The sequence below is a fragment of the Saccharopolyspora sp. NPDC049426 genome (assembly GCF_040676935.1).
In the GTDB taxonomy this organism is placed as follows: Bacteria; Actinomycetota; Actinomycetes; order Mycobacteriales; family Pseudonocardiaceae; genus Saccharopolyspora.
Window position 1 is genome coordinate 1 of sequence record NZ_JBFAPZ010000012.1, and the last position, 57,671, is coordinate 57,671.

The 57,671-nt window shown below is 68.8% G+C and carries 53 protein-coding genes and 1 tRNA gene (1 of these 54 running past the window's edge); 23 read left to right on the forward strand and 31 right to left on the reverse strand.

What is annotated here, in order from left to right; translation table 11 throughout:
* The first annotated feature begins 428 nt into the window (after positions 1–428).
* The gene (locus AB0J78_RS24595) at positions 429–770 is read left to right on the forward strand and encodes a LytTR family DNA-binding domain-containing protein (protein ID WP_363792840.1); all 342 of its coding nucleotides are present in this window, start codon (positions 429–431) and stop codon (positions 768–770) included.
* Between the two features lie 153 nt (positions 771–923).
* Here the strand turns inward: AB0J78_RS24595 and AB0J78_RS24600 are convergent, their stop codons facing one another.
* Positions 924–1,520, reverse strand: coding sequence for a TetR/AcrR family transcriptional regulator (locus AB0J78_RS24600; protein WP_363792841.1), 597 nt, complete (start codon positions 1,518–1,520; stop codon positions 924–926).
* 504 nt (positions 1,521–2,024) lie between these two features.
* On the opposite strand from AB0J78_RS24600, the gene AB0J78_RS24605 reads away from it, so the two are divergent.
* The 6 genes from AB0J78_RS24605 to AB0J78_RS24630 all read left to right on the forward strand — a co-directional run bounded on the left by AB0J78_RS24605 (position 2,025) and on the right by AB0J78_RS24630 (position 6,898).
* On the forward strand, positions 2,025–3,002 hold the full coding sequence (locus AB0J78_RS24605; RefSeq protein ID WP_363793211.1) for a class I fructose-bisphosphate aldolase: 978 nt from the start codon (positions 2,025–2,027) through the stop codon (positions 3,000–3,002).
* A 159-nt stretch (positions 3,003–3,161) separates the two neighbouring features.
* Positions 3,162–4,382 (forward strand): dipeptidase, encoded by a 1,221-nt coding sequence (locus tag AB0J78_RS24610; RefSeq protein ID WP_363792843.1) that lies wholly within the window; start codon positions 3,162–3,164, stop codon positions 4,380–4,382.
* 148 nt (positions 4,383–4,530) lie between these two features.
* Positions 4,531–4,761, forward strand: coding sequence for a hypothetical protein (locus AB0J78_RS24615; protein WP_363792845.1), 231 nt, complete (start codon positions 4,531–4,533; stop codon positions 4,759–4,761).
* Positions 4,739–5,575: a hypothetical protein gene (locus AB0J78_RS24620; RefSeq protein WP_363792846.1), complete on the forward strand. Its 837-nt coding sequence runs from the start codon at positions 4,739–4,741 to the stop codon at positions 5,573–5,575. Before AB0J78_RS24615 ends, AB0J78_RS24620 begins: the two co-directional genes overlap by 23 nt.
* Before the next feature lie 206 nt (positions 5,576–5,781).
* Positions 5,782–6,129: a hypothetical protein gene (locus AB0J78_RS24625; protein WP_363792848.1), complete on the forward strand. Its 348-nt coding sequence runs from the start codon at positions 5,782–5,784 to the stop codon at positions 6,127–6,129.
* Between the two features lie 181 nt (positions 6,130–6,310).
* The gene (locus AB0J78_RS24630) at positions 6,311–6,898 is read left to right on the forward strand and encodes a hypothetical protein (RefSeq protein WP_363792849.1); all 588 of its coding nucleotides are present in this window, start codon (positions 6,311–6,313) and stop codon (positions 6,896–6,898) included.
* A 542-nt stretch (positions 6,899–7,440) separates the two neighbouring features.
* On the opposite strand, the gene AB0J78_RS24635 is transcribed toward AB0J78_RS24630, so the two are convergent.
* Positions 7,441–7,516 (reverse strand) — tRNA-Leu (locus AB0J78_RS24635).
* Positions 7,517–7,782: 266 nt separating this feature from the next.
* On the opposite strand from AB0J78_RS24635, the gene AB0J78_RS24640 reads away from it, so the two are divergent.
* Both AB0J78_RS24640 and AB0J78_RS24645 read left to right on the forward strand, forming a co-directional pair.
* On the forward strand, positions 7,783–9,087 hold the full coding sequence (locus tag AB0J78_RS24640) for an amino acid permease (RefSeq protein WP_363793213.1): 1,305 nt from the start codon (positions 7,783–7,785) through the stop codon (positions 9,085–9,087).
* Between the two features lie 121 nt (positions 9,088–9,208).
* Positions 9,209–9,820: a response regulator gene (locus AB0J78_RS24645; RefSeq protein ID WP_093416966.1), complete on the forward strand. Its 612-nt coding sequence runs from the start codon at positions 9,209–9,211 to the stop codon at positions 9,818–9,820.
* Positions 9,821–9,908: 88 nt separating this feature from the next.
* Here AB0J78_RS24645 and AB0J78_RS24650 read toward each other — a convergent pair whose 3' ends face one another.
* Entirely contained in the window at positions 9,909–10,328 is a 420-nt protein-coding gene (locus tag AB0J78_RS24650; RefSeq protein WP_363793216.1) for a hotdog fold thioesterase, read from the reverse strand.
* A gap of 88 nt (positions 10,329–10,416) precedes the next feature.
* Between AB0J78_RS24650 and polA the strand changes: the two genes are divergently transcribed.
* Together polA and AB0J78_RS24660 are read left to right on the forward strand one after the other, a co-directional pair.
* The gene (polA, locus tag AB0J78_RS24655) at positions 10,417–13,110 is read left to right on the forward strand and encodes a DNA polymerase I (RefSeq protein WP_363792851.1); all 2,694 of its coding nucleotides are present in this window, start codon (positions 10,417–10,419) and stop codon (positions 13,108–13,110) included.
* A 242-nt stretch (positions 13,111–13,352) separates the two neighbouring features.
* Entirely contained in the window at positions 13,353–13,739 is a 387-nt protein-coding gene (locus tag AB0J78_RS24660; protein ID WP_363792853.1) for a VOC family protein, read from the forward strand.
* Positions 13,740–14,011: 272 nt separating this feature from the next.
* Here the strand turns inward: AB0J78_RS24660 and AB0J78_RS24665 are convergent, their stop codons facing one another.
* From AB0J78_RS24665 to AB0J78_RS24680, 4 genes are all read right to left on the reverse strand, one after another.
* Positions 14,012–16,033 (reverse strand): YhgE/Pip domain-containing protein, encoded by a 2,022-nt coding sequence (locus tag AB0J78_RS24665; RefSeq protein WP_363792855.1) that lies wholly within the window; start codon positions 16,031–16,033, stop codon positions 14,012–14,014.
* The gene (locus AB0J78_RS24670; protein WP_363792858.1) at positions 16,033–16,686 is read right to left on the reverse strand and encodes an ATP-binding cassette domain-containing protein; all 654 of its coding nucleotides are present in this window, start codon (positions 16,684–16,686) and stop codon (positions 16,033–16,035) included. Before AB0J78_RS24670 ends, AB0J78_RS24665 begins: the two co-directional genes overlap by 1 nt.
* Before the next feature lie 47 nt (positions 16,687–16,733).
* Positions 16,734–17,666 (reverse strand): GNAT family N-acetyltransferase, encoded by a 933-nt coding sequence (locus AB0J78_RS24675; protein WP_363792860.1) that lies wholly within the window; start codon positions 17,664–17,666, stop codon positions 16,734–16,736.
* Positions 17,667–17,798: 132 nt separating this feature from the next.
* Positions 17,799–18,656, reverse strand: coding sequence for a class I SAM-dependent methyltransferase (locus AB0J78_RS24680; protein ID WP_363792862.1), 858 nt, complete (start codon positions 18,654–18,656; stop codon positions 17,799–17,801).
* A 305-nt stretch (positions 18,657–18,961) separates the two neighbouring features.
* Here AB0J78_RS24680 and rpsA point away from each other — a divergent pair, with 305 nt between their 5' ends.
* Complete coding sequence (gene rpsA / locus AB0J78_RS24685; protein ID WP_363792864.1) at positions 18,962–20,476, forward strand: 30S ribosomal protein S1; 1,515 nt, start codon at positions 18,962–18,964, stop codon at positions 20,474–20,476.
* Between the two features lie 175 nt (positions 20,477–20,651).
* Positions 20,652–21,839: a dephospho-CoA kinase gene (gene coaE / locus AB0J78_RS24690; protein WP_363792866.1), complete on the forward strand. Its 1,188-nt coding sequence runs from the start codon at positions 20,652–20,654 to the stop codon at positions 21,837–21,839.
* Between the two features lie 133 nt (positions 21,840–21,972).
* On the opposite strand, the gene AB0J78_RS24695 is transcribed toward coaE, so the two are convergent.
* Positions 21,973–22,680, reverse strand: coding sequence for an ankyrin repeat domain-containing protein (locus AB0J78_RS24695; protein ID WP_363792867.1), 708 nt, complete (start codon positions 22,678–22,680; stop codon positions 21,973–21,975).
* A gap of 38 nt (positions 22,681–22,718) precedes the next feature.
* Positions 22,719–23,261 carry a heme-binding protein gene (locus AB0J78_RS24700; RefSeq protein ID WP_363792869.1) on the reverse strand — a complete coding sequence of 181 codons (543 nt, stop codon included), beginning with the start codon at positions 23,259–23,261 and terminating at the stop codon, positions 22,719–22,721.
* 205 nt (positions 23,262–23,466) lie between these two features.
* Between AB0J78_RS24700 and AB0J78_RS24705 the strand changes: the two genes are divergently transcribed.
* Positions 23,467–24,624: a sensor histidine kinase gene (locus tag AB0J78_RS24705; protein WP_363792871.1), complete on the forward strand. Its 1,158-nt coding sequence runs from the start codon at positions 23,467–23,469 to the stop codon at positions 24,622–24,624.
* A 17-nt stretch (positions 24,625–24,641) separates the two neighbouring features.
* Positions 24,642–25,274 carry a response regulator transcription factor gene (locus AB0J78_RS24710; RefSeq protein WP_363793218.1) on the forward strand — a complete coding sequence of 211 codons (633 nt, stop codon included), beginning with the start codon at positions 24,642–24,644 and terminating at the stop codon, positions 25,272–25,274.
* Between the two features lie 116 nt (positions 25,275–25,390).
* Here the strand turns inward: AB0J78_RS24710 and AB0J78_RS24715 are convergent, their stop codons facing one another.
* Entirely contained in the window at positions 25,391–25,897 is a 507-nt protein-coding gene (locus AB0J78_RS24715; protein WP_363792873.1) for a hypothetical protein, read from the reverse strand.
* Positions 25,898–26,013: 116 nt separating this feature from the next.
* A complete protein-coding gene (locus tag AB0J78_RS24720) occupies positions 26,014–26,610 on the reverse strand; it encodes a DUF402 domain-containing protein (protein ID WP_363792875.1) in 597 nt (198 codons plus the stop codon).
* A gap of 193 nt (positions 26,611–26,803) precedes the next feature.
* On the opposite strand from AB0J78_RS24720, the gene uvrB reads away from it, so the two are divergent.
* Entirely contained in the window at positions 26,804–28,969 is a 2,166-nt protein-coding gene (gene uvrB, locus AB0J78_RS24725; protein WP_363792877.1) for an excinuclease ABC subunit UvrB, read from the forward strand.
* Positions 28,970–29,683: 714 nt separating this feature from the next.
* Entirely contained in the window at positions 29,684–31,243 is a 1,560-nt protein-coding gene (locus tag AB0J78_RS24730; RefSeq protein WP_363792879.1) for an acyl-CoA dehydrogenase family protein, read from the forward strand.
* Between the two features lie 67 nt (positions 31,244–31,310).
* On the opposite strand, the gene AB0J78_RS24735 is transcribed toward AB0J78_RS24730, so the two are convergent.
* The 13 genes from AB0J78_RS24735 to AB0J78_RS24795 form a co-directional block, all read right to left on the reverse strand.
* Positions 31,311–31,871, reverse strand: a complete 561-nt coding sequence (locus tag AB0J78_RS24735; protein ID WP_363792881.1) for a GAF domain-containing protein — start codon at positions 31,869–31,871, stop codon at positions 31,311–31,313.
* A gap of 37 nt (positions 31,872–31,908) precedes the next feature.
* Positions 31,909–32,481 (reverse strand): ATP/GTP-binding protein, encoded by a 573-nt coding sequence (locus AB0J78_RS24740; protein WP_363792883.1) that lies wholly within the window; start codon positions 32,479–32,481, stop codon positions 31,909–31,911.
* Positions 32,462–32,821, reverse strand: a complete 360-nt coding sequence (locus AB0J78_RS24745; protein WP_132676843.1) for a DUF742 domain-containing protein — start codon at positions 32,819–32,821, stop codon at positions 32,462–32,464. The genes AB0J78_RS24740 and AB0J78_RS24745 overlap by 20 nt, the downstream gene beginning before the upstream one ends.
* Positions 32,822–32,823: 2 nt before the next feature.
* Complete coding sequence (locus AB0J78_RS24750; RefSeq protein WP_132684740.1) at positions 32,824–33,264, reverse strand: roadblock/LC7 domain-containing protein; 441 nt, start codon at positions 33,262–33,264, stop codon at positions 32,824–32,826.
* 75 nt (positions 33,265–33,339) lie between these two features.
* A complete protein-coding gene (locus AB0J78_RS24755; RefSeq protein WP_363792885.1) occupies positions 33,340–35,031 on the reverse strand; it encodes an ATP-binding protein in 1,692 nt (563 codons plus the stop codon).
* Between the two features lie 447 nt (positions 35,032–35,478).
* Positions 35,479–36,663 (reverse strand): acyl-CoA dehydrogenase family protein, encoded by a 1,185-nt coding sequence (locus AB0J78_RS24760; protein ID WP_363792887.1) that lies wholly within the window; start codon positions 36,661–36,663, stop codon positions 35,479–35,481.
* 13 nt (positions 36,664–36,676) lie between these two features.
* Positions 36,677–37,633, reverse strand: coding sequence for a 3-hydroxyacyl-CoA dehydrogenase NAD-binding domain-containing protein (locus AB0J78_RS24765; RefSeq protein WP_363792889.1), 957 nt, complete (start codon positions 37,631–37,633; stop codon positions 36,677–36,679).
* Positions 37,630–38,379 carry an acetoacetate decarboxylase gene (locus AB0J78_RS24770; protein WP_363792890.1) on the reverse strand — a complete coding sequence of 250 codons (750 nt, stop codon included), beginning with the start codon at positions 38,377–38,379 and terminating at the stop codon, positions 37,630–37,632. The genes AB0J78_RS24765 and AB0J78_RS24770 overlap by 4 nt, the downstream gene beginning before the upstream one ends.
* A complete protein-coding gene (locus AB0J78_RS24775; protein WP_363792892.1) occupies positions 38,376–39,149 on the reverse strand; it encodes a crotonase/enoyl-CoA hydratase family protein in 774 nt (257 codons plus the stop codon). The genes AB0J78_RS24770 and AB0J78_RS24775 overlap by 4 nt, the downstream gene beginning before the upstream one ends.
* A complete protein-coding gene (locus tag AB0J78_RS24780; protein ID WP_363792894.1) occupies positions 39,146–40,336 on the reverse strand; it encodes a CoA transferase in 1,191 nt (396 codons plus the stop codon). The genes AB0J78_RS24775 and AB0J78_RS24780 overlap by 4 nt, the downstream gene beginning before the upstream one ends.
* A 132-nt stretch (positions 40,337–40,468) precedes the next feature.
* Positions 40,469–41,377, reverse strand: a complete 909-nt coding sequence (locus AB0J78_RS24785; RefSeq protein WP_363792895.1) for a LysR family transcriptional regulator — start codon at positions 41,375–41,377, stop codon at positions 40,469–40,471.
* 222 nt (positions 41,378–41,599) lie between these two features.
* Entirely contained in the window at positions 41,600–42,457 is an 858-nt protein-coding gene (locus AB0J78_RS24790) for an ABC transporter permease subunit (protein WP_363793220.1), read from the reverse strand.
* Positions 42,458–42,522: 65 nt separating this feature from the next.
* Complete coding sequence (locus tag AB0J78_RS24795; RefSeq protein ID WP_363792897.1) at positions 42,523–45,291, reverse strand: alpha/beta fold hydrolase; 2,769 nt, start codon at positions 45,289–45,291, stop codon at positions 42,523–42,525.
* Positions 45,292–45,823: 532 nt separating this feature from the next.
* Here AB0J78_RS24795 and AB0J78_RS24800 point away from each other — a divergent pair.
* Positions 45,824–46,792: a TerC family protein gene (locus tag AB0J78_RS24800; protein ID WP_363793222.1), complete on the forward strand. Its 969-nt coding sequence runs from the start codon at positions 45,824–45,826 to the stop codon at positions 46,790–46,792.
* 67 nt (positions 46,793–46,859) lie between these two features.
* On the opposite strand, the gene AB0J78_RS24805 is transcribed toward AB0J78_RS24800, so the two are convergent.
* Both AB0J78_RS24805 and AB0J78_RS24810 read right to left on the reverse strand, forming a co-directional pair.
* Positions 46,860–47,516: an RES family NAD+ phosphorylase gene (locus AB0J78_RS24805; RefSeq protein WP_363792899.1), complete on the reverse strand. Its 657-nt coding sequence runs from the start codon at positions 47,514–47,516 to the stop codon at positions 46,860–46,862.
* Positions 47,517–47,551: 35 nt separating this feature from the next.
* Positions 47,552–48,136, reverse strand: coding sequence for a DNA-binding protein (locus AB0J78_RS24810; protein ID WP_363792901.1), 585 nt, complete (start codon positions 48,134–48,136; stop codon positions 47,552–47,554).
* Between the two features lie 267 nt (positions 48,137–48,403).
* On the opposite strand from AB0J78_RS24810, the gene AB0J78_RS24815 reads away from it, so the two are divergent.
* From AB0J78_RS24815 to AB0J78_RS24835, 5 genes are all read left to right on the forward strand, one after another.
* Complete coding sequence (locus AB0J78_RS24815; protein WP_363792903.1) at positions 48,404–50,095, forward strand: AMP-binding protein; 1,692 nt, start codon at positions 48,404–48,406, stop codon at positions 50,093–50,095.
* Complete coding sequence (locus AB0J78_RS24820) at positions 50,092–50,844, forward strand: SDR family oxidoreductase (protein ID WP_363792904.1); 753 nt, start codon at positions 50,092–50,094, stop codon at positions 50,842–50,844. The genes AB0J78_RS24815 and AB0J78_RS24820 overlap by 4 nt, the downstream gene beginning before the upstream one ends.
* 1 nt (position 50,845) lies before the next feature.
* Positions 50,846–51,610, forward strand: a complete 765-nt coding sequence (locus AB0J78_RS24825) for an SDR family oxidoreductase (RefSeq protein WP_363792907.1) — start codon at positions 50,846–50,848, stop codon at positions 51,608–51,610.
* Between the two features lie 47 nt (positions 51,611–51,657).
* Positions 51,658–52,269, forward strand: a complete 612-nt coding sequence (locus AB0J78_RS24830; protein ID WP_363792909.1) for a TetR/AcrR family transcriptional regulator — start codon at positions 51,658–51,660, stop codon at positions 52,267–52,269.
* A 98-nt stretch (positions 52,270–52,367) separates the two neighbouring features.
* On the forward strand, positions 52,368–53,918 hold the full coding sequence (locus AB0J78_RS24835) for an AbgT family transporter (protein ID WP_363792911.1): 1,551 nt from the start codon (positions 52,368–52,370) through the stop codon (positions 53,916–53,918).
* A gap of 51 nt (positions 53,919–53,969) precedes the next feature.
* Here AB0J78_RS24835 and AB0J78_RS24840 read toward each other — a convergent pair whose 3' ends face one another.
* The 5 genes from AB0J78_RS24840 to AB0J78_RS24860 form a co-directional block, all read right to left on the reverse strand.
* Positions 53,970–54,422, reverse strand: coding sequence for a MaoC family dehydratase (locus tag AB0J78_RS24840; protein ID WP_363792913.1), 453 nt, complete (start codon positions 54,420–54,422; stop codon positions 53,970–53,972).
* Positions 54,419–55,516: an acyl-CoA dehydrogenase family protein gene (locus AB0J78_RS24845; RefSeq protein ID WP_363792915.1), complete on the reverse strand. Its 1,098-nt coding sequence runs from the start codon at positions 55,514–55,516 to the stop codon at positions 54,419–54,421. Before AB0J78_RS24845 ends, AB0J78_RS24840 begins: the two co-directional genes overlap by 4 nt.
* Positions 55,513–56,700, reverse strand: coding sequence for an acyl-CoA dehydrogenase family protein (locus tag AB0J78_RS24850; RefSeq protein WP_363792917.1), 1,188 nt, complete (start codon positions 56,698–56,700; stop codon positions 55,513–55,515). The genes AB0J78_RS24845 and AB0J78_RS24850 overlap by 4 nt, the downstream gene beginning before the upstream one ends.
* Positions 56,697–57,452: a 3-oxoacyl-ACP reductase FabG gene (gene fabG / locus AB0J78_RS24855; protein ID WP_363792919.1), complete on the reverse strand. Its 756-nt coding sequence runs from the start codon at positions 57,450–57,452 to the stop codon at positions 56,697–56,699. Before fabG ends, AB0J78_RS24850 begins: the two co-directional genes overlap by 4 nt.
* A 124-nt stretch (positions 57,453–57,576) precedes the next feature.
* Positions 57,577–57,671, reverse strand: partial view of an acyl-CoA dehydrogenase family protein gene (locus tag AB0J78_RS24860; RefSeq protein ID WP_363792921.1) — the final stretch only. 1,123 nt of this gene lie beyond the right edge of the window; 95 of the gene's 1,218 nt are visible here — the last part of the coding sequence; its start codon lies off the right edge, out of view; its stop codon occupies positions 57,577–57,579.

Here is a 57,671-nt window from a genome sequence, read left to right on the forward strand (position 1 = left end):
CGGCTGGGGCGGCTGGCTGGAAGGCATCATCCCCGGCATGCTCGGCGCAGGCCACGGCAGCGCACTGATCGTCTTCGCCCTACCAGACTGACCGGGAACTAGCGCCGTTCGCGGCGTGAAGCCGGGAGACCTCCGGTCGGGTGCGAGCGCACGACGCGCCACCACCCGACCGGAGGTCTCCGTCCTAGCCATGACTCCTGCCTCGCGGACCTCGCGTTGATGGCGAAGGCGTTGATCACCCGGTTACTGCGCCTCGTTCATCGGACGGGGTCCGCGGTGGCCGGCCGGGATCGCTGCCACGCGGTTCTGGTCCGACCACCGAAAACCGAGGAACACCAACGGAAACACCGTTGAAGACTCCGGGTATCACCACTCGGACAGGGCCGGACGAGCGAGTGGATTCCGGAACAATGCTACGGGAGGATGCATTGGGGTCGACGCGACGTGTTGTCGGGATCAAAGGGGACCGGCAGGTCCTGTTCGACATCGCCGAGGTGATCGTGGCCGAGGCCGTCGGAAGGGCCGTGTGGCTGAGGACGGACCTCGGGCGGTTCCGGTGCGCGACAGATGGAATAGACAACATCGACGACAAGTACGCGGCCTGCGGATTCGTGCGAGTTCACCGAAGCTACCTCGTGAACTTGAACCGCGTACGGGAGGTGTCGCGGAAGGATGGAGGAGAGCTCGAACTCACCGTCGAGAACTACCGCGAGATAGTTCCGGTGTCTCGTCGACGGGCGAAGTTCGTCACGGAAGCGCTGGGCCTGTGAGCATCATCGATGCGCGCACTTGCGGCCGGACTCGTCCGGCCCGCCACGCGAGTGCGCGCAATCCTTCACGCTCAGAACCGTTTTCGACCCCCGCCGGGCGACATGGCTCGGATCGAGTCGTCCTCTCCGGGAGTCCCTCGGCAAGAAGGATTCTCAATGCGGCGGGGGAGAGGCCGTCGCCTCCTTGGCCTTCTCCAGGACCTGCAGAGCCGTGGCATGTGCGATGTCGGCGACCGCGGGGTCCCGCTCGAGCAGGGCCGTCGTGGTCGCCCCCTCCATCAGCTGCGCGATCTGGCCTGCGACGAAGTCCGCGTTGGACAACTCGCATTCCTCCACGAGTTTCACCACCCACGCCCGCATGGCGTCCTTGTGCTCGCGAACCGCTTTTCGCACCGGCGGTGAGGTGTCCGCGAGCTCGACGGTCGCGTTGACGAAGGCGCAGCCTCGAAAAGAGGGCGATGCGAACCACTCTCGAAGGGAATCGAAGACCGAGAGCAATCGCTCCTTGGGCGATGATGACCAGTCGACTTCTCCGCTCAAGCGCGCTCGATGGCAATCATCGAGATGATGCAGGCAAGCGACGATGAGGTCCGTCTTGGTCGGGAAATGCTTGTACAGCGTCATCTTGGCCACGCCGATCTCGCTGACGAGCGTGTCCACCCCCAGTCCGGTGCCGCGCTCGTACATCATCCGCGAGGCTTCCTTGATGATGAGCTCTCGTTTGTTCTCAGCGTGCTCCGTTGGTGACACAGACGCACTCCTGATCGGAGTAAGGAATTGTTGATCCTGATGATCCAGGTCAGGATAGCCGCGTGGTCAGGATTGTGCAACGGGTTCGCGGCGCGAATGGTGGTGTGTAGGGATTTTCGTTCCCGAATTGAACAGGAGAGGTGCCGCGAACGTCTGCGATCGGTGTTTGCGGTGCGATCCCGGAATGGATCCACCCGGGCGGATGTGGGGACCGTTCGTGCCGCAGGGATGTCGTTTCGTGCCGAATATGTTGACTAGACGTACAGATCCGTGCAGCCTGACTACTCGGTACGCGTCCTAGATGTGGATGAGAACCGCAGGGCTGAGGAAGGGCGGCGCGGAACAATCGGCCTGGCCCCCGAGGCAGCCACCGCTTGGACATCGAGGCGATGGCCGGCTGCACCAGGAGCCGGTCGCAACGACCCTTGCTCGAGCATTGAGCAGTCAGCAATTCTGAACCGGCCGCCCGGTTTGAAATACCGCGCGCTAGGAGGCGTAAAGAAAATGTCGACCTTGACTGAAATCGCCAACACGCTTGTTTCGAATGGGCGGGGCGTGCTCGCGGCCGATGAGAGCATCGGAACGATGTCTTCCCGCTTGGAAGGCGTCGGAGTGAAGGCCACTGACGAGAACCGGCGCGCTTATCGTGAATTGATCGTCACCACTCCTGACCTGGTCGACTCGATCAGCGGAATCATCCTGGCCGATGACACCATGCGCCAGAAGCTGTCGGATGGACGGAGCTTTCCCGATGCGCTGGCGGAGATGGGGATTCTCGCGGGGATCAAGGTCGACACCGGGGCCAAGCCGCTGGCCGGGGCCCCGGGCGAGAAGGTCACCGAAGGCCTTGACGGATTGCGCGAGCGTGTCGCCGAGTACGTGAGTCTCGGGGCGAGTTTCGCCAAGTGGCGCGCGGTGATCACGATCAGCGAGGGGCAACCCACCGAGCGGGCGGTGCGCGCGAACGTGCACGCGCTGGCGCGGTACGCCGGTCTCTGCCAAGAAGGGGGACTGGTGCCCATCGTGGAACCGGAGGTGCTGATGGACGGCGACCACTCGCTGGCGCAGTGCCAACAGGTGACGAGGGCGGTGCTCCGGACCTTGTTCGACGAGCTCGATCTGATGCAGGTGAAGCTCGACGGCATGGTCCTCAAGCCCAACATGGTGGTGGCGGGGAAGGACTGCCTGGAACGGCCAGGAGTCGAGGAGGTCGCGCAGACCACGGTGGACACCCTGCGCGACACGGTGCCACCGTCCGTCCCGGGCATCGCTTTCCTCTCGGGTGGCCAAAGCCCGGAGACGGCGACCCGTCACCTCGGGTCCATGCAGAACTGCGGCGAGTTGCCCTGGGAGCTCACCTATTCCTTCGGGCGAGCGCTGGTCGGGCCGGCCCTGGAGACGTGGCGGGGCGAGGACGGCAAGTGGAAGGACGCCCAGCGGGCGCTGTCCGTGCGCGCCGTCGCCAACGCCGCAGCGCGCTGAGAGCGGAGGCCGCGCGCGGGCGCGGCAACAACCGGCCTGGGGTGCGGGACCCCCGGGGCGAGTCGAAGAACGCTCTCAGCGAATGGAAAAGCCGATCGGACCGGCGCAACTGCCGGTCCGATCGGCGCCTCGGCATGACGCGTGAAAGGGGTGCCGTGGATGAGCCTCCAGCCAGAAGCCGCGGCGATGAGCCGCGCTCGCGCGCTGTTGGCGCGATACCCGGTCGCCGACGGTCACAACGACCTGCCGTGGGCGCTGCGCGAACAGGTCCGCTACGACCTCGACCGCCGCGACATCGCCGCGGACCAGTCGGGGACTCTGCACACCGACCTCCGTCGTCTGCGGGCCGGCGGTGTCGGCGCGCAGTTCTGGTCGGTGTACGTGCGCTCGTCGCTGCGAGGTGACAGCGCGGTCAGCGCGACGCTCGAGCAGATCGACTGCGTGCGCTCCCTCATCGCCCGCTACCCGCAGGCCCTGCGAGCGGCGTTCACGGCGGAGGAGGTGGAGTCCGCTCGGGAGCGCGGTGTGATCGCCTCCTTGATGGGCGCCGAGGGAGGCCATTCCATCGCATGTTCGCTGGCGACGCTGCGTGCCCTGCACGCGCTGGGCGTTCGGTACATGACCCTGACGCACAACGACAACGTCCCGTGGGCGGACTCGGCGACGGACGAGCCCGCCGCGGGCGGGCTGACGCGGTTCGGTGAGGAGGTCGTCCGGGAGATGAACCGGCTGGGGATGCTGGTCGACCTCTCCCACACCTCCGCGGACACGATGCGCGACGCTCTGCGCGCGAGCAGGTCGCCGGTGTTGTTCTCGCACTCGTCGGCACGGGCGGTGTGCGACCACCCGCGCAACGTGCCCGACGACGTGCTCGCCGCGCTGCCCGCCAACGGAGGCGTGGCGATGGTGACCTTCGTCCCGGAGTTCCTGCTGCCCGAGGTGGGGGAGTGGAACCGGGCGCTCAGAGCCCACATGCAGGACCGCGGACTGCACCACGGTGACAGGACGCCCGAGGCGGTGGCAGTGCGAAGCGAGTTCGAGGCGACTCACCCCCGTCCGCGCGCCACAGTCCCCGTCGTCGCCGATCACCTGGACCACATGCGCGCGCTCGCCGGCGTCGACCACATCGGCATCGGCGGCGATTTCGACGGGACCACCTCCACCACTTCGGGGCTCGACGACGTCGCCGGCTATCCGCGCCTGATCGCCGAACTCATGGACCGGGGCTGGTCCGATCCCGATCTCGCGAAGCTGACCTGGTCGAACGCGGTGCGGGTCCTCCGCGACGCGCAGCACACCGCCTCCGAACTCAGCCGCGTGGAACCCCCGTCCAACGCCACGATCACCGAGCTCGACGACGCCGCACGACCCCCGGACTGAGGTGTGCGACGCAGGCGTGCACCTAACCGGCGACCTTGATCTTGGTATTCCACGATTTGGGCTGGGCGCTCGCGCGTTCTCCCGGGCCGCGTAGCCGGGCGTGCGCTGTGTTGACGGCCTTGTCGTTGGCAAGTGGTGTTGGTCTTCGGTGCCTCAGTGGCGGCTGACGCTGATGATCGTGGTGCCGGTTGTTGGCACCGCAGTGGGTGCTGTGGTCGGCGCAAGCGTCGGTATTTTCCCATCCGGTGTGACCGACTCGATCTGGCAGAACGGAATCGGCGAGGTCGGTGGAGCCATCGAAGACGGCGCTGACGCCGTCGGGGATACAGCGGGCGCAATTGGAGGAGCTGGGGAGCATGCCTGGAATGCCGTCTTCTAATCCCCTGGGCACGCCAGCGGAATGGCCGGTCGAGAGCAGGGGAAGGTTCGTCCTGGCATTCGGTGCCCTCGTGGCGCTCGGGGCCCTGAGCGTGGGTGTGGGGCTGGTCGCCGTCGGTACCGGTTTCGCAGGCGCGGCCAAGTACGCATTGTCGATCGCAGCGCTGTTCTGGTTCACGGCTGCGTTCGGATTTGTGACGCGACTCCGGCCGCAGAACCGAATCGCAGATGTCGGTACCACGACGATCGACGACCAGCGTGCGACGGTGATCAGCTATTCGGGCGCGCAGTTCGTCCTGATCAACCTCCTGGTGGCGTGTCTGTTCCTTTGTTCGGTGTTCGCCGCTTGGGACTACGGCAACGTCGGTGATGGTGCGTTCGCTCCGGGCATTCCGATGTTCCTTGCCTTTGCTGCTGCGGTGTTCTTCGCCAGCTACTTCGTGCTCCTAGCGCTCGGTCGGATCCGCCGAGGTCGCATCGTCCTCGCTCCAGATGGAATCCACCAGGAAGGCAGAGCCTTCGGGTCCTTTCTCCCGTGGGATTCGTTCGCTGGAGTCAAGCCGAGTTACAACGGCACTCGAGAGGTGCTCGTCATCGCCTACAGCAATGCCCCTTGGCGGAAGCGACAACTCGCAGGGCCGTGGCGGCTCGACAAGCTTCCGCCGGTGCCCATGATCGAGATCAACACGATCCACCTGGCCGTGGATCCCACGCTCGTCTACCACCTGCTCCGCTTCTACACTAAAAACCAGAGCGCGCGGGAGGAACTCGGGACAGAAGCCGTGCTTCGCCGCATCCGAGAGCACTCCTTCTGAACGCCTAGTGCCCAAGGCTCGTAGCCACACGCTCTCTTCTGTTCAGACTCGATGGCTCGATCTTGATCAGGTCTTGACGGAAGGGCTTTCATGTTGATCGAGCACGAAGATCGTGACGAAACAATGCTCCTGGCCAGCCATACGGCCTACCGTGTTCACCGGATTCGCGGTCGTGAGTGGGGAAACCCGGCGGCCATGCTGCTGTGGTGACCGCGATTGAGCGTCGTCAGGATCCGACCTCGCTGTTGCTCAAGCGCATGTCGGAGCAGGAATGTGCCCGATTCCGGAACCGCAACCTCCGCCAGCCCGGCACTGATCGCCGGGTTCATGAGGTGGAGCTTCGAGACTGGGTTGGCGGGCTGAAGCTCCCAGCGCCGGCGTGCCACCAGCCGCTGGACGGATCTGGCTTAGCCGGAAGACGCGAGCCCGTCACTTTGCCGGTCGACTGCGCCAAGTGCCTCTCGCGCAATCCCGACCCGTTCACGCCGCTGACGGTGGTCGACGGCGGACAACTCACCCTCGACCTGCGCTCGGAGGAATCCGATCATTCGTAGGGCCGAATGCGACGTTCGGGTGGTCCCTCTGCATTAGCCGGACGCTCTGAGAGCCGCGTAAGAAGATCGGGTTGCCAAGCGACTCGATGGAGGAAGTTCTTTGCCCGGCAATCCAAATCAACCCCGTGATGCGCAGGGAAAATGGAGGAAGACGGCAGCGGGCGGCGTAGTTGGAACAACGTTGCTGGCTGGACTGATGGCCTCCGGCGGAGGTGGCGGCACCGCGGGGTCTGCCGGTACGACGCTCGATAGCGCTGCCGGCCAGCGCGTGACCCAGGTGAAGTCGACCAGGAACAGCCGTAATGCCGCGAAGAAGGGGAACGAACGCGAGGCCTGGGATCGAATGGCGCTCCGGAAGATCAGGAACGAGATCCAGCACGGCGACCTTCACTGCGCCGCGCAGTCGTACGGCGAGGTGCAGGAGTTCTTCCTGCGTCATCCGTGCAAGAGGCTCCAGCAGAGGCTCTTCCCGTTAGCCGACGACCAGGGCAACGTCATCGCCGTCTCGATCATGTGGGTGACGATGCCATCGAGAGCTGACGCCACCAAGTTGAAGCGAGTCGAGGACACCTACGGCACGGGTGACGTGACCCCTGTCGGCACCCAACTCCTCGGGCTCGGGGACGTCCGCTTCACCGGCCGGTACTACGCGTCACGCCGCACCGGGTCCCAACTGGTCATCACCGAAACCGAGCCGCTGCACGGTCAACCATCGGATAGCGTTCTCAACGACGTGGCCTCGATCGCCAACCTGCTACCAGCGCCATGAGTTGAGGACGGTTCCCCGAACCCCGGATTCGTTGCCCCTGCCAGCTGGGGCAACAAAACCAAGACGACGAACAAGGGCAACTAGAGTTTGTGGGGGAGCAGCGTCGGCGGATGGTTTAATCTGGAACCACTTCTCCGGAGTTCGACCAGCCATGCGATAGGTTCATGCACGTCTTTGCATGCGTTTGATCGCCTTCTCAGGTATTCCTACTTCCATGAGACCTCTCCAGAGGTCGCAGCTCGGTCATGGGTGGTGAGTTTCCCGCTCGCGAGTTCGTCGTGGGTGAGATCTTCGAATGCGATGGCCGCAGCACTGCCGACGACCTTGATCTCGTGGGGCGCGGGCGTACTCGACCTGGCGATCGGTGACGATCAGTGGCAGACCAAGGGCGCTGATCCCGCAGGATCGCGGCCGGGTGTTGACCCGCTGTCGGCGCATTGTCGGCGGACATCCGAAGCGGGCCGTACACGGCCGTGCTGGCGCAGGGGGCGCTATCGAGCCGAAAGCTCTGGTCACGACCTGGGCGAATGCAGGGTGACGAGTGGTGCCCCCGGTGCGATTCGAACGCACACTGGACGGATTTTGAGTCCGCTGCCTCTGCCGTTGGGCTACGGGGGCTGGTCTTGTCGTCAGCATACGTGACGGCCGATCAGGGTCTTCCGGGAGGGTGTCCGGTGGGTTACTCCTGGTCAGGGTGTTGTTGCGGTGACCGGGTGATCGCTTTCCGCGGGGGCTGGTGGTGGTGATCATGGCGGTTTAGGTTCGCTGGGTCGTGCAGTGTGTGGTGGGTCGAACGCGCGGAGGCCGTGTTGGTCGATGAGGGAACTCGGGTGGAGCCGACGCCCGCTGGGTTGCGGCGGAGTCTGAAGAACCGGCACCTGCAGATGATCGCGCTCGGCGGGATCATCGGGGCCAGCTTGTTCATCGGCAGCGGGGCGGTGATCTCGACCGTCGGGCCGGCGGCCGTGCTGTCCTACGCGATCGGCGGGCTCATCGTCGTGCTCGTCATGCGGATGCTCGGTGAGATGGCCACCGCGGCGCCCACGTTGGGCTCCTTCATGGAGTACGCGCGGACGTCGCTGGGGGAGTGGGCGGGGTTCACGCTCGGCTGGCTGTACTGGTACTACTGGGTCGGCGTGGTCGCGTTCGAGGCCGTCGCCGGGGCTGAGCTGATCAACCCGCTGATCCCGATGGTGCCCCAGTGGGTCATCTCGCTCGTGCTGATGATGGTGCTGACCGGGACGAACCTGGTGTCGGTGCGCTCGTTCGGCGAGACCGAGTTCTGGCTGGCCTCCATCAAGGTCATCACCATCGTGATCTTCCTGGTGTGCGGGACCGTGTTCGTCTTCGGGCTCTGGCCCGGGGCCGAGATGTCGGTCGGCAACATCGGCAAGGACGGGTTCTTCGCCAACGGCGGCTTCTCCGTGCTGCACGGCGTGGTGATCGTGATCTTCTCCTACTTCGGGACCGAGATCGTCACCATCGTCTCCGCCGAGTCCGACGAGCCGGAGCGCTCGGTGGCCAAGGCGACCAAGGCCGTGGTGTGGCGGGTGCTGCTGTTCTACGTGGGCTCGGTGACGCTGCTGGTGATGATCACGCCGTGGGACCAGATCCCCACCGAAGGCAGCCCGTACGCGGCGGCGTTCAGCCGGTTCGGGCTCCCCGCGGCTGAAGTGGTCGTCGACGTCGTGGTGTTCACCGCGGTGGTCTCCGTGCTCAACTCCGGTCTCTACACGGCTTCCCGCATGCTTTTCGCGTTGCAGCAGCGCTCGTTCGCTCCCGGGTGGGTGCGCGATCTCAACGGTCGTGGTGTGCCGTGGAAGGCGATCCTGCTGTCCACACTGGTCGGTTACGTCGCTGTTGCGGCGAGTTACGTCGCTCCGGACACGATCTTCTACTTCATCATCAACAGCGCTGGCGCCGTGGCGCTGTTCATCTACGCCATGATCGCGCTCTCGCAGCTGCGGATGCGGCGTCGCCTGGAGCGCGAGGCGCCCGAGTCGCTGAAGCTGAAGATGTGGTTCTTCCCCTACCTGACCTGGATCACCCTCGCGCTGATCGGCACCGTGATCGCCGCCATGGTCTTCGTGCCGGACATCCGGTCGCAGCTCGTGCTGAGCCTGGTCAGCGTCGCCGCGATCCTGTTGATCTACCTGGTGTTCGTGCGGAGGAAACCTTCGAAAGCGTGAGCGCCCACGATGTCGCAATGGTCACGCCGCCTATTAACCTCGGCGTGAAGTCACTACCGGTAAGCTGCGGTTTCCGATGCAAACCGCATTGGCGGACCCCGAGTTCTACTGGAGGATCCCGGTGACGACGCCGGCTGCCGAGGACACACGCGAGGCCAAGCCCGTCGAACGTCGCGTACTCGTGGCCGAGGACGAGGCGTTGATCAGGCTTGACCTCGTGGAGATGCTCCGCGAGGAGGGCTACCAGGTCGTCGGCGAGGCTGGTGACGGACAGGAAGCCGTTCGGCTCGCCGAGGAACTTCGACCCGATCTGGTGATCCTGGACATCAAGATGCCGAAGATGGACGGCATCGAGGCCGCTTCCAACATCGCTGGGGACCGGATCGCGCCGGTGGTCATCCTGACCGCCTTCAGCCAGCGCGATCTGGTGGAGCGGGCGCGCGACGCCGGGGCCATGGCCTACCTGGTCAAGCCCTTCGCCAAGCGCGACCTGGTGCCGGCCATCGAGCTGGCGGTGTCCCGGTTCACCGAGGTGCAGGCCCTGGAAGCCGAGGTCAACGACCTCACCGAACGCCTCGAGGCGCGCAAGACCATCGAGCGGGCCAAGGGCCTGCTGATGAGCAAGCACAACCTCTCCGAACCCGAGTCCTTCCGCTGGCTGCAGCGAACCGCGATGGATCGCCGCACCACGATGAAGGCGGTCGCGCAGGCGGTTCTCGAGAACCTGTCGTAGGCGAGTTCTCCGCAGCCGTTCTGCGTGGCGGTTGGTCGACGACAAGAGGCGGGGTGCCCCCGGGCGCCCCGCCTCTTTCGCGTCCTGATCACTTCGGCGGCTGGTCGCGCAGGATGCAGGTGAGCCGCGCCGAGCAGGTGCGACGGCCCTTCTCGTCGGTGATCTCGATGTCGTAGGTCGCGGTCGAGCGGCCGCGGTGCAGCGGGCTGGCCACCGCGGTCACCTGGCCCTCCGTGACGGCCCGGTGGTGCGTGCAGGTCAGCTCCAGGCCGACCGCGATGCGGCCCTCGCCGGCTCCCAGCGCCGCGGCGATGGAGCCCGCCTGCTCGGCGAGCACCGCGTTCGCGCCGCCGTGCAGCAGGCCGTAGGGCTGGCGGTTGCCGGCCACGGGCATCGTCGCGACCACCCGATCGGGGCTGTATTCGACGATCTCGATGCCCATCCGGGCGCTGAGCTGTTCGTCGGTGGCGCTCAGCAGCGCCTCCAGGTCGGCGTCGCCGCTGGTCACGGCCTCACCGTTGTCGGTAGCGGGCACTGCTGGTCCTCCCCGTCGCCTGCGGTACTGGCTGTCAGAGCTTCAGCCTAAACTCGCGGCCGTGACGCATTCCGAGGACCGACGCCTGCTGTTGATCGATGGCCACTCGATGGCCTACCGCGCCTTCTACGCCCTGCCGAAGGAGAACTTCCAAACCGGCACCGGGCAGCACACCAACGCGGTGTACGGGTTCACCTCGATGCTGATCAACCTGTTGCGCGACGAGCAGCCCACCCACCTCGCGGTCGCCTTCGACGTCTCCCGCAAGACCTTCCGCAGCGAGACCTTCACCGAGTACAAGGCCAACCGCAGCGCCAGCCCGGACGAGTTCAAGGGCCAGGTCAGCCTCATCCAGGACATCCTCGGCGCGCTGAACATCCCGGTGCTGAGCAAGGACAACTACGAGGCCGACGACGTCATCGCCACGCTGACCACCCAGGCCACCGGCGGTGGCTTCAAGGTCGCGATCTGCACCGGCGACCGCGACGCGCTCCAGCTCGTCACCGACGACGTCACGGTGCTGTACCCGACCAAGGGCGTGTCCGAGCTGACCCGGTTCACCCCGGACGCCGTCGAGGCCAAGTACGGCCTCACCCCGGAGCAGTACCCCGACTTCGCGGCGCTGCGCGGCGACCCGTCGGACAACCTGCCCAAGATCCCGGGGGTGGGGGAGAAGACCGTCACCAAGTGGATACAGCAGTTCGGCTCGCTCGCCGGTCTCGTGGACCGGGTCGACGAGGTCAAGGGCAAGGCGGGCGACAACCTGCGCGAGCACCTGTCGTCGGTGCTGCTCAACCGGCAGCTCACCGAGCTCGTGCGCGACGTCGAGCTCGATGCCGTGCCGGACGAGCTGGAGGTGCGCGCGTGGGATCGCGACGCCGTGCACCGGCTGTTCGACGACCTGGAGTTCCGGGTGCTGCGCGACCGGCTGTTCGCCACGCTGGCAAGCGCCGAACCCGAGGTCGAAGAGGGCTTCGAGATCACCGGCGGTGTCATCGAGCCTGGCGCGCTCGCCGCGTGGCTCGACCAGCACGCGCGCGGCGGCAACCGCGTCGGCCTGTCCTGCACCGGCACCTGGGCGCGCGGCCACGGCGACCTGGCGGGCATCGCGCTGGCCACCTCCGACGGAGCAGGTGCGTTCGTCGACGTCACCTCGCTGACCAGCGAGGACGAGAAGGCGCTCGCGTCCTGGCTGGCCGATGCCGACGCGCCCAAGGCCGCCCACGACGTCAAGGGCCCGCTGCACGCCATCCGCGACCGCGGCTGGACCATCGCCGGTCTCACCAGCGACACCGCCCTGGCCGCCTACCTGGTGCGTCCCGGCCAGCGCTCCTTCGAACTGCCCGACCTGGTCGTGCGCTACCTGCAGCGAGAGCTGCGCGCCGACAGCGGCGCGGACGACGGCCAGCTGTCGCTGCTGGAGGACGAGTCGGAGAGCCAGGAGAAGGCCGCCGCGGGTGAACTGCTGCGGGCCCGCGCGGTCGCCGAACTCGCCGACGCGCTGGACACCGAGCTCGCCGGCATCGACAGCACCAAGCTGCTCACCGACCTCGAACTGCCGTTGCTGCTGGTCCTCTCCGAGCTCGAAGGCGCCGGAATCGCCGTGGACGCCGAGCAGCTGGCCGAACTGGGCGCGCGCTTCGCCGCGCGCGTCAAGCAGGCCGCGCAGGACGCGTACGCGGTCATCGGCAAGGAGATCAACCTCGGCTCGCCGAAGCAGCTGCAGGTGGTCCTCTTCGACGAGCTCAACATGCCGAAGACCAAGCGCACCAAGACCGGCTACACCACCGATGCCGAGGCGCTGCAGACCCTGTTCGAGAAGACCGAGCACCCGTTCCTGCAGCACATGCTGGAACACCGCGACGCCACCCGGCTCAAGACCACAGTGGAGGGTCTGGCCAAGTCCATTTCGGACGACGGGCGCATCCACACCACCTTCAACCAGACGATCGCCGCCACCGGCCGGCTGTCGTCGACCGAGCCGAACCTGCAGAACATCCCGATCCGCACCGAAGAGGGCCGCCGGATCCGCGAGGTGTTCGTCGTCGGTGGCGACTACGCCGAGCTGATGACCGCCGACTACAGCCAGATCGAGATGCGCATCATGGCGCACCTCTCCGGCGACGAAGGGCTCATCGAAGCGTTCAACACCGGCGAGGACCTGCACAACTACGTCGCCTCGCAGGCGTTCGACGTGCCGATCGGCGAGGTCGACCAGGAGCTGCGCCGACGGGTCAAGGCCATGTCCTACGGCCTGGCCTACGGGCTGTCGGCCTACGGCCTGGCGCAGCAGCTGCGCATCTCCGCCGAGGACGCCAAGGCGCAGATGGACGCCTACTTCGCCCGCTTCGGCCGGGTCCGCGACTACCTGCGCGAGGTCGTCGACCAGGCCCGCAAGGACGGCTACACCTCCACCATCATGGGGCGCCGCCGCTACCTGCCCGACCTGCTCAGCGACAACCGGCAGCGCCGCGAGATGGCCGAGCGGATGGCGCTCAACGCCCCGATCCAGGGCAGCGCCGCCGACATCATCAAAGTCGCCATGCTCGGCGTGCACGGGGCCATCAAGGCCGAGGGCCTGCGCTCGCGGACCCTGCTGCAGGTGCACGACGAACTGATCATCGAGGTCGCCGACGGCGAGCGGGACGTGGTGGAGAAGCTGGTGCGGGAGCAGATGGGCTCGGCGTTCCCGCTGGACGTGCCGCTGGAGGTCTCGGTCGGATCGGGTCGCTCCTGGGACTCCGCCGCGCACTGAGCCGCGAGGGGATCTCGACTCGATCACGGAACCACCATTTCGGGGATGTGCTCGGGCGTGATGTTGTGCAATGGCGAACATCACCGCTGGTGGGGCCCTAATGCGGGTACCGAACACCGGTGCGGATAGCCTGCGGTACACGCTCCGGCCGGGCTCGGCCGCTGCGGCGTTGTGGCCGGCGGGGCGTCACCAGGGCGCGGGCAGGGCCCCAAGAGCTGACCGCGCCGACCCCGAGGAGGAGCATGATCAGCATCGACCGAGTCGACCACCTGGTCCTCACCGTCGCCGATGTGGATCGGGCGGTCGAGTTCTACCAGGGAGTGCTCGGCATGGAGCCGGTGGAGTTCCCCGGTGAGCGGCGTGCGGTTCGCTTCGGCGACCAGACCATCAAGCTGCACGCGGCTGCCGAGCTGGTCGAACCGACCGCGACCCACCCGGTCCCCGGCTCCGCGAACCTGTGCTTCGTCACCAGCCAAGCGCTGGCCGACATCCAGGATCACCTGCGCAACAACGAGGTCCGCATCGAGGAGGGCCCGGTCGGCCGCATCGGCTCCCGAGGCCCCATCACCTCGCTCTACCTGCGAGACCCCGACGGAAACCTGATCGAGATCGCCCGCTACGACGACTAAGATTTTTTCGGTGGTCGCTTTGCGTGGCGGTGCGGAAAGCGGAACCTGACACGCCTTCTGGACTCCGTGCGCCACTCCTGATGTATGCCAATACACGGCGTCGCGGCGTACTCGCCAGAAGACGTGTCAGAGTTTCCCAGAGGGGAAGGCACAGCGGTGCCAGCTGAGTCCCACACCTGAGACAGCTCCGTTGCGTTGAATACACCGCTTCCAACCCTGTTTAACGCGAATGCGGGCCTCCGGACAGATCCGGAGGCCCGCATTCGCGTTGGTCAGAGCGAGAGCTCGGGTTTGAGGCGGCTGGGTGTCCAGACGCGTTGGCGCCAGGCCGCGATCGTGGTCAGCAGCAGGGACGCCACCAGGTAGCAGAGCAGGACCGCCACGGCTTGGCCGACCGAGCCCTCCGTGCCGCCGTAGATGAGGTGGCGCAGGCCCGTCACCACGTAGCCCAGCGGCAGGACCTGGTGCAGCGGGTGCAGGGGTTCCGGGATCGTCTGCCACGGGAACGTGCCGCCCGCCGTGACCAGCTGCAGCACCAGGACCACCAGGGCGATGAACTTGCCCTTCGGGCCGAACGCCGCGTTCAGCGAGTGCACCACCGCGGTGAACGCGAACGAGGTCAGGATCAGGAAGCCGAGCGTCCGCCACTGGTGCGCGGGGTGCACTCCGATGGCGAACACGACCACGGAGAACAGCAGCACCGCCTGCACGAATCCGATCAGCGCGGCCGGCAGCCAGCCGCCCAGCGCGACGCGCCACGGCGCGACTCCGGCCGCCAGCGCCCGGTTGGAGATCGGCCGCATCAGCAGGAAGAGCACGAACCCGCCGACCCACAGCGCCAGGCCCATGAAGTACGGAGCCAGCCCGGCGCCGTAGGTGTCGGCCTTGACCTGCGCCTGGGTGTCCACGGCGACCGGGTCGCCGATGGTGTCGGCGGTGGCCTGCCGGGTCTTGTCGTCGGGGTTGGGGATATCGCCCGCCCCCTTGCCGAGCTCGGTGGCCAGCGTGTTGGAACCGTCGACGAGCTGGCCGGAGCCGTCGTGGAGCTGCCGGGTGCCGCCGGCGAGCTGGTCGGCGCCGTCGGCGAGCCTGCTGGTGCCCGACAGGGCCTGCTGCTCGCCGTCGCGCAGCTGCACGGCTCCGTCGTCGACCTGCCCGGCGCCGCTGGTGAGCTGCTGGATGCCGCTGGTCAGCTGCGGGGTGGCGTTGGCCAGCGCCCGGTTGCCGTCGGCGACCTGGCGGGCTCCGTCGGCGAGCGTGTTGAGCTGCCCGACCTGCGTTTGCAGCTTGGTGTTGGCGTCGGTGGCGGGACTGCCCAGATCGTCGAGACCGGCGACGATCTTCTGCACGGTGGCCTCGTCGACGCCGGCCTGGCGCAGCTGCGCGGCCGTCTCGGCCTTGGTCTGGTCCAGGTTGTCGACGATGCCCTGGGAGAGGTTGCCGACGACGTTGGCCTTCTGCGCGAGCTGCTCGTTGCCCTGGGCGACCTTCTCGGCGCCGTCGGCCAGCTTCGCGGTCTGGTCCGGCAGCTGCGCGGTCGAGGCCTGGAGCTGCTGCAGTCCGGTGTGCAGCTGGCCGGTTCCGTCGGCCAGCCGGTTGGCGCCCGAGGCGAGCTGCCGCTGCCCGCTGAGCAGCTGGTGCGCGCCGTCGGAGAGCTGCGTGCCGCCCTGCTCGGCCTGGCCGAGCCCGTCGCGCAGCTGCCCGGCGCCGTCGGCGAGCTCGCCCGCGCCGTTGGCGGCCTCGACGGTCTTGTCGTGCACCGTGGAGAAGCCCAGCAGGAACTGCTCGGCGGCGGTCGATCCCGCGTTGGACGCGACGCCCCTGCGGACCTCACCGGCGAGCTTGTCGGCGATGGTGCCCACCAGGTAGTTGTTCGCGTCGTTGGTGATCAGCTGCAGCTTGGCCTGCCGCGGCTCGAAGTCGGCGGGGGAGACCAGGGCGTTGGAGAAGTCCCGGGGGACCACCAGCGCGAAGGTGTAGTCGCCGTTGGCCACGCCGGCTTGGGCGTGCTGGAGATCGGTGCGGGTCCAGGAGAACGTGCCGGAGTCGAGGAGCTCGTCGTAGACGTCCTGGCCGGCGTTGAGCGGCTGGCCGTCCTCCTTCTCGGCGCCGGTGTCGTCGATGACGACCGCGGCGGGCACCGAGTCGAGCTTCCCGTAGGGATCCCAGTTGGCGTAGATGTACATGGCGCCGTAGAGCAGCGGCACCAAGGTGACCGCCAGCAGCGCGAGCTTGGGCAGCTTGCCCGAGGTGAGTCGTCGCAATTCCGTTGCGGCGAGCCGGAAAGTAGTCATCACGGACCTTCAGGTGTCAACCGGCCGAAGTGGACTTCTTCGGTGTCGTCCGCGCCGATGCGGACGGCGGGCGCTCCGAGCTTGTCGGCGGAGTGCGTGGAGCAGAGCACGACCACCGCCATGCCGCCTTCGGCGCGGGCGGTGGCCAGGGAGTACCAGAGCCGCGGGTCGTCGCCGTGGCGGTCGGGGCAGTCCAGCACCAGCGCGCGCGTGGTGCGGGACTCGCAGGCCAGGTCGATCAGCAGCCGCGTGCGCTGGTGCGCGGTGAGGTTCTCGAACCGGACGTCGCCGGGCAGTTCGCGTTCGGCCAGCCAGCCGCGCACCTTGCGGCGGGTCGAACCGCGCCGGGCCAGTGCCAGACCTTCGGCGGCCACGTCGCGGACCTGCAGGGAGTCGTCCGGTTCGGTGATCTGCGGGGCGTCGACGACGGCGACGGCGCGGCGCAGCCGGTCCGCGTCGGCCGAGCCGTCCAGCCGGATGCTCCCGCTGCTGGGCTTGAGCCGTCCGGACAGGGCCAGCGCGAGCGCTGTCTTGCCGGCCCCGGCTTCGCCGGTGACCAGCAGGGTCTGACCGTCGGCGACCCGGAGCGAAGTGGGGGCCAGCAGTGGCCCGTGCGCGCCGATGACCTCGACGCCGGTGGCGACGATCTCCAAGCCTTCTCCTCGATCCTGTAGGCCTGCGCGCAGGCCCCGGATCGGGGTCAGCGCAGTGCGGTGGCCGGGCGCACCTCCCACATCGTCCACAGTGGCCGGTATCCCTGGCGGGGCCAGAACACCGAGGACAGCGGGTTGGGCGGGTTGTAGTACAGGAAGCTGCCGATGGCGCCCCGGCGCACGAACTCGTTGTGCACCACCGACATCAGCTGCCTGCCGATGCCGGTCCCGCGCGCCTTCTCGTGCACCGACACGCAGTTGATGTACCCCCACGAGCCGGGGCGCAGCCGGTAAGCCCGCGGGGACTTGCCGGTGTCGATCCAGCCGCATTCCGCGACCGCGACGGGCGTGCCGTCCTGCTCCGCGAGCCAGACGGGATCGTCGGAGTGCAGGCGCACTCGGGCGGCGGTCCGCTTCAGCTGCGCGGCATCGGAGCGGTACGTGGCGGTTCCGACGAGGGCGGCGTACTCGAGCTCGGTGAGGGTGAGCTCGACGACGGCGTCCAGGTCGGCCGGTCCGGCGCGACGCACCTTTACGGTACCAGACAGTTCCGTATCTGCGACCGGGGTGGGTGATCGAATCGCGAGCACCGACAACGGCAGGAAACCGTGATCCAGCAGCGCTCGCGTGGCCTGCACGTCACGGCTCGGCCAGACCACCATCGCCGAGGAGTTCGGCCCCGGATCGTCCTGCTCGCCGAGCCATTCCCGGCACGCGCCCAGCAGCGAATCCATCCCCGCGCGCGGGTGCTCGCCGATGATCGGGAACAGCTCGAACGCCTCACCGGCCTGCCACAGCCCGCGCGCCGAGCCCTCCGGGTTCGAGGTGTGCGTGATCAACCCGGCCACCGCGTGCCCGTCGGAGGTCCGCGCCGCCACCGGCTCGGCGTCGGTCGGGACGAACTGGTCCTGCGGTAACTGCGGGTCCAGGGCGGCGAACCGCGCGAACTGGGCCTGCATCAAATCCTGCGCGGTCGCCACCGGGGCTCCTCACACCTAGGGCCCGCGCCTCCCGGGCGCGGGCGTGGACGTCGGCCGAGCGGTGAAGCCGCTCTTCTCCACCACCTGAGGTTCCGCTATCCGCACCGCCGAGCAAGCCGACCGCGGGACACCTCAGTCGAGCGTGCACACGAAGATCGCGGTCCCGGGGAACAGCCTCCCGCGAAGCGGGCTCCACTGCCCCCAGATCTGAGTGTGCCCCTCGGGCCACTCCGGTTCGATCAGATCGGTCAAGCGCATCCCGGCCCCCGACAGCGCCCGCACGAAGTCGCCCAGCGTGCGGTGGTGCTCGACGTAGGTGGCGCGGCCGTCGCCGTCGATCTCCAGGTAGGGGGTGCGGTCGAAGTAGGAGTTCGTCGCGGTCAGGCCCGTCGGCCCCGGGTCGTCCGGGAAGACCCACCGCATCGGGTGAGTGACGGCGAACACCCACTTGCCTCCCGGTCGCAGCACCCGGGCCACCTCGCGGAACACCGCGCCCACGTCGGCGACGAACGGCACCCCGCCGAACGCCGAGCAGGCGAGGTCGAAGCTGCCGGTGGCGAAGGGCAGCAGATCGGCGCTGGCCTGGACCAGCGGCACGTGCGTCCCGCTGCGCCGCGCGGCCTCGACCCCGTGCCGCAGCATCCCGGCGGAGATGTCCAGGCCCACGGCCTCGGCGCCCTGCCCGGCCAGCCAGCGCGCGCACGACGCCGCACCGCAGCCGACCTCCAGGACCCGCTTGCCGCGCACGTCCCCGAGCAGGCCCGCGTGCTCCTCGCGCAGACCCTCCGGACACCACACGAAGTCGTCGTCGCCGAGGAAGTCCCCGTGCTCGGCGTGGTAGTCGTCGGCGTCGGCGTCCCACCACAACCGGTTCGCCGAACGCGACTCCGCGGCGTCCACGCTGCGCTTGCGGACGCCGACGGTCCCCAGCAACTGCTCTGCCGAGCTATTCTGGGAGCTGGCGTTTTCCGGCTCGTCGGGATGTGTCAAGGATTCCCCCGGGTGAGGTGGTCAGGGCGTGGACGTGAAGAGATTGTGTCGCGCGTCCGAAGCCCGTCTGCCATCCAGGGGTACCGCGGTTTGCCCGGCGATCGAGAAAGCGCGTACGATACCGCCCGCGCCGTGGGTCTTTTTCTCGGCGGCTTCCGCGTCCCGGTTCAGACCGGGTTGTGAAGGCCGTTCGGCAAAACGGAATCCGCAGGTCCGGCTATTCGCTGGACCGGACGAAACCGGCCGTGGCGCGGCACAAGCGTAGAACCAGCGACCAACCTATCCGTACCGGAGCAACCCACCTGATGTCCACCGACACCACCACCGTCCCGACTGCAGCCGCCACCAAGCCGCAGGTCGCAGTGAACGACGTCGGGACGGAGGAGGACTTCCTCGCCGCCGTCGACCAGACCATCAAGTACTTCAACGATGGGGACATTGTTGAGGGCACCATCGTCAAGGTCGACCGTGACGAGGTGCTGCTTGACATCGGCTACAAGACCGAGGGCGTCATCCCGTCCCGGGAACTGTCGATCAAGCACGACGTCGACCCCGCCGAGGTCGTCACCGTTGGTGACTTCGTCGAGGCGCTTGTTCTCCAGAAGGAGGACAAGGAAGGCCGACTGATCCTCTCCAAGAAGCGCGCCCAGTACGAGCGTGCCTGGGGCACCATCGAGGAGCTCAAGGAGAAGGACGAGCCCGTCAAGGGCACCGTCATCGAGGTCGTCAAGGGCGGCCTCATCCTCGACATCGGACTGCGCGGCTTCCTGCCCGCCTCCCTGGTCGAGATGCGCCGTGTCCGCGACCTGCAGCCCTACGTCGGCCGCGAGCTCGAAGCCAAGATCATCGAGCTGGACAAGAACCGCAACAACGTGGTCCTGTCCCGTCGCGCCTGGCTGGAGCAGACCCAGTCCGAGGTCCGCAGCGAGTTCCTCAACCAGCTGCAGAAGGGCCAGGTCCGCAAGGGCGTCGTGTCCTCCATCGTCAACTTCGGTGCGTTCGTCGACCTCGGTGGAGTCGACGGTCTGGTGCACGTCTCCGAGCTGTCCTGGAAGCACATCGACCACCCGTCCGAGGTTGTCGAGGTCGGCCAGGAAGTCACCGTCGAGGTCCTCGACGTCGACATGGACCGCGAGCGCGTCTCGCTGTCGCTGAAGGCCACCCAGGAAGACCCGTGGCGTCAGTTCGCCCGCACCCACGCGATCGGCCAGATCGTGCCGGGCAAGGTCACCAAGCTGGTGCCGTTCGGTGCGTTCGTCCGCGTCGACGAGGGCATCGAGGGCCTGGTCCACATCTCCGAGCTGGCCGAGCGCCACGTGGAGATCCCGGAGCAGGTCGTCCAGGTCGGCGACGAGGTGATGATCAAGGTCATCGACATCGACCTCGAGCGTCGCCGGATCTCCCTGTCGCTGAAGCAGGCCAACGAAGGCTTCAGCCCCGACTCGGAGTTCGACCCGACCCAGTACGGCATGGCTGCCGAGTACGACAACGAAGGCAACTACATCTACCCCGAGGGCTTCGATCCGGAGACCCAGGAGTGGCAGGAAGGCTTCGAGTCGGCTCGCGAGGAGTGGGAGCGCCAGTACGCCGAGGCGCACACCCGCTACGAGAAGCACATCGCGCAGATCGCCAAGGCTCGCCAGGCCGACGCCGAGGCCGCGGCTGCCGCGGCCGCCGGTGGCGGCGAGGAGGAGCAGCCGGCTCCGACCGGTGGCGGCAACTACTCGTCGGCTTCGAACGACGAGCAGCAGGACAGCGGCTCGCTCGCGAGCGACGCTCAGCTGGCCGCCCTCCGCGAGAAGCTCTCCGGTGGTGCGTGAGCACTGACGCCTGAAGGCTGAAGTCCGAAACGGCCCCGCATCCCTGGTGGATGCGGGGCCGCTTCGCGTCGTGGGCGGTGGTCCGAACCGTCCATGATCAACCTCCGTTGCGCTCGGTCAATTCGGGGCAAACTGCCCCCTCACAGACGGGTGATCAGCTGGCAGGATGTAGCGCATGTTGCGGGTGGGTTTGACCGGAGGCATTGGATCGGGCAAATCGACGGTGGCGCGGCGGCTCGCTGAGCTCGGCGCGGTGGTGATCGACGCCGACGCGCTCTCGCGCGAGGTCGTCGAACCCGGTAGCGCGGGGCTGGCGGAGCTCGTCGAGCGGTTCGGTGACGCGATCCTGGACGAGTCCGGCGCGCTGGACCGGCCGGCGCTGGCCGCCCTGGCGTTCGCCGACGACCAGTCCCGGCTCGACCTCAACGCGATCGTGCACCCCAAGGTCGCCGAGCTGACCGCGAAGCGGATGGCCGAAGCGCCCGCCGATTCGGTGCTGGTGCACGACATCCCGCTGCTCGTGGAGGCGGGATACTCTCCGCATTATCACCTGGTGATCGTCGTCGATGCCGACGAGGACGTCCGGGTGCAGCGGCTGATCGAACGCGGGCTCGCCGAGCAGGACGCACGCGCGCGCATCGCCGCGCAGGCCACCGACGAGCAGCGCCGCGAGGCCGCCGACGTGTGGCTGGACAACGCGGGCGCGGTCGAGGACCTGCTGACGAGCGTCGACGAGCTGTGGCGGAACCGCCTGGTGCCCTTCGAGGAGAACTTGCGGCTCCGGCAGCGCGCCGAGCCCATGCCACCGAAGCTCGTCGACCGGGACCCGGAGTGGGCGGTCCAGGCTCGACGGCTGATCGCCCGCGTGGAGCGAGCGGCGGGGCAGCGCGCGGTGCGCGTCGACCACGTCGGCTCCACCTCGGTGCCGATCACCGCCAAGGACGTCATCGACCTGCAGCTGACCGTCCGCACCCTCGCCGACGCCGACGCCCTGGCGGAACCGCTGGGTGATGCGGGCTTCCCGGTCGTGCCCGGCATCGACCACGACAACTCCCATGACTTCGCCCCCGAACCGGAGCAGTGGTCCAAGCGCTTCCACGCCGCAGCCGACCCCTGCCGCCACGTGAACCTGCACGTCCGGGTCGAGGGCACCACGGCCTGGCGGGTGGCCCTGCTGTTCCCCGACTGGCTCCGAGCGGATCCCCAGGCCCGCGAGGACTACCTCGCCACGAAGCGTCGGCTCGCCGAGGCCCACGCCGGCGACCGCGACCACGAGAGCTACGCCGAGGCCAAGGAACCCTGGTTCGCCGCGAACCTCCCCAGGGCCATGACCTGGGCCAACGCCACCCACTGGACCCCCTGACACCTGCGCCCCCACCACGGTTTTCCCGATTTCAGTGGAAACCAGGACTCCGATTTCAATGGAAGTCGGGAACCTGATTTCCATTGAAATCGCGAGACCCCAGCCCGAGCCGGGGGCGCGGTGCGGGGAGAGGTCAGCGGGAGCGGAGGATTCGGGCGAGTTCGGGGTGGCCTTCGCGGTCGGCGTGGTCGAGGGCGGTGACGCCGTCGCGGTCGGGGATGGTGGGATCAGCTCCGGCGTCGAGGAGGAGCTGCACGACCTGCTGGTAGCGGAGGCCACCGTCGCCCAGGACGACGGCCTCCAGCAGCGCGGTCCAGCCGAGATCGTTGACGTGGTTGACGTCGATGCCGGTCCGCACTGCCGCGCGGACGTCGTCGACGTGCCCGCGCTCGCCCGCGGGGATGAGGGCGGTCCCGCCGTAGCGGTTGGTGAGCGAGAAGTCGGGGTCCGCGGGCAGCAGCGCCTCGAGCATCTTGACGCTCCCGGTCACACCGGTGACCAGGAACGCGCTGTCGCGGCGGTCGTCCTGGGCGTCCGGGTCGGCTCCGGCGCGCACCAGCTCGCGGGCGGCGTCGACGTGATCGCCGAGCGCGGCCAGCAGCAGCGGGGTGCGCCGGTGCTCGTCGCGGGCCTCGACGTTCGCCCCGGCCGCCAGGGCGGCGCGCACCTCGCCCGGATCACCGGAACTCGCGGCCTGCAGGAGTTGTCGGTCGGACACGGTTCGCTCCTGGGGAGGGGGAGCAGCCGCCGGCGCCGGGGGAGCCGACGGCGGCTCGGCGGGTGCGCAGGAAACCAGCGCGAGGGCTGCGAACATCCCGAGCGCGAGACGTCGGGTCAGCATCGGATCGTCCTTCCACTCGGGATGGCCGGCCCCCGGGGTCAGCGCAGGTCGGCTTGGACGGCCTGCAAACCGGCCTTGGCGAACTCCTCGTCGAGGTCGCCGCTCGGGGCTCCCGCGACGCCGATGCCGGCGATCGGGGAACCGGCGCTCACCGGGACCCCTCCCGCGAGGAACAGCGTGCCGGGGATGTCGCGCAGCGTGGCGCCCTGGCCTCCCGCCTGCTCGCTCAGCTCCGAGGTGGGCTTGCCCCAGGCGACGGCGGTGTAGGCCTTGCGCTTGGCCGACTCGACGCTCTGCGGGCCCGCGCCGTCACCGGTCAGCTGCACCCGCTCGTTGCCCGCGCGATCCACGATCGACACCGTCACGCGCTGGCCCTTGGCCTCGGCGGCGTCCAGCGCGGCCTGCGCGGCCTTGGTGGCGGCGTCGACGCTGAGCACCGGCTGCTGGACGACGGCGGCCGGGCGGGGCTGCGGCGCCTGCTGCGGCGTCGGGTCGGCCTGGGCGACGGTAATGCCGGTCGCTCCGCCGAGGATGCCGATGCCCACCAGGGTTCCGACGATGGCGCGGGTGTTGGTCTTCACGGGACTTCTCCTTGGGGGTTGGTGCCTTCCGGGTTGTGCTTCCAGCTTCGGTTCCGGCGGAGCTCGGGGCGTCGGCCCAACGGATCGACCCCGGGCATCGCGCGGTGGAGCCCGAATCAACCGATCTGTTGATGCCGCCGGAGGGGTTCGCGACGTATGCCTGGTGCACGTGTCAGCCTTCGGAGCGACGCCAGGAAGGGACCCCGTGACCGACGAGACCGAGCCGCCCGGCGGGTGGCTGTACCGCGCGATGCACGCGGGCTTCTTCGTGCTGCTGGCCGCGTCGGCGTCGCGCTTCGTCGACGTGCACGGTCTGGCCGGTGTCACGCCGCTGGTGCTGGGCCTGTCGGTGGTGCTGATCGTGATCTACGTGCTCGGCATCGCCTTCTGGGAGAGGACCGCGCACCTGCCGCAGGTGTGGGTGGGCGCGGTCGTGGCCGCGTGGTGCGCTCTGGTGCTGGTGGCGCCGAGCTTCGGCTGGTGCGCGGTACCGCTGTTCTTCGTCTGCCTCAGGGTGCTGCGGCCGAAACCGCTGATCGTCGCGGTGGTGCTGCTGACCGCGACGGTGATCTTCGCGCAGCTGCGGATCGCGGAGCAGGTCGAGCTCATCTCGGTGCTGGTGCCGATCGCGGTGGCGACGATGGCCACCGCGGTGTTCCTGGAGCTGCGGCGGGAGAGCGAACGCCGCAGGCAGCTCATCGACCAGCTGGTGCGCACGCGCGGCGAGCTGGCCGAGGCCGAGCGCCGGGCCGGCATCAGCTCCGAGCGTGAACGGCTGGCCCGCGAGATCCACGACACCATCGCCCAGGGCCTGTCGAGCATCCGGATGCTGCTGCAGGCGGCCGAGCGCGCCGGCAACGGCGACGAGCACGTCCGGCGGGCGGGCGAGGTCGCCGAGGACAACCTGGAGGAGGCCCGCCGGTTCGTGCGCGGACTGGCCCCGGCGGCGCTGGAGCGGCGGTCGTTGCAGGCGGCGTTGCGCGCGCTGGCCGATCGCACGGTCGCCGAGACCGGCATCGACGTGCGCTTCGAGGTGGTCGGTGCTCCGCTGTCCACGAGCGAGGACGACGACGCGGTGCTGCTGCGGGTCGCGCAGGGCGCGCTGGCCAACGTCCGCGAGCACAGCGGTGCCCGCACGGTCGGCGTGACGCTGTCCTACCTCGACGACGAGGTCAGCCTCGACGTCCGCGACGACGGCGTCGGCTTCGACCAGGCGAACCCGCCGAGCGGCGCGGGACGCGGTTTCGGGCTGAACGGCATGCGCGCGCGGGTCGAGCGGCTCGGCGGCGCGCTGGCGGTGGAGAGCGTTCGGGGAGAGGGCACCGCGGTGGCGGCGACCCTGCCGGTGGGAGGTGGCTCGTGACGGAGGTCGTGCGCGTGATGGTGGTCGACGACCACGCGGTGGTGCGGGCGGGGCTGCAGGCCCTGCTGTCCGGTGATGAGGGCGTGGAGTTCGTCGGCGAGGCGCGCACCGCCGAGGAGGCCGTGCAGCGGGCGGGCGCCTACCGGCCTGACGTGGTGCTGATGGACCTGCAGCTCGGCGACGGCGTCGACGGCGTGGAGGCCACCCGCAGGCTGCTGGCCCTGGACGATCCGCCGCACGTCCTCGTGCTGACCACCTACGACGCGGATACCGACATCAACCGCGCCATCGACGCCGGCGCCACCGGCTACCTGCTCAAGGCCGGCCCTCCCGAGGAGCTCTTCCAGGCGATCCGCGCCGCGGCTCGCGGTCAGGCGGCGCTGTCCCCGCAGATCGCCTCCCGCCTGCTGCAGCGCAGCCGATCGCCCGAGCAGGCGCTGAGCGCGCGAGAGGTCGAGATCCTGGAACTGCTGGCGCACGGCCTCGGCAACCGGGAGCTGGCTCAGAAGCTGTTCATCAGCGAGGCCACCGTCAAGACCCACCTCGTGCACATCTACGCCAAGCTCGGCGTCGACAACCGCACGGCCGCGGTCAACGCCGCCATCGAACAACGCCTCATCCGCCTCGAAGGCCGACCCCCGCAGCGCTGACCCTCACGCCCTCACCTGCGCTGATGTGCTCACCAGGGCGGGTGGTCCCCGATTTCAGTGGAAATCAGACCTCCGATTTCCACTGAAATCGGGACCCTGAGTTCCATGGAAATCGGTCACCAGGGGTCGAAGATGCCCCGGTAGGTGAGCCACTGGTTGATCGACCGGTGGAGGCTGATCTCGTCGAGCGTGCGGTGGACCGTCTGGAACGCGTAGTCGGCCTCGCTCTGGCGGATGGCGCCGGTGGCCACCGCGGAGGCGAACTCCGCCGCCCTGGTGATGCGGGGTCGGCCCCGGTCCGAGATCTCCAGGCCCAGCAGGAGGTCCGTGGTAGCCCAGGAGCGGGTGTCGCGGTGGGTGGTGATCGCGGTGAGCGTGCTCGGGCTCGGTCGGGAGTGCCGGTTGCGCGGGCGGAACTTCGTCAGGCGCAGGCCCAGGTCGGCCAAGATCCAGGTGATCTCGACGTCGTGCTCCGGTGCCTGCGGAGTCGGGCACTCCACGGCAAGCCCCCAGCGCTCGACGTGGCAGACCTCCAGCTGGTGCACGTACCCCGAAGGATATCTGCGCCGCGAACTGAAGAGATCGATGACTTCCATCAACCCGGGGGAAATCGCAGCGCTCACGGTTTCAGAGAGTAGCCGCGAACACCGGCAACTAGATCATCAGTACCGGCTTTTAACATAACTTTTCCGCAATGGTCGGCCGGCGGCCGGAAATGCGCCGGAACCAGCGGTGATGATCACTCCGTTGGCGGTAGCGAACGCGGTCCGGGTACGGGATCTTGGGCGGGTTCGCCCGTCCACGACAGCTCGATGTCGTTGGTGCGCAACCACTTCGGCAGGTCGTAGCCGCAGCGGGTGATCCCCTCCAGCGCCGCGCAGGCCCGCCGCATCGCGCGTTCGGCCGTCTCCGGTTCGAGAAGTCCGGATTGAACCGCGAGCACGAATTCATCCACGTCGAGCAGTTCCACGTCCCGGTCCTGGCGCACTTCCAGATCCAGGTAGTGGTCGACGGTCCGCCATTGGGTCTCACTCGATTCGATGTCGACCAGATCGAGGTAGAAGTCGAGGTCCCGCTCGTGGCCGGGCCGCCAGTACCAGCGCGTGACCCGCAACCCGAGCGCGGGCAGCAGCCACGACTCCAGCGCGGCGATCTTCGGCTGCCCCGGCAGCGGCCGGGCGAGGTAGAGCCCGAAGGGCTCGCGGCGGAAGCGGCTCACGGTGCGCACGTGGCCCTTGGGGTCGGTGTTGGTGCCCGCCGCGAGGTCGAAGACCTCGGTCTTCGGCGGATGCACGGGCAGTCCCAGACGCTCGGCGATCTCCCGCTGAGTGGTCACACCGACACTCTAAGCGACCGCATGAGGCGGGCGCGACGTCCGAAGCACGCCGCGCCCGCTATCTCTTCTCCACTGTTCGCAGGTCACCTCCCATCGGTCGGGGATGGTGACGCATTCCATTGTCCGCCCTCATCGGCCGGAAGGCACCCCGTGACGCAACATGATGTCGGTGGTGCCTCGTACGCTGGGGAACGTGGCTTTTGCGACTGAGCGCCCCGATGACTCCGTGCTGGCGCACTCCGAGTTCCGCCCGGTTGGTGACATCCCCCGGACCGACGCCCGGTTCCGCATGGTCAGCGACTACGAACCGGCCGGTGACCAGCCGCAGGCCATCGAGGACTTGGAGCGGCGGATCAACTCCGGCGAGAAGGACGTGGTGCTGCTCGGCGCCACCGGCACCGGCAAGTCGGCCACCACCGCGTGGCTGGTCGAGCGGGTGCAGCGGCCCACGCTGGTGCTGGAGCCCAACAAGACGCTGGCTGCCCAGATGGCCAACGAGCTGCGCGGGTTCTTCCCGGACAACGCCGTGGAGTACTTCGTCAGCTACTACGACTACTACCAGCCCGAGGCCTACGTCCCGCAGACCGACACCTACATCGAGAAGGACTCCTCGATCAACGAGGACGTCGAGCGGCTGCGCCACTCCGCCACCTCGAACCTGCTCTCCCGCCGGGACTGCGTGGTGGTCTCCTCGGTCTCCTGCATCTACGGCCTGGGCACGCCGCAGTCCTACCTCGACCGCGCGATCCCGCTGGCGGTCGGCGGCGAGATCGATCGCGACGTGTTCCTGCGCGCGCTGGTGGACGTGCAGTACAGCCGCAACGACATCGCCTTCGCCCGCGGCACGTTCCGGGTCCGCGGCGACACCGTCGAGATCATCCCCGCCTACGAGGAGCTGGCGGTGCGGGTGGAGTTCTTCGGCGACGAGATCGACCGGCTCTACTACCTGCACCCGCTCACCGGTGAGATCGTTCGCGAGGTGCAGGAGCTGCGGATCTTCCCGGCCACCCACTACGTCGCCGGTCCGGAGCGGATGGACAAGGCGATCCGGGCCATCGAGGGCGAGCTCGAAGACCAGCTGGGCCGCTTGGAGAAGCAGAACAAGCTGCTGGAGGCCCAGCGGCTGCGGATGCGCACCCAGTACGACATCGAGATGATGCGCCAGGTCGGGTTCTGCTCGGGCATCGAGAACTACTCGCGGCACATCGACGGCCGCGAGGCCGGTTCGGCTCCGGCGACGCTGATCGACTACTTCCCGGACGACTTCCTGCTGATCGTCGACGAGTCGCACGTGACCGTCCCGCAGATCGGCGGCATGTACGAGGGCGACGCCTCCCGGAAGCGGACGCTGGTCGAGCACGGCTTCCGGCTGCCCAGCGCGCTGGACAACCGGCCGCTGACCTTCGAGGAGTTCTCCGACCGCATCGGCCAGACCGTCTACCTGTCGGCCACGCCCGGCCCGTACGAGATGGCGCAGGCCGGCGGCGAGTTCGTCGAGCAGGTCATCCGCCCGACCGGGCTGATCGACCCCGAGGTCGTCGTCAAGCCGACCGAGGGCCAGATCGACGACCTGGTGCACGAGATCCGCGAGCGCGCCGACCGCGACGAGCGGGTGCTGGTGACCACGCTGACCAAGAAGATGGCCGAGGACCTCACCGACTACCTGCTGGAGCTGGGCATCCGGGTGCGCTACCTGCACTCGGAGGTCGACACCCTGCGCCGGGTGGAGCTGCTGCGGCAGCTGCGGCTCGGCGAGTACGACGTGCTGATCGGCATCAACCTGCTGCGCGAGGGCCTGGACCTGCCGGAGGTCTCGCTGGTGTCGATCCTGGACGCCGACAAGGAAGGCTTCCTGCGCTCCGGGACGTCGCTGGTGCAGACCATCGGGCGTGCCGCGCGCAACGTGTCCGGCCAGGTGCACATGTACGCCGACAGGATCACCGACTCGATGCAGCACGCCATCGACGAGACCAACCGTCGCCGCGCCAAGCAGATCGCCTACAACGAAGAGCGCGGCATCGATCCGCAGCCGTTGCGCAAGAAGATCGCCGACATCCTCGACCGCGTCTACAGCGAGGCCGAGGACACCGAGGAGTCGGTGTCGGTGGGCGGTTCGGGCCGCAACACCTCGCGCGGCAAGAAGCCCTCGGGCGAGGCGGTGGCCAGCGCAGGCCTGCTGGAGGACCGCGACATCTCCGCGATGCCGCGAGCCGAGATGGCGGACCTGGTGCAGCAGCTCAACGACCAGATGATGAACGCCGCGCGGGAGTTGCAGTTCGAGCTGGCGGCCAGGTTGCGTGACGAGATCGCCGACCTGAAGAAGGAGATCCGCGGGATGGACGCCGCAGGCATCGAATGAGCTGCGATCGCGGGAGGTGATCAAGGTCTCGCCTTCCGCGATCGAGCGGGTTCACCCCCGGGACGCGCGTTTCGCACCTACTGCCGAGTTCTGGTCGTGACCTCGGACAATTCCCGTTCTCGTCCACAGAGGACTCCGTTTTCGGAAATCCGCTCTCCGGTCGAGCCGATTTCCTCACGGAGTTCTAAGGCTCTCGCGACCAGCGATGATTACGGTCCGTTGTTCAGCTCACCGTAAAGGGGGTACCCCGCATTGGTGAGCTACGGTAATTTCCCACTCCTGCTGTGCTCGCGTGGACAGTGTCGGCTTGTGAGGAAACGGAGTTTTCGCCATGGATTTCGACCGATCGCCAAGACCTCGTTCCCTCCGGGGTCCGTCGGCGATCCGGACCGAGATCGAGCCTGCGCCACGTGAACGCGGCAGGACTGGGCAACCCCGACATCCCCAATGTTGAAGACGTGCCACCTCCTTCTCTCCGGTAGATCAACACCGTGGTTGCGCCCCGGGCATCCCCACTGCCCGGGCCGGTGTCAGCGCGCGTCTGAAGGTGGGGTCGCCTTCTCACCTCAGCGGAACGAATGAGACGACGAACGCGGTAATCCACCCGCGCCGAATTCCGGTGCGCGCCCGTTCGTCCTATCAAACGTGGCCGAATCCGCCCCCATTTCGCGACCACCCCCTCGCGAGAGCCTTTCCCAGGAAGGACCAAACGGAATGGAGTCGACCGAAAGCGGTTCCTCGAACCCCGGCGCGGCGTCGGAGATGCTCGATTTCCTGCGCAGATACAGCAGAGAGCAACTCGACTCCCGGCGAATGGACGAGCGTCGGGGCTTCCAGCTCTCCCTGATCCCGGACCTCGCCAACGCTGGCCTGCTCGGCCTGCAGATCCCCAAGCGCTACCAGGGTTGGGAACTCTCGCATTCCGACACCGTCAAGGTCATGCGGCAGGCCGGTGCGATCGACTGCAACCTGGTCACCCTGCTCGCCGTGCACAACACGCTCGGCGTGCCACCGATCCAGCACTTCGCCAGGGAGGACGTCCGCTCGGCCGTGCTGCCCGAGCTCGCGCAGGGGCGCAGGCTCGTGACGAGCGCGGTCAGCGAGCAGAGCATGGGCTCGCACGTGCGGGCGATCGCCAGCACGGCCACCAAGCAGCCCGACGGCTCCTACGTCCTCAACGGCGACAAGCAGTGGATCTCGCTGGGCGCCGACGCCAACTTCATCAACATCTTCGCGCGCCTGACCGATGAGCACGGCCAGGACGCCGGGATCACCGGATTCCTCGTCGACGCCTCCTCGCCCGGTTTCGTGCGCGGCCCCGAGGTGGTCACCCTCGGCCTCAAGGCCGTGCCGCAGAACAGCCTCAGCCTGGACAACCTGCGCGTCCCGGCCGAGAGCCTGCTCAGCGAGGAGGGCTCGGGCCTCCTGGTCGCCAAGACCGCGTTCACGCAGGGCAGGCTCGTGCTGGCCACCGGCGCCCTCGGTGCCGCGATGCGGGCGCTGGAACTGGCCCAGCGCTTCGCCCGGCGACGCGAGGTCGCGACCGGCAACCTCGCCGAGAACGGCCGGATCCAGCAGATCATCGCCGAATCGGTGGCCGCGGTCCAGGCCGTGGAGACCCTGGTCGAGCACATCGCGGACCTGCTCGACTCGGGCCGCGAGGTCCCCGAGGCCTTCTACTTCACGGCGAAGATCCTGGGCTGCGAGCTGATGTGGCAGGTGGTCGACCGCTGCCTGCAGCTGCTCGGTGCGCGCGGGTTCGTCGACACCAACGTCGTCGGCCAGTTCTACCGCGACTACCGGCTGTTCCGGATCTTCGAGGGCACCACCGAGGCCATCACGGTCTACCTCGGGTCGACGATCCTCAAGCACCCGCAGCAGTTCTTCTCGATCTTCGACGACTTCGACGTCGATTCGAAGCTCGCCGATCACGTGTCCCGGATCGACAAGCTGACCACCACCACGACCACCGGTGGGCAGCAGCGGCACATCCTGGCCAGCCAGATCGGTGAACTGGCCTGCTGGGCGATCATGTCGGTGCTCACCGCCGACGGGCGCAACCGCTCCTCGATGTACTCCCACACGGCGTCCTGGAGCGAGCAGCAGCTCGTCGACAAGCTGCGGGTCGCCGAGGACAGCAGGCCGTTCGTGGAACTGCCGACGGTGGACGAGCTCGCGCGCCACATCGGTGAGTTCGAGCTGTCCATCGGCAACGTCGAGCAGCGCAGGCCCGGCATCCAGCACGACCTGGACCTGCTCCTGCGCCGGGGCTGAGGACCGCGAGAAGCATCGAGGGGGCGGGACCGCCGTGTCGGTCCCGCCGCCTCGTCGCAGGTGGTGTTCAGCCCGCCTGGAGATCCCGCTCGCGGCGGTGGATCAGGTCGACGCCTTCGCCGGCCAGCGCCTTGATGGTGTTGAGGCCGTCGCGGCCCCACGGGCGCACCTCGCTGTCGATGACGCAGACCGTGCCCAGCGCCATGCCGGTGCGGTCGATCAGCGGAGCACCCAGGTAGGAGCGGACGTTCATCTTGTCCACGACGTCGTTGCCCGCGAAACGCGGGTAGTCGCAGACGTCCTCGAGGACCAGCGCCATCCGGCGGGCGATGACGTGCGGGCAGTATCCCGTCTCCATCGGGGCCGAACGCGGGTCGGCGTCGGAGTTCGGGTCTTCCATGCCCGCCACCTTGGTGAACAGGCCACCCAGGTACTGGTGGGTGTCGGTGATGAAGTTGACCATGGCGTTGGGCACGCCGAGGGTCTGGGCGACGCGCTGCGCGAACGCGTCGAACTCGGGATCTCCGGTTTCGCCCAGGCCGAGCTGGCGCAGCCGTGCCGCACGCTCGTGCGCGTGTGAGTCGACGGGGCTGAGGTGCCGGTGTCCGGCAGCATCGAAGGTCGTCACGAGTAACTCCGATTTCGGTGGGGGATTCGGGGCGGGGTCATAAGGCGCGGGTCTCCAGCACGTGCTCGATCAGCTGCACCAGCACCGAGGCCGCGGAGCGGCGGTCGCGCGCATCGCAGAGCACGACGGGGATGTGGGTTTTGATGTCCAGCGCTTGCCGTACCTCCTCGGGTTGGTAGCGGAAGCTGTTCTCGAACTGGTTGACCGCCACGAGGAAATCGATTCCGCGACGTTCGAAGAACTCCACGGCCGCGAAGCAGTCCTCGAGCCGACGCGTGTCGGCCAGGACGACCGCGCCCAGGGCGCCGTCGACCAGGTCGTCCCACATGAACCAGAACCGGTCCTGACCCGGTGTGCCGAACAGGAACAGCACGATGTTCTGCGGGTTGAACGTGATTCGACCGAAGTCCATCGCCACGGTGGTCGTGGTCTTGTCTCCCACGCCGGTCAGGTCGTCGTGCCCGACGCTGGCGACGGTGAGCGTCTCCTCCGTGGTCAGCGGCTCGATCTCGCTGACCGAATGGATGAACGTGGTCTTGCCGACTCCGAACCCACCCGCTATGAGGAACTTGAACGAGGTCGGGAATGGCTCAGAGCTGTTGGAGCCCATTCAGCAAAGCCTCCAGTTGATCGCGCTTCGGCACGTCGGCGGGTGCGTGGGTGGTGAGCGCTCCCCAGTCGATGAGATCGGAGAGCAGGACTTTGGTGACTACGGCGGGTTGCCGCAGGTGAGCAGCGACCTCGGCTACCGAGGTGGCGTGCCGGCAGAGCGTCAGCATCTTGGCGTGAACCGGTTCGATGCGTTCCGGCGAGAAGCGCCCGGTGGACCGCACCAGCGACTGCAGGGACAGCGGTTCGCTGGGTTCGGTCCGGCCGTTGGTCAGCGAGTACGGGCGCAGCAGCGGTCCGGCTTCGTTGTCCAGCCACGGTTTGTCCGATGGTCCGGGCATGCTCACCTGCCCATCTCACCGGCGCTCCGCGCGGCGGTGGGCTGCCGCATGGGGGTAGCCAGGTGGTTCGGGACTCGCTTGACGAGCTGAGCGATCTCGTAGCCGAGCACCGCGGCGTCGGCCTCCGGGGTGGCCAGCACGACGAGCACGGCACCGCTACCGGCGGCGGAGACGAACACGACCAGGTCGTTGAACTCGACGACGACCTGGCGGACGCCACCACCGTTCATGCCGAACCGGCGACCGCCGTTGCGGGCCAGCGAGCACTGCGCGGCGGCCCAAGCGGCGAGGGCGTCGGCTTCGTCGTTGTCCAGCCCTCTGTAGTAGCGCTTGATTCCGTCGGTCGAGGCGAGCAGGGCACAGCGGGTGTGCGGGACTCGTCGGAGCAGGTCGGCGAGTAGCCAACTCAGGTCGGACGACGAGCCCGCTGCGTCATTGGCCATGGTGGAAAACGTCTCCTGACTCTTCTCACTGCGCGGGGGCAGATCTTGTGCGGGGGAGGGGTGTGCGGTGCGGGGTCAGCCCTGGCCGTGTTGGTCGTCCGAAGTGCCGCCCTCGACACCCGAGCGGAAGGACGCGTACAGGCTGGGGCTCGGTCCGCCCTGCGGCTTCTCCTCCGGCGTGGAGGAGCTCTCCGCGAGCTGCGGGACCAGGTAGCTGCGCGTGCGGTCGCGCCGGGGCAGCGCAGGCCGCTCGGCGTTGTCGGCGTTTACCGGACCGGATGTCGTCACCGGGGGTGCCTCCGGCACGGCGCCGGAGTGGCGCCCGTAGGGGTTGTGCTGCTGCCGGGTGGGGCGCTCCTCGCGGACCGTCGGCTGCGGCCCGGTCGTGTAGGCGGGCTGCTGGCCGGTGTGGCGACCGTTGTTGAACGTCTGCGCCGGAGCGGGCATCAGCGATCCGCGCGATTCGTGGCTGTTGACCTGCGGTTCGACGGTGTTGAGCACGCTGCTGGAGCTCTGCGCGGCGGACTCGTCCGGCTCGACGTCGGTCTCGCCCAGCAGGTTGTTGGGGATGACCACGTGCGCGTCGGTGCCGCCGTACATGTTGTTCTCGAGCTCGACGCCGATGTGGTGCCGGTTCGCCAGCTGCGCCACCACGTACAGGCCGATGCGACCGTCGCGCAGCTGCGCGTCCCGGTCGACGTCGTCGGGGTTGGTGAGCAGCCCGTTGAGCGTGACCCGGCTGCGCTGGTCGATGCCCAGGCCCCGGTCGCGGACGTCGATGGCCAGACCAGCGGTGACGATCTGGCTGTTGATGGTCACCTGCGTGTCGGGTTCGGAGAACGCGGTGGCGTTCTCCACCAGCTCGGCGATGAGGTGGATGACGTCGGCGACGGCGTGGCCGTGCAGCGTGCCGTCGACCGGCGGGATCACCTTGACGCGGGCGTAGTGCTCGACCTCGGCCACCGCGGAGCGCAGCACGGTGTACATCGCGACCGGCTTGCTCCACTGCCGCCGCGGCATCGAACCACCGAGCACGGCGAGCGATTCGGCCTGCCTGCGCACGCCGGTGACCAGGTGGTCCACCGCGAACAGGCCCTTGAGCAGGTCCGGGTCCTCGACCTGCTGCTCCAGATCGTCGAGCCGCTGGATGGCGCGGTGGGCCAGGGACTGCACGCGCCGGGCGAGGTTGGCGAAGACCGCGACGCTGGGGTCGATGTTCGTCTGCGAGGGTTCGCTCTGCATGCGCACCAGCGCGAACTCGACGGCCATCTGGGACTGCCGGAGCTCGTGCGCGAGCAGCTCGTAGGGGTTGCCGGTGACCGGCTCACCCGTGGGCCACTTGGGCGCGGGCTGCTGACCGGACTGGATCTGCTCGACGAGCTGGGGCAGTTCGCGGGTTCCCTGGGCGACGGTGCCGCGCAGCGACTCGATCCACTGGTGGGAGTTGCGCAGCGACTCCTGCAGCCTGGCCTGGGCGTCGTGGCCGGATTCGTGGATCCGCCGGTCGACGTCGTCGGCCAGCGCGTTGGTGCGCAGGTATCCGATGACCACGACGGCGATGCTGGCGACGATGCCGACCGCGAGCACGGTGTAGCGCAGCTCAGGCGGAGGTGCGAAGACCAGCGCGACCGCCGTGGCGGTCCCGATCAGCGCCGTTGCGGCCAGGGACGCCACGACCAGCCGCTGCAGCTTCGCCCGAAGATCGTTGTGGGGTGGGGCTTCGGGGGCTCGGTCGGTTTGGATCGCGGGTAAGGGGCTTTCAGACATCAGCGTCCTTGGTACGGGGGTTTCGGTGACGGGCACCGCGGTGCCGAAACGTCGGGGGCGTCACCGGGGACTACTGGTGCTCCACTAATGATCAAAAGTATCACTCGGCGTGATGATAGTGCGTCCGGCCGTTGAATTGGACCTTTCCGCCCAATGATGCCTCCATTGAGCGGATGGACGAGGTGGCCGACGACCTGCGCGAGGGCCGCTCACCTCGGAAATCGAGGTGAGCGGCCCTTTCTCGTGTCAGCGGTGAAAAATTGGTTGAAATCGAGAGGATTCGAACGCAAGTACCTGAACGGGTTACATCGACGTTTCCTGCGTCGGGAGCGCGTGCGAGCGGCGGAGCCCGAGGCGTGGCGAACCGTCCGCCGGCCCCGCTGCGCTTTCCCGCTGGGCGTTTCCGCCACCCGCACCGCTGAGCGGAACGAGTCCGGAAGCAGCTGCTCAGGCGAAGGCGCTGTGACCGGTGATCGACTTGCCGACGATCAGCGTGTTCATCTCCCGGGAACCCTCGAAGGAGTAGACCGCCTCGGCGTCGGCGAAGAACTTCGCGACCTCGTAGTCCAGAACGATTCCGTTGCCGCCGAACAGCTCCCGAGCCCAGGACACGACCTCGCGCATCTTGGTGGTGGTGAAAGCCTTGGCCAGCGCGGCCTGCTCGGCGCTTCCGGAGCCCTGCGCCACCAGTTCGTTGAGGCGCACCACGACGCCGAACATGGCGGTGATGTTGCCCAGCATCTTGACCAGCAGGTCCTGGATCATCTGGAAGGCACCGATCGGCTTGCCGAACTGCACGCGGTTCACCGCGTACTCGCGGGCCAGCTCGTAGGCGCGCACCGCCACGCCCAGCGCCTGCCACGCGACGCCACCGCGGGTCATGGCCAGCACCTTCGCGGTGTCTCGGAAGCTGTTGACCTGCTGCAGCCGGTTGGCTTCGGGCACGCGGACGTCGGTGAGGGTGATGTCGGCGTTCTGCACCGTGCGCAGCGCGATCTTGCCCTCGATCTTGGTGGCGGTGAAGCCGGGAGCGCCCTTCTCCACCACGAAGCCCTTGACGTTGCCGTCGGCCTCGTCGCGCGCCCACACCACGATCAGGTCGGCGAAGGTGCCGTTGCCGATCCAGCGCTTGGCGCCGTTGAGCACCCACTCGTCGCCGTCCTTGCGGGCGGTGGTGCGCATGCCACCGGCGACGTCGGAGCCGCCCTCGGGCTCGGTCAGCGCGAACGCGCCGATCCGGTTCATCTCCACCATGTCCGGGATCCAGCGATCGCGTTGCTGCTGGTCACCGCCGTGGTAGATGCTGCCCATCGCGAGTCCGGTGTGGACGCCGGAGAACACCGCCAGCGACGGGTCGATGCGGTTGAGCTCCAGGCTCAGGAAACCGGTGAACAGCGGGCTGCGCGGCTTGCCGTCGCCGTGCTCGGGGAACTGGTAGCTGGCCAGCCGCAGCTTGGCGAACTTCTCGACGACCTCGAAGGGGAACTCCGAGGTGTCCCACGCCTGGTTGGCCAGCGGCTTGACCTCGCGCTCCAGGTACTCGCGGATCTCGGCGAGCTCTGCGCGCTCGGACTCGCTGAGCAGGTCGTAGAAGCCGAAGAAATCGGGGTTGGTGATCACGGACTTGGGCATTTTCTCTTCCTCGTCAGACTGTTTCGTTCGGGTCTGTTTCGATTCCGAACAGCGCGGCGTTGATCGCGTTATGCTTGCGGTCGCGGAGGCGCGCGCGTTCGCGGTAGGCGTCGGGGCCCGAGCCGTAGGCGGTCTCGGTCTGCGCGACGAGCGAGGTGATCGTGGCGTCGTCGAGCTCCGGGCGGCCCAGCTCAGCCCAGCGGTCGGCCATGCCCACGCCCAGGTGCGCCATCATGTGGCGGATCCCGCCGGGACCGCCTCCGAGGTGGAAGCTCTCGAACGGGCCGATCGTGGCGTAGCGACCGCCCAGCGACGCCTTCATCACCGCGTCCAGCTCCTCGGCGGACACGACGCCCTGCTGCACCAGCGAGATCGACTCGCGCATGAGGGCGCTCTGCAACCGGTTGGCGACGAAACCGTCGACCTCCTTGTGGATCCGCACCGGCGTCTTGCCCAGGCCGCGGTAGAACTCGATGGCCTGCTGGACGACCTCCTCGGCCGTCGCGCCGGGCACGATCTCCACCAGCGGCACCACCTGCGGCGGGTTGAACGGGTGGGCGATCAGCAGCCGCGCGGCCACCTCCTCGTCCAGCTCGGCGGCGATCGCCGAGGCCACGATCCCGGAGCTGGAGGAGGCCAGCACCGCGTCAGCCGGGGCGTGCCGGGCGATCTCGGCGAACAGCTGCTGCTTGAACTCCAGCCGCTCCGGGCCGTTCTCCTGCACCAGCTGCGCGTTCTCCACCGCCTTGGCCAGGTCGTCGGTGGCGGTGATGCGGCTGCGCAGCGCGGCGACGTCGGCGCCCGGGATGCTCTCGGCGAGCATCGGCAGCGCTTCGTCGATGGCCGCGTCCAGGTCGTCGCGCGGATCGATGACCCGGACCTCCAGGCCGGCGTGCGCGAACAGCGCCGCCCAGGCCAGGCCGATGGTCCCGGCTCCCACGACCGCAACCTCGCTCCACTTCGGATTCATCGCTGCGTCCCCTCCCCGAGGTAGTCGTGAACCGGTTCGACGCCCGAGAGCGTCAGATCGGTGATGATGTGGCTGGCCGAGACGACCTCGCGCACCGGCAGGTCCGCCAGCGGCGCCAGCGCGTGCTCGAAGAGCTGCAGCCGCGCGGGACCGGTGAAGGCCTGCTTGACGGTGATGTCGGTGATGCGGGTGCGCACCAGCTCGGCGATCCGCGGCCGGTGGTCGTAGCCGGGGACGAGCTTGAGCATGAACGTCGGCACCGTGATCTCGGCCTCGGCGGCGGCTAGGTCCACGGGGATCCACTTGTAGCCCATGGTCGCCGTCGCGACCCGCTCCGAGCCGTAGTCCAGCGTCCCCACCAGCGCGGAGTCCTCGACCTTGAGCGCCGGTTCGCCCATCACCTTCGGGTAGGCGCTGGCCTCGCGGCCGGCGACGGTGGCGGCGAAGTTGTTCAGGTACATCGCGTGCAGGTACTCGCCGCGCTCCTCGCCGAAGCGCACCGGAATCGCCTGTCCCGCTTCGACGTACGGGCCGAACGAGGTGACCTCGCCCATGTTCATGATCTCGAAGCGCACCAGCGGCTCGTCGAACTCCAGCGGCTCGGGAACCACTTCGCGCAACGCCTCGGGGTCGGTACGGTAGACGAGGTTGAGGTACTCGCGGTCGGTGAACCGCGCGACCGCCGGGGCGTAGGCCGGGGCGTTCAGCGGTGTCGCCACGTGCTGCAGGATTCGGTCTCGGTTCATCGTCCAGTCCACTTCGGTGCGCGCTTCTCGGTGAAGGCCCGGACGCCCTCGGCGAAGTCGGCGGACTCCTGGAGCCCGCGGATCTCGCGGCGCTGGGCGGCGAACGCCTCCGGCTCGGGCAGCCGGTCGGCGTGCCGGACGACCTGCTTGACCGCGACCAGCGCCAGCGGGGCGTTGGCCGTCAGCTCCGCGGCCAGGTCCAACGCGGCGTCCAGCGCGGCGCCGTCGTCTGCGACCCGGTTGACCAGGCCGAGCTCGGCGGCGCGACCGGCGTCGATGCTGCGGCCGGTCAGCAGCAGTTCCACGGCCAGGTGGTGCGGGATCCGCTTGGGCAGCCGGATCGCCCCGCCTCCACCGGCGATGAGCCCTCGCTTGACCTCCGGCAGCGCGAACGTCGCGCCCGAGGACGCGACCACCAGGTCGCAGGCCAGCGCCAGTTCGAAGCCGCCGCCCATCGCGAAGCCCTCCACGGCCGCGATCAGCGGCTTGACGTTGTCGAACTCGGTCAGCCCGGCGAAACCGCGGTCAGCAACGCCAGGGGATTCCCCGCGCGCGGCGGCCTTGAGGTCCATGCCCGCGCTGAAGGTGCCCGCCTCGCCGGTCAGCACACCCACTCGCAGCTGCGGGTTGGCGTCGAGCTCGTCGACGGCGGCGGCGATGCCGTGCGCCACGTCGGCGTTGATCGCGTTGCGCGCCTCGGGCCGGTTGAGGGTGATGACCAGGACGCTGCCGCGGGTCTCGGTCCGCACGGTCGTGTTCGGAGTGGTCATGCCGCGTTCTCCTCGTTGCGCTCGTCGAGTTCGGTGAAGACCGCGTCGGTGTCCTGGCCGGGGATCGGCGGGTGCAGTCGGATGGAGGCCGGGGTGGCGGAGAACTGGATCGGGACCCCCACCTGCCGGTAGCTGCCCTCGGTGGGGTGCTCGGCCAGGTCGAGCAGGTGCCCTTCCCGCACGTAGGGGTCGTCGGCGGCTTCGTCGAGCCGCAGGACCGGGCCGACCGGGATGCTGTGCTCGGTGCACACCTGGACCCACTCGGCGGTGGTCAGCGTCGGCGTCACCGACTCCATGAGCTCGACCAGCGCCGTTCCGTGCTCCCGCGCGTCGATGTAGTCGCCGGCCAGGCGCGGATCGGCAGCGAGGTCATCGCGTCCGGCGGCGGTGAACAGGTCGCGGAAGTTCTTCGGCGAGTAGGGCATGATCATCGCGAACCCGTCCTTGGTGGGACGGGCGCGGTGGCCGGTGTTCATCGACAGCGGGAAGCCGGTGTCGGTCTCCGGCGGCTCGAAGATCCGGCCCTGCAGGTGCTCGACCAGGTTGAACGCCAGCATCGTGTCGGCCATCGGCACCTCGACCAGCTGTCCCTGGCCGGTCGCGCGCTGGTGCACCAGCGCGGCCAGCGCCGAGTAGGCGATCGTCAGCGCGGCGACCTTGTCGCCGAAGATGCTCGGCAGCACCACGGGCTTGCCGATGTCGCCGGCGCGCTGGGCGATGTCGAGCAGCCCGGAGGCGGCCTGCACGGTCTCGTCGTACGCGGCGAGCTCGGCGCGGTCGGAGTCCGGGCGGAAGCCCTGGGCGTGGGCGTAGATCAGGTGGGGGTTGTCGGCGGCCAGGCTGTCGTAGTCCATGGCGAGGCGCCGCAGCGCGTTGATGCGCATGTTGGTGATCACGATGTCGGCGCTGCTGATGAGTTCGCGGGCGCGCTGGGCGTCGTCGGCGTCCTTGAGGTTGAGCGCGACGCTGCGCTTGTTGCGGTTGACGTTCATCGCCAGCGGCGTCATGCCGGGGGTGCGGTGGACGTTGCCGAGCCGTGCGGTGTCCTTCGGCGACTCGATCTTGATCACGTCGGCGCCGAGGTCGCCGAGGATCTGGGCCGCGTACGGGCCCATGACCACGGTCGACAGGTCGATGACGCGCACGCCGGCCAAGGGGCCGGAGGCGTTGTCGGCGGGGGTTGCCATCACCACTCCTAGTGCGTCGGGAAATTGTCCCGAATCGACTTGTTTGCTTCGCTAACTACGTTAGGTCGGCAGTGGAGCGGTGTTCAATTGATCAGTGGAACCGTATCGCGAACAATGGCGTGACCGCAGCGGTCACGCCATCGGATCGGCCATCGATCCCTTCGCGGCGGCGATGAGTTCGTGCAGCTCAGACTGCTCCTCGGTGCGGTCCTGGCGCCAAATCAGGCCGGTTGCGAGGCTGGGCGAGAAATCTTGGATGGGGAGCACGGTGATGTTCTCGTCGCGCAGTTTCTGCATTCCGCTCTTCGGGTCGAGCATGGAAATCGCGAATGCTCCCCCGTTGGCGATGACCTCTGCGGTGCTGCCGTAATCACCGGTGTTCAGCGTCATGCGGCGGTGCACTCCGGCGGCGGTCAGCCGCGCCTCCAGCACGTCCCAGTAGTCCGGCAGCATCCGCGCCACCGGGCGCACGTAGGTCAGCCCGACCAGCTCGTGCAGCGACACCGCCTCGCGGCCGGCGAAATCCGCGGCGGGCAGCACCGCCCCCAGCGGCTCGCGCATCAGCTCGAACACCTCGATGCCCTCGGCGTGCACTGGCAGGTGCACCAGGGCCATCGCCAGCTCCCCCCGCTGCACCCCGAGCAGCAGTTCGCGGCTCCCGCCGGGCCAGCGCTTGAGCTCGCACACCTCGGCGCAGCGGCGGGTGAACACCGTCAGCCGCTCCCGCAACGTCGAGTGCAGACCGGGCGGAACGCCGAGGTAGACGACGGGCCGGTGCCGTCCGATCGCCTCCCGCAGCCGCCACGGCACGTCGTCGAACCGGCTCAGCGCGTCCCGGGCGATCGGCAGCAGCGCGGTCCCGGACTCGGTCAGCTGCACGTGGTGCGAGTCCCGTTCGAACAGCACGGTCCCGAGTTCTCGTTCGAGATCCCGGATCCGTTGGCTCAGGGGAGAGGTGGCCATGTGCAACGACCTCGCGGCGCCCGAGAAGCTCAGCTTCTCCGCCACGGCCACGAAGTACCGAAGATGAAAGATCTCCATCGCCCGACAACATTACGCCGCCAGGCCCAACCCACTGGGCCACACGCCCATCCCGCCCCCGTCGCACCCCCACCCAGGTGCCGTCCCCGACCGCGGACCCGGAATACCGCAGTAATCAGGTCCCCGATTACGGCCGTATTCCGGTGCCTGATTACGGCGGTATTCCGGTTCTGGAGGCGGTCGTGATCCGGGGTGTGGGGTTGGGGCGCGGCGGGGGAGGGGTTAGCTGGTGATGTCTTTGCGGTTGAAGCGCCAGATTGCGAGGGTGGTGAAGACCGCGGCGTAGGACAGGGCCGAGAAGCAGCCCGTGATCATCGACGAGGGGTCGATGTCCTCGCTGAGGAGGTCGGAGTAGGCCGTGGAGAAGTGGGTGGGGAGGTAGTTGCGGAGATCGCCGAGGGCGGAGATCTGGTCGATGATCTCCGAGAGGATGGAGATCAGGACCGCTCCACCCACCGCGCCCAGCGGAGCGTCGGTGTTGACGCTGAGGAACAGGGCGAGACCGGCGATCCAGCTGAGGTGCACAGCGACGTAGAGCGTCGCGGCGGCCAGGCTCAGCACCCCGCGCGGGAAGGTCAGGGCTTCGCCGGTGGTGCTGATGAGGTCGCCGGTGCCGAACCAGACCACGCCCACCGCCAGCGCGACCCCGACCAGCAGGACCACGCCGAGGACCGACAGCAGCGCGGCGACCTTCGCCTTCTGCCGCAGCAGCCGCATCCGCGGAACCGGCGCGGCGAGCAGGTATTTCAGGCTCGACCAGGACGCCTCGCTGGCCACGGTGTCGCCGAAGAACAACGCCACCACCACGACCAGCAGGAACCCGGTCGAGGCGAACAGCGTGAACACCGCGAAGTTCAGCCCGCTGGCGGTGGCCATGTCGGCGAAGCTCCGCCCGCCGCGCGAGTCGTCCTCGCCGAGCTCGAACGCGGCGAGCAGCAGCAGCGGCAGCATCACCAGGAATGCCAGGGTCAGCCGGGTGCGCGCCCGCCGCAGCTGGCGCGCCAGCTCCACCCGCAGCGGCAGGGTGCGCTTGGCCGAGTAGCCCTCCGCGGCGCCGTCGCCCTGCGGGACTCCCAGCATCGGCGCGCGCACCAGCGCGGTCTCCGTCTCCGGTACCGCGACCTCGGTGGGGGTTTCGTCGTCGCTCACCGCTGTTCCTCTCCGACGAGCTGCAGGAAGGCGTCCTCCAGGCGGCGTCTCGGACCCACCTGGTGCACCGAGACACCCGATGCGACCAGCACGTTCACCGCGACGGCCGCCTTGTGCCCGGCGAGGTCGGCGTGCACCAGGTCGTCTTCGATCTCGACCAGGCCCAGCCCCTCGATGGTGCGTAGCGCCTCGGCGGCCCCTTCCGGATCGTCGACCCGGAAGGTCGCCTCCCCGTTGACGGCCATGATGTCGGCGACGCTGCCCTCGGCGAGGAGGGTGCCGTTCTGCATGACGATCACGTGCGTGCAGGTCTGCTCGACCTCGGCGAGCAGGTGGCTGGAGACCAGCACCGCGCGGCCGGTGGCGGCGTAGCGGCGCAGGATCTCGCGCATCTGGTGGATCTGCGGCGGGTCGAGCCCGTTGGTCGGTTCGTCGAGCACCAGCAGCTCCGGCAGGCCGAGCATCGCCTGGGCGATCGCCAGCCGCTGCTTCATGCCCTGGCTGTAGGTGCGCACCTTGCGCTTGGCGGAGCTCTCCAGGCCGGAGATCTGCAGCACCTCGTCCAGGTGCGCGCGCAGCATCGGACGGCCGGTCGCCGCCCAGTAGTGCCGCAGGTTGTCCAGGCCGGACAGGTGCGGCAGGAAGCCGGGTGACTCCACCAGCGCACCCACCCGCGACAGCACCGGAGCACCGGCCTGCAGCCGGTGGCCGAAGATCCGGACCTCGCCGTGAGTCGGCCGCAGCAGCCCCAGGAGCATCCGCAGCGTCGTGGTCTTGCCCGCCCCGTTGGGCCCCAGCAGACCGACGATCTGACCGCGCTCAACCTGGAAGCTCAGGTCGTCCACCGCGGCCTTCTTACCCGGGTAGGACTTCGTCAGCCCGGAGATCACCAGCGGAGTCTCCGCCAGCCGCGAGTCCGGGTCGTCGTTGAACTTGCGGCGGATCGCCGAGATCACCCACATCAGCAGGGCCAGCACGAACACCAGCCCGATGCCCACCAGCGGGCCGACCGGGACCGAACCGGCGCTGGAGGACGCCGCGCGCACCGACGGGATCGACACCGCCCGGTCGCCAGCCAGCGCCACCAGGTGCGCCGACGGCTCCCTCGGCAGCGCGTACGCCTGGTCGGTGGTGGCGACCGCGAGCTCGATGCGGTGACCGGTCTCGATCGGGTGCACGACCCCGGGCAGCGCGACGTCGAACTCGACCGGGCTGCCGTCCGCAGGCACGTTGCTGATGTGCAGCGGGGACACGGCGTTGCCGAGCAGTTGCCGCTGCCCGTCGGGGCCGATGTCGTAGAGCTTGGCGAACAGCACCGCGTCGTCGGGCTGCGGTTGGCCCGGCACCGCGGCGATCGCCAGCCGCGTGCGCGGCGTGCCGGAGATGAGCGTCTGCTCCTCCAGCGGCTGGGTGCGGAACACCGCCACCTGGCCCGGCAGCTCCCGGGCCAGGGACTGGCCGAGGCTGCCCGCCGCGTCGAGCACCTGGCCGGCGCCGGGCAGCGCGCTCGTGGCCGCCGGGGACCCGCCAGGCGGGTTGATCACCGGCGTGACCGGGCCGTCCAGCGGAAGCGAGTAGCGCGGCGTCCGGGAGTCCAGCAGCCCCGGGTAGGACGGCGCGGTCATGGTGCGCACCGGGATGTCGCCGTCGCGCTGCGGCCGCCCGGCGATGTCGAACTGGAAACCGGAGCCGGGATCGGGAACCGGTGGCACGCCGCCCAGGTGGAAGGCGAACCAGTCGGCGATGCGCCCGCGCACGTCGGGACCGGGCGGGGTGCCGTCGTGGCCACCGGCGAACCAGATGGTCTTGACCTCTCCGCCGGCGGCGGAGATCTGCCGCGCGTTGGCATCGGAGTGGTCGAGCCCGAACAGGGTGTCGCGCTCGCCCTGCACGAGCAGCGTCGGCTGGTTGACCCGCGAGTTGTAGGTCTTGGGGGACGACTTCGCCAGCAGGTCCAGCGTCGGCTGGCTCGCGCGTCCGTACTGGGCCACCTCGGAGTAGGCCGCGCACACCGCGGGGATGAAGTTCCCGCAGGTCAACGGGGTTCCCGGAGTGGGTCGGGGTGCGCCCCCGGCGGAGAACAGCAGCCCGGTCCACGCCTGCTTGAACACGCCCTCGGGGTTGAACGAGCCGTCTGCCGGGGTGGCTCCGCCGATGCGCACCTGGCTGGCGTTGTTGGGCAGCAGCGCCTGCCCGAGGTCGTTGTAGGTCATCACCGGCGAGATGGCGTCCACGCGCGGATCGGTGCCCGCCAGCATCAGCGCCAGCGCGCCGCCGTAGGAGGCGCCGGTGACACCGACGCGGGGGTCACCGTCGCGGTCGCGCTGCACCTCCGGCTGGCGGGCCATCCAGTCCAGCAGCTGCCGGGCGTCGGAGACCTCGTAGTCGGGGGAGTTCAGCGCGATCTGCCCGGTGCTGCGGCCGAACCCGCGCGCGGAGTAGGTCAGCACCGTGAAGCCGCGTCCGACGAGTTCCCGCGCCTGCTCGGCGGTGTCGGCCTTGCTGCCGCCGAAGCCGTGGGCGAGCAGGATCGCCGGCGCCGGGGTGTCCACGGGGGAGTGGAGCGTGACGTCGATCTGCACCCTCTCGGTGCCGCCGGGGCCGTCGAGCACGTCGACCATGGCCTCTCGGGGAGCCGGGGGCTGCGCCGCCGTCTGCAGCGGTTGCGCCTGGCCGGACCACAGGAACGCCCCCAGCACCACTAAGAGGACGCAGGGCAGGGCGAGCAGGGCCAGGCCGGTTCGGCGACGAGGGGAGGCGGACACGCCATTGACAGTAGGTGAACGGAGCGGCACCGGTTTCATCCAGACGCGGAGGGAAGGCAAGACGCTATGAACCAGAGACCAAAGCGCAATCGGACACCTCGTCGTGCCCGTCGTCGTGTGGTCTTGGCCGCATCCCCGCGTGCGGTGCCCGAGTGATCAGGCCGACGCGATACTAGCGATCATCCGTGTGAACGCAATGCCCCCGAATCGGCGAGTGCGCGCGGCCCGCATTGCCCCGTTCAGCGGTCCCACTTAGGTTCGATCCGTGACTTGCGTTGCAACTGGTCACCCCACCTGGTGCGGGGACCCCGGCATAAGTGACAATCTTGACGAGTGGTGGAGGGGAGTATTCCTTCGCGACGGTGTCGTCATCACGGAACTTGCCTGGTCAAGCCCGGTGCCGTCGACCGATAATGCAGATCGGTGGAAGAGACCTCCGGTCCCGGACGTGTACGCCCTGAACCGGAGGTGATTGATGGGTGCCGACCTGATGTTGCGCGCGGCCCCTGCGCAGCAGCCCGCAGTCGACACTATGCACGTGCACTGGTGGGTGTGGGCAGCCACGCTGGGTGGTCTCGCCCTGCTGCTGCTGCTCGACCTGGTGATCGTCGACCGCAAGCCGCACGAGGTGACCACCGCCGAGGCGGCGAAGTGGGTCACCTTCTACATCGGCTGCGCGATCCTGTTCGGCATCGGTGTGTGGATCTTCGGTGATCAGCACTTCGCCATCGAGTTCTTCACCGGTTACATCACCGAGTACTCGCTGAGCGTGGACAACCTGTTCATCTTCATGGTGATCATGTCCAGCTTCGCGGTTCCGTCGATCCACCAGCACAAGGTGCTGCTGATCGGCATCCTGCTCGCGCTGCTCATGCGCGGCATCTTCATCGCCGTCGGCGCTGCGCTGATCGCGCAGTTCGTCTGGGTGTTCTTCATCTTCGGCGCCTTCCTCATCTGGACCGCGGTCAGCATGGTCCGCAAGAAGGACGAGGAAGAGGAGTACAACGAGAACGCGGTCGTCCGCTGGGTTCGCAAGATGTTCCCGGTGACCGACGACTACCACGAGGCCAAGTCGACGGTGAAGATCGACGGCAAGCGGTACCTGACGCCGATGTTCGTGGTCATCGTGGCCATCGGCAGTGCCGACCTGCTGTTCGCGGTCGACTCGATCCCGGCGATCTTCGGCATCACCCAGGACCCGTTCCTGGTGTTCACCGCCAACGCCTTCGCGCTGATGGGCCTGCGGCAGCTGTACTTCCTGCTCGGCGGCCTGGTGGACAAGCTGGTCTACCTGTCGGTCGGTCTGGCGATCATCCTCGGCTTCATCGGCCTGAAGCTGATCCTGCACGCCTTCCACGAGTACCACCTGGTGCCGGAGTGGGCGGAGATCAACAACTGGATGTCGCTGAGCTTCATCGTGCTGACCCTCGCGATCACCACGTGGGCGAGCCTGGCCAAGTCCAAGCGGGACGCGTCGACGGCCGAGGCCAACCAGAGCTGACGCTCCGCTGCAGAACCAGGAGATCCCCTTCGGACACCGTCCGGAGGGGATCTTCTCGTGCGCGCCGTCAGTCCAGGAGGGTGTAGCTGAGCTCCTGGCAGACGCGTCCCAGCGGGACGTCGAGGCCGGGATGGCTCAGCGGGAGCAGGACGTCCGGGCTGTCCGGGAGCGCGGTGTCCGCGGGCGGGTCCCAGAGGCAGACCGAGGGCTTGCCGGAGTCCATCGCGGACCGGTACCAGAGGCCGTCGAGCTCCGGGTAGGACGCGCGGATCGCGCGGGCCCACGCCTGGGTGCGCGATTTCGGCCCGCTGCTGATGGCCTGCGAAGCTCCCGCCCTGGTGGGCCAGAGCCCGGTGAGGTCGAGCAGCCGCAGCGTCCGGCGTGGACGGAACAGCACCAGGTGCGGGCTGCGGGTGCGCCGGTCCACGGTGGACGTCGCCTGGTACACCTCCGCGATGCAGGTCTGCACCGACAGCGAGAAGTACAGGACGCCGTGCTCGCGGGTGATCGTCGGCCCGCCTTGGGAGTTCGGCAGGTGCGGGTCGAACCGCGCGTGCGGCAGCGGTCCGGCGTAGCGGAAGCTGTTCCACTGCTGCGGGTGGTTGCCGCCGGAGGTGAACACGCGCGCGAGCCTGGTGCCCGGGGGCACCGCGATCACGTCCTCTGTTCGGCGGAGGATCGCCTGCAGCGCTGCAGGAGCAGGCGGCTGAGGTAGCCGTGCCAATGTGTGGTCCCAGGTGGTGGTCGCGGTGGGGCTGGTCAGGCGGGGGTGCCGATGGCGGCGGCGAGCTCGGCGACCCGGTGCGGATCACCGCCGGCCAGCAGCCACTCTCGCGGACTCACCGGTCTGTCGTGGATCTCCAGATCCTCCTGGGGCGTGGTCATGAAGTTCGCCAGCACGAGCGCGGGCTGGTCCGCCGGCATCCACGCGAGCACGACGTCCAGGCCGGGCAGCACGTCGGAGTCGGTGAACTGCCACGCGGGCAGGCGCCAACCGCCGCGGTCCTTCCAGCCGATCAGGCGGCGTTCGCCGATGCGGTGGCGGACCCGGCTGGTGTCGACCCCGATCCGCGCGGCGGCCTGACCGACCGACAGCGCGGTGTCGCGCAGCACCGTCTGCTCGGCGACGGTGCGAGCCCGCGGGTCGGCCTCGGTGTCGCTCAGCGGCGACAGGTCCAGCCCGGTGGCCGCGAGGGCGGTGCGCTCCGAGTCGGTGAAGTGCGCGGCTGGGTCGACCTGCGGCGAGGTGAGCTTTCTGGCTGCGTCCTCGACGAGGGTGAGGAATTCGTTGGCGGTGACCTTCAAACCGGCCCTCGCCAACACGGTCTCCAGCGCGGCTGACATATGCCGAGGATACCGCAGAGCGCACGAAATGCGTGCGCGAACGTGCGCTGCTCCACCTGAACGTCACTGCCCGTGACACCGATGTTGCGGATGGTGATGACGTGGTTGCTCTGACCGGATTTTCCGCGCTGCGGCGTCCGTGCGCTCGATCGCCGCCGGGAGGGCGTCGGCGACTGCGAACTGTCGGCGGATCGCCTCTTGACGCGAGCGCCGAAGGATCGTTGACTGGCCGTACCGACTGGTCGGTCTCACAGTGGAGGTGGCGCGTTGGGCAGCGTGTACGACGAACGACCGTGGTTGGAGCTCTTCGATGATGATCTCCCCGCGGAGATCGAGCCCGAGCACGCCACGATGCTCGACCTGCTCGCCGACACGGTCCGGGACCACCCAGACGACGTCGCGCTCACCTACTTCGACGGCCGGTTGACCTTCGCCGAGCTCGACGAGCTCAGCGACGGACTCGCCTGCCACCTCGTCGAACGCGGAGTCGCCCAGGGCGACCGGGTCGCCGTCTACCTGCAGAACGTCCCGCAGTTCGCCATCGCCGTGCTCGCCGGGTGGAAGGCCGGGGCCATCGTCGTCCCGCTCAACCCGATGTACCGGATGCACGAGCTGACCAAGATCCTCGGCGACGCCCGGCCGACGGCCGTGATCTCCTCCGAGCAGGGCTGGCACGACGTCGTCGGCGGAGTCGCGAACGCGCTGGACATCGGCATCGCGGTCACCACCAGCGAACTGGACATGCAGACCCGCGGCGACCAGCGGCTGTTCGCCAAGTCGCGGCGCAACCCCGCCGAGGGCTGCGCCGACCTGCTGGCCGTCGCCCGCTCCTACGCCGGGAAGCGCCCGCCGCCGGTCTCGCCGTCCGCATCGGACATCGCGCTGCTGGTCTACACCTCGGGTACCAGCGGAGTCCCCAAGGGAGCCACCAACACCCACGGCAACGTCGTGTTCAACGCCGAGGGCACGGCGATGCGGCTCGACGAGGACACCCCGGGCGGGATCTTCGCGCTCGCCCCGCTGTTCCACATCACCGGCCTGGTCGTGCAGTTCGCCGCCGCGCTGGCGGCCGGGCGGCAGCTCGACCTGGCCTACCGGTTCGAACCCGGTGTCGTGCTCGACGCGCTCGCTGAGCACGAACCCGCGTTCATGGTCGGTCCGTCCACGGCCTACATGGCGCTGATGAACCACACCGAGGTCTCACCGGAGCACTTCGCCTCGCTGAAGATGGTGCACTCCGGCGGAGCCCCGCTGCCCTCGGCGGTCGTCGAGGCGTTCCGCGAGCGCTTCGGGCTCTACATCCGCAACGGCTACGGCCTCACCGAGACCACCGCCACCGCCACCTCCGTCCCGCTCGGCAAGGAAGCTCCGGTCGATGCCGCGTCCGGGACGCTCGCGGTCGGCGTGCCCACCTACAACACCGTGCTGCGGGTGGTCGACGAGGACGGAGCCGACCTGCCCGTCGGCGAGGTCGGTGAGATCGTCATCGAGGGCCCGATGGTGGTTCCGGCCTACTGGAACAAGCCCGAGGAGACCGCGGCGAGCATCCGGGACGGCCGGCTGCACACCGGCGACGTCGGGTTCATGGACGAGCAGGGCTGGTTCTACGTCGTGGACCGGAAGAAGGACATGATCAACGCCTCCGGCTTCAAGGTGTGGCCGCGCGAGGTCGAGGACGTCCTCTACGGACACCCGGCCGTGCGGGAAGCCGCCGTCGTCGGCGTGCCCGACGCCTACCGCGGCGAGACCGTCAAGGCGTTCATCAGCCTCTCCCACGGCAGCACCGCCACCGGCGAGGAGCTCGTCGAGCACTGCAAGCGGCAGCTGGCCGCCTACAAGTACCCCCGGAGCGTCGAAATCCTCGACGAACTCCCGAAAACCGCAACCGGGAAGATCCTGCGCCGACAACTGCGCGACACGGCGCGCGCGGGCGAGCAACACGGAAGGAACGAACAGTGAGCAAGCGTTTCGACGGTCGAGTGGCGATCGTGACCGGAGCCAGCCGCGGAATCGGGCTGGCCATCGCCGAACGCCTGGTCGCCGAGGGTGCCAAGGTCACCATCACCGCGCGCAAGCCCGAACCGCTGGCCGAAGCCGTAGAGAGCCTCGGCAAGGACAACGCGCTGGGCGTCGCGGGCAAGGCCGACGACGTGGAGCACCAGGCCGAGACCGTGGCCAAGACGGTGGAGGCCTTCGGCCGGGTGGACCTGCTGGTCAACAACACCGGCATCAACCCCGCCTTCGGCCCGATGCTCGACCTCGACCACGGCGTCGCGCAGAAGACCTTCCAGGTCAACGTGCTCGCCGCGCTGTCGTGGACCCAGCAGGTCTTCCGCGCCGGGATGGGCGAGCACGGCGGTTCGGTGCTCAACGTGTGCTCGGTGGCCGGTCTCAACCCCGCGCCCGGGATCGGCTTCTACGGCGCCACCAAGGCGATGCTGGGGCACATGACCCAGGAGTTGGCCGTGGAGCTCGCGCCGAAGGTGCGCGTCAACGCGATCGCGCCGGCCGTGGTCAAGACGAAGTTCGCCACCGCGCTCTACGCCGACAACGAGGCCGAGGTCGCCGCCGGATACCCCTTGGGGCGCTTGGGAATCCCGTCGGACATCTCCGGTGCGGCGGCGTTCCTGCTCTCCGACGAGGCGTCCTGGATCACCGGACAGATCCTCGTGCTCGACGGCGGTTCGACCCTGAAGGGCGGTATGTGACGTGCAGTTCGCCGATTCGGTCGTGATCATCACCGGTGCCGGCAACGGCATCGGTGCCGCGATGGCCCGCAAGTTCGCCGCGCTCGGCGCGAGAACAGTTCTCGGTGACCTCGATTCGGACGCCGTCCGCGAGGTCGCGGGCGAGGTCGGCGGCATCGCCGTGCCCGGTGACGCCGCGAGCGAGCAGGGCGTGGCCGAGCTCGTCGACGCCGCGATGGGGGAGCACGGCCGGATCGACGTGTTCTGCGCCAACGCCGGCATCGGCCGCAACGGTGGGCCGGAGGCCGACGAGGACGCCTGGGCCGCCTCGTGGGAGGTCAACGTGATGTCCCACGTGCGCGCGGCCCGGGCGGTGCTGCCGCACTGGCTGGAGCGCGGCGAGGGCCACTTCCTCGGTACCGCCTCGGCCGCCGGGCTGCTCACGATGCTCGGGTCCGCGCCGTACTCGGTGACCAAGCACGCCGCGGTCGCCTTCGCCGAGTACCTCAACATCACCTACGCGGACAAGGGCGTCACGGCGCAGGCGCTGTGCCCGCAGGGCGTGCGCACGCGGCTGCTGGAGGCCTCCGGCGAGACCGGGCGGATCCTGATGGGTGCCACCGCCGTCGAGGCCGAGGACGTCGCTGAGATGGTGGCCGAGAAGCTCGGCGGCGAGGAGTTCCTGATCTTGCCGCACCCGGAGGTCGCCGACTACTACGCGTTGCGGGCGGGCCAGCCGGAGCGCTGGCAGGCGGGCATGCGCAAGCTGCAGCGAAAGGTCGAGTAGCGGCCCGACTAGGCTTGCCCGAGGGCATCGACATGGGGAGGAACGAGATGGCGCGGTCGGCCAACGCACGCACGGGCACGGAGGCTGGCACCGAGCCCGTCCCGCAACGATTGCTGGCCGTAGCCACCCGGCTGTTCGCCGAGCAGGGCTTCGAAGCCACCTCGGTGCAGCAGATCGTCGATGCCGCGGGCGTCACCAAGGGCGCGATGTACCACTACTTCGGCTCCAAGGACGACCTGCTCTACGAGATCTACGCCCGCGTGCTACGCGATCAGCAGGCGCGGCTGGAGAGCGCGGCCGAAAGCGACTCCCCGGTCAAGGAGCGGCTGCACGCCGCGGCTTCGGACGTCGTGGCCACCACGGCGGCCAACCTGGAAGACACGATCATCTTCTTCCGGTCGATGCACCTGCTGCACGCCGACAAGCAGGCCGAGGTGCGCGCCGAGCGCCGCCGCTACCACGAGCGCGTGCGCGGCCTGATCGAGGAGGGCCAGAAGACCGGGGTGTTCCGCACCGACAAGTCCGCGGACCTGGTGGTGGACTTCTTCTTCGGCGCGGTGCACCACCTCGGCACCTGGTTCCGCGAGGACGGCAAGCTCACCGGGCAGGAGGTCGGCGAGCACTTCGCCGACCTCCTGCTGGACTCGCTGAGACCGTAGTTTTTCGGTCGTGTTTCGTTCCGCCCCCGGGGCTTGTGACCCGGCGGTGCGGAGGGGTTGGCTGACGCCGGCATGTCGTGAGGCCGACGGGAGTGACCTTGACCGAGACCGAAGCGCGCTCACCGCGCCTGGACCGCGTGCTCAACCTGATCGAACGGATCGGCAACAAGCTCCCCGACCCGTTCATCCTCTTCGGATTGCTGTTCCTGCTGGTCGCGGTGGTGTCCACGGCGATATCGGCGTTCGGCGTCTCGGTGACCATCCCGGGTTCCGACGAGGCGACGCCGATCCGCGGCGCCTTCACCGGCGACGGCCTGGAGTTCCTGTTCACGACGATGGCGGAGAACTTCATCGGATTCCCGCCGCTGGAAACCGTCGTCACGATCATGCTCGCGGTCGGCCTGGCCGAGCGCACCGGCATGCTGACCGCCCTGATCAGGTCGTCCTTCGGCAACGCCCGGCGCTCGGTCCTGCCGTACGCGGTGGGCCTGGTCGGGGTCAGCGCGAGCGTGATGGCCGACTCCTCGATGATCATCATCCCGCCGCTGGCGGCGCTGGTGTTCAAGGCCGCCGGTCGTCACCCGGTCGCCGGTCTGCTGGGCGGGTTCGCCGCCACCGGCGCCGGGTACTCGACGTCGATCGTGGTCACGAGCCTGGACGCGCTGTTCTCCGGGATCAGCAACAAGGTCGCCGAGACGCTGCCGAACCCGGGCACGCTGGTCACACCGGTGTCGAACTACTACTTCAACGTCGTCTCGGCGGTGCTGCTCGGGCTGCTCGCCGGGTTCCTCATCGACCGGCTCATCGAACCGCGCTTGATCCGCAACGGCGTCCCCCGCGAGGTCGCCGACGGCGAGGCGTCCGACCTCAAGGTCGCGCTGGAACCCGCCGAGCGCCGCGGCCTGCGGTGGGCCGGGGTGTCGTTCCTGGTCGCGACCGCGCTGGTGCTGCTGCTGGTGCTCTGGCCGAACTCGCCGCTGGCCAACGCCGAAGGCGGGTTCCTGCCGGACTCGCCGCTGATGGACTCGGTGACGACGCTGATCTTCCTCGGCTTCGCCGTCCCGGCGATCGCCTACGGCGCCAAGGCCGGGTCCATCACCCGGGCCGCCGACGTGCCGCGGCTGATGGCGCTCGCGCTGCGCGACCTGACCGGGTTCCTGGTGCTGGCGTTCATGCTCGGGCAGTTCATCGCGCTGTTCAACTGGACGAAACTCGGTTCGCTGGTGGCGGTCTCGGGTGCCGACCTGCTGCAGTCGATGCACCTGGACGGGTATCCGGCGTTCCTCGGGTTCATGCTGCTGGCCTCGCTGCTGAACCTGTTCATCATCTCCGGGTCGAGCCTGTGGACGCTGATGGCGGCGGTGTTCGTGCCGATGTTCGCGCTGCTGGGGTTCGAACCCGGCTTCGCCCAGGCGGCGTTCCGCGTCGGCGACTCGGCCACGCAGATCATGACGCCGCTGAACCCGTACATGATCATCATCCTGGGGTACCTGCGCCGCTACGAACCGAGCGCGGGCATCGGCACCCTGGTCGCCCGCATGGTGCCGTTCGTCGTCCCGTTCTGGCTGCTGTGGGCGTTGGTCATGACGGTCTTCTACTTCGCCGACATCCCGCTGGGCCCCGGCATGGACATCCACATCCAGCCGTGAGACGAGTGTGGGGAGGTTTCCGCGGAAACCTCCCCACACTGAGAACCGCTGCTAGAGCAGGACGCGGGAGAGGAACTCCGCGACGCAGGCGGGCTTGCCGGCGCCCTCGATCTCCACCGTGGCCTTGACGGCCAGCTGGAGGCCACCCTCGATCTCGGTGGCGCTGATCAGCTCCGTCGTCGCGCGCACCCGCGCGCCGACCGGGACGGGGGAGGGGAACCGGACCTTGTTCAGGCCGTAGTTGATGCCCATCTTGGCGTTGTCGACCCGGAAGGTCTCCGAGTTCAGCTTCGGCAGCAGGCTCAGCGTCAGGAAGCCGTGCGCGATCGGCCCGCCGAACGGCCCCTGCTCGGCCTTCTCGATGTCGACGTGGATCCACTGGTGGTCGTGGGTCGCGTCGGCGAAGGTGTTGACCTGCTCCTGGGTGATGGTCAGCCACTCGCTGGTGCCCAGTTCCTCGCCCTGGGCGGCGAGGATCTCTTCCTTGCTGGTGAAAACCTTCATGCGCTTCCTCCGGGAAGGTCGACGAGTTCGGCGATGCGGGCTCGGTGGGCCTCGGCGATGCCGAAGGTGAGCTGGGAGCTCTTCGCCCGGCCCAGGTAGAGGTGCGCGGGGTGCTCCCAGGTCATGCCGATGCCGCCGTGCAGCTGGAGGTGCTCCTCCGCGGCGTGGACCACCAGGTCGGAGACGTAGGCCTGCGCCATCGCCACCGCGAGCTCCTCGTCGGTGCCCGCGGCCAGCGCGTCGGAGGCGTTGCGGGACACCGCACGCGCCATGCTGATCTTGGTCCACAGGTCGGCCAGCCGGTGCTTGATCGCCTGGAACGAACCGATCTGCCTGCCGAACTGGTAGCGGGTCTTGCCGTACTCCACGGTGGTGTCCAGGCAGTGCTGCGCGAGCCCGACCTGCTCGGCCGCCAGCATTCCGGCCGCCGTGAGCAGCGCGCGGCGCAGGACCCGCTCCGCCTCCGGGCCGGAGGCGATGCGCTCGCCCGCGGTGCCGTCGAGGACGAGCGTGCCGAAGCGGCGGGTCAGGTCCAGCGGCGTCGTCGACGTGCGCGTCGCCGCCGAGGTCTCCACCAGGTACAGCGCCGAGCCGTCGGTGTCGACGGCCGGAACCACCGCGTAGTCGGCCACTTCCAGGTCCACCACGGCCGACACCGCGCCGGACAGCGCCGAGTCCTCGGCCTTCACCGACTGCGGGAACGACGTGTGCGGAACGGTCGTCAGGCCGACCGCGAGCGTGCCCACCTTCGAACCGTCCACCAGCTGCGGCAACGCGGTCTTCTCCGCGCAGCCCGCCAGCGCCGCGGTGGCCAGCACGGTGCTCAGGAAGGGCACCGGAGCGACCGCGCGGCCGATCTCCTCGGCCACCACCGACAGCTCCCGGGCCGTGGCACCGGAACCGCCGAGCTCCTCGGGCACCAGCAGTCCCGCCAGGCCCATCTCACCGGCCAGCGACCGCCACAGGTCCAGGTCGTAGGGCTCGTCGGTCTCGACGCGGGCCAGGACGGCCGTCCAGTCGCAGCGGTCCCGCAGCACCCGGCGCACGCCGGAGCGCAGGTCCTCCTCGACCTCGGTGTAGAGCAGGTCCGTCATCGCGGCAGCTCCTTCCACGGCTTGTCCTTGTCGGTGCGGATCTCCGGCGGCAGCCCGAGGATCCGCTCGGCGATGACGTTGCGCAGGATCTCGGTCGTACCGCCCTCGATCGTGTTGCCCTTGGCCCGCAGGTAGCGGAAACCGGGCCCGCGCTTGGTGAAGTCGGTGAACTCCGGCTGGCGGAACGTCCAGTCGTCGTACTCCAGGCCCTCCTCGCCCAGCAGCTCCAGCTGGTAGCCGGTGAGCCGCTGGTTGAGCTCGGCGAAGGCCGACTTGATCGCCGAACCCTCCGGCCCCGGCTCACCGACGGCCATCTGCTGCCGCAGGCGGATGCTCGCCAGCCGCAGGGCCTCGGCCTCCACCCACAGCTCCAGCAGCCGGTCGTGCAGGCCCGGTGTGCGCTTCTCCGGGTGGCTCCGCCACTGATCGGCGGCGGCGCCGATCAGGCCGCTCTCGCGCGGGGGCGTGCGGCCGCCGATGGCGACGCGCTCGTTCATCAGCGTGCCCAGCGCCACCGACCAGCCCTGCCCGACCTCGCCGAGCCGCTGCGAGTCGGGGATGCGCACACCGGTCAGGAAGACCTCGTTGAACTCGGCCTCGCCGGTGATCTGCCGCAGCGGGCGGACTTCCACGCCCGGCGCGGTCATGTCGCAGATGAAGTAGGTCAGGCCCTTGTGCTTGGGCTGGTCCGGATCGGAGCGGGTCACCAGGATCGCCCACCGGGCCTGGTGCGCCAGCGACGTCCACACCTTCTGCCCGTCGACGACCCACTCCTCGCCGTCGCGCACGGCCCTGGTGGACAGCGCCGCCAGGTCCGAGCCCGCGCCCGGTTCGCTGAAGAGCTGGCACCAGATCTCCTCGCCGGTCCACAGCGGACGGAGGAAGCGCTTGCGCTGCTCGTCGTCGCCGAAGCGCAGGATCGTCGGGGCCGCCATGCCCAGGCCGATGACGTTCATGTGCGGCTCGTTGTCCGGCGCGCCCGCCTCGACGAACGCGGCGTCGACGTCGGCCTGCAGCTCGCGGGCCGCGCCCAGACCGCCCAGTCCCTCCGGGAAGTGCACCCACGCCAGCCCGGCGTCGAACCGGGCGCGCAGGAACTCCAGCCGGTCGGTGCTCTTCGGGTCGTGCGCGGCCAGGAACTCCTGGACCCGGCCGCGCAGCTCGGTGGCGTCCACGGTGCTCACGCCTTCGGTCCGCCGGCCACGTAGATGACCTGGCCGGAGACGAAGCCGGAGCGCTCGTCGGCGAAGAACGAGGCGGTGTTGGCGATGTCCTCGGGCTTGCCCGCTCGCGCGACCGGGATCTGCGAGATCGCGGCGGTGGTGAAGTCCTCGAAGGACATGCCGACGCGCTCGGCCGTCGCCTTGGTCATGTCGGTGGCGATGAAGCCCGGGGCGATCGCGTTCGCGGTGATGCCGAACTTGCCCAGCTCGATCGCCAGCGTCTTGGTCAGGCCCTGCAGACCGGCCTTGGCCGTGGAGTAGTTGGCCTGGCCGCGGTTGCCCAGCGCCGAGGTCGACGACAGGTTCACGATCCGGCCCCACTTGGCCTCGACCATGTGCTTCTGCACCGCCCGGGCCATCAGGAACGAGCCGCGCAGGTGCACGTTCATCACGGTGTCCCAGTCGTCCTCGGACATCTTGAACAGCATGTTGTCGCGCAGCACGCCGGCGTTGTTGACCAGCACGGTCGGTGCGCCCAACTCGGCGGCGACCCGGTCGACGGCGGCCTGCACCTGCTCGGCGTCGGCGACGTTGGCCCCGATCGCCAGCGCCTTGCCGCCACCCGCCTCGATCGCCGAAACGGTTTCACCGCAGGCCTTCTCGTCGAGGTCGATGACGGCGACGGCGAACCCGTCTTCGGCCAGCCTCTTCGCGGTGGCGGCGCCGATCCCGCGAGCGGCACCGGTGACGATCGCGACACGACTCTCAACCATGGACAACTCCTCGCTGCTCTGTGCGTTTCCAACCCGCCCCGCTCGAAGCCCCGGACTTCCACTGAAATCCGGTCGGGACGTGGGGACGGGGTTCGTTGGGGTAACGGGGGAGATGGGTGGTGGGTTACTTCTTCTTGTACTTGCCGAGCTCGCGGCGGGCCAGGGAGCGGCGGTGGACCTCGTCGGGACCGTCGACCAGGTGGAGGGTCCGGGCGTGGG

Bases quoted from the DNA above. Each gene is read 5' to 3' on its own strand.
- AB0J78_RS24790 (WP_363793220.1), bottom strand. From the start codon at position 42,457: ATGCTGGGAGTCCCGCAGGGCGACGGCGCCGCGGAGGGCTACTCGGCC.
- rpsA (WP_363792864.1), top strand. From the start codon at position 18,962: ATGTCCACCGACACCACCACCGTCCCGACTGCAGCCGCCACCAAGCCG.
- AB0J78_RS24620 (WP_363792846.1), top strand. From the start codon at position 4,739: ATGCCTGGAATGCCGTCTTCTAATCCCCTGGGCACGCCAGCGGAATGG.
- AB0J78_RS24785 (WP_363792895.1), bottom strand. From the start codon at position 41,377: ATGGAGATCTTTCATCTTCGGTACTTCGTGGCCGTGGCGGAGAAGCTG.
- fabG (WP_363792919.1), bottom strand. From the start codon at position 57,452: ATGGTTGAGAGTCGTGTCGCGATCGTCACCGGTGCCGCTCGCGGGATC.
- AB0J78_RS24605 (WP_363793211.1), top strand. From the start codon at position 2,025: ATGTCGACCTTGACTGAAATCGCCAACACGCTTGTTTCGAATGGGCGG.
- AB0J78_RS24760 (WP_363792887.1), bottom strand. From the start codon at position 36,663: ATGCCCAAGTCCGTGATCACCAACCCCGATTTCTTCGGCTTCTACGAC.
- AB0J78_RS24660 (WP_363792853.1), top strand. From the start codon at position 13,353: ATGATCAGCATCGACCGAGTCGACCACCTGGTCCTCACCGTCGCCGAT.
- AB0J78_RS24740 (WP_363792883.1), bottom strand. From the start codon at position 32,481: ATGGGCTCCAACAGCTCTGAGCCATTCCCGACCTCGTTCAAGTTCCTC.
- AB0J78_RS24810 (WP_363792901.1), bottom strand. From the start codon at position 48,136: ATGTCAGCCGCGCTGGAGACCGTGTTGGCGAGGGCCGGTTTGAAGGTC.
- coaE (WP_363792866.1), top strand. From the start codon at position 20,652: ATGTTGCGGGTGGGTTTGACCGGAGGCATTGGATCGGGCAAATCGACG.
- AB0J78_RS24710 (WP_363793218.1), top strand. From the start codon at position 24,642: ATGGTGGTCGACGACCACGCGGTGGTGCGGGCGGGGCTGCAGGCCCTG.
- AB0J78_RS24775 (WP_363792892.1), bottom strand. From the start codon at position 39,149: ATGACCACTCCGAACACGACCGTGCGGACCGAGACCCGCGGCAGCGTC.
- AB0J78_RS24640 (WP_363793213.1), top strand. From the start codon at position 7,783: ATGATCGCGCTCGGCGGGATCATCGGGGCCAGCTTGTTCATCGGCAGC.
- AB0J78_RS24845 (WP_363792915.1), bottom strand. From the start codon at position 55,516: ATGACGGACCTGCTCTACACCGAGGTCGAGGAGGACCTGCGCTCCGGC.
- AB0J78_RS24745 (WP_132676843.1), bottom strand. From the start codon at position 32,821: ATGCCCGGACCATCGGACAAACCGTGGCTGGACAACGAAGCCGGACCG.
- AB0J78_RS24800 (WP_363793222.1), top strand. From the start codon at position 45,824: ATGCACGTGCACTGGTGGGTGTGGGCAGCCACGCTGGGTGGTCTCGCC.
- AB0J78_RS24610 (WP_363792843.1), top strand. From the start codon at position 3,162: ATGAGCCTCCAGCCAGAAGCCGCGGCGATGAGCCGCGCTCGCGCGCTG.
- AB0J78_RS24770 (WP_363792890.1), bottom strand. From the start codon at position 38,379: ATGAACCGAGACCGAATCCTGCAGCACGTGGCGACACCGCTGAACGCC.
- AB0J78_RS24750 (WP_132684740.1), bottom strand. From the start codon at position 33,264: ATGGCCAATGACGCAGCGGGCTCGTCGTCCGACCTGAGTTGGCTACTC.
- AB0J78_RS24730 (WP_363792879.1), top strand. From the start codon at position 29,684: ATGGAGTCGACCGAAAGCGGTTCCTCGAACCCCGGCGCGGCGTCGGAG.
- AB0J78_RS24780 (WP_363792894.1), bottom strand. From the start codon at position 40,336: ATGGCAACCCCCGCCGACAACGCCTCCGGCCCCTTGGCCGGCGTGCGC.
- AB0J78_RS24665 (WP_363792855.1), bottom strand. From the start codon at position 16,033: ATGACTACTTTCCGGCTCGCCGCAACGGAATTGCGACGACTCACCTCG.
- AB0J78_RS24830 (WP_363792909.1), top strand. From the start codon at position 51,658: ATGGCGCGGTCGGCCAACGCACGCACGGGCACGGAGGCTGGCACCGAG.
- AB0J78_RS24755 (WP_363792885.1), bottom strand. From the start codon at position 35,031: ATGTCTGAAAGCCCCTTACCCGCGATCCAAACCGACCGAGCCCCCGAA.
- AB0J78_RS24695 (WP_363792867.1), bottom strand. From the start codon at position 22,680: ATGCTGACCCGACGTCTCGCGCTCGGGATGTTCGCAGCCCTCGCGCTG.
- AB0J78_RS24765 (WP_363792889.1), bottom strand. From the start codon at position 37,633: ATGAATCCGAAGTGGAGCGAGGTTGCGGTCGTGGGAGCCGGGACCATC.
- AB0J78_RS24840 (WP_363792913.1), bottom strand. From the start codon at position 54,422: ATGAAGGTTTTCACCAGCAAGGAAGAGATCCTCGCCGCCCAGGGCGAG.